The organism is Pseudomonas sp. SHLD1 (assembly GCF_028640935.1).
GTDB classification, from domain to species: Bacteria; Pseudomonadota; Gammaproteobacteria; order Pseudomonadales; family Pseudomonadaceae; genus Chryseomonas; species Chryseomonas aestiva.
Genome location: NZ_JAQZAD010000030.1, coordinates 1 through 55,392 on the forward strand (window position 1 = coordinate 1; position 55,392 = coordinate 55,392).

Genomic DNA, 55,392 nt, shown 5'->3' on the forward strand with positions numbered 1-55,392 from the left:
TTCAGGACCACCTCGAACTTCAGCGCGGCAGACCCGCCGTAAACGTGGAAGCCTTCGAACTGGTCAGCCACCCTCATTCCCCTGCAGCAGGGCTAGCTGCCCGGGGTGCCTTACCGGTCCCCCTCGAAGCAGTTTTCGCAGCCGCTTTGGCAAGCTGGCGGTCCAACACTGCGATTCGGGCACTGCTATCTTTCTAGACACGCTCCAAGTAGCGCTCTGCGGCTTCCCGGCCAGCGTCGGCACGGGCAAGCTTGTCACCCAGGGCGCGATTCTCCACCCGCAGTTCGGTGAGGATCTCGAGATCCTGAGCGCGCGTACGCTCCATTTCCTGGATCTGCCCCGCGGCGCTATCAGCCTCGGAGCGAGCGATGGCAAGCCGATTGCGCATTTCACGGAGCTCGACCTGGGTATCAGCAAGACGCTCCTCAGCTGCGGAAGCAGAACGCTGATGCTCCGCGCTCGCCGCTTCTGCGGAAGCCTTCTGGGCGAGCGCCAAGCTTAGTTCGGTCTGGCTCTCGGCAAGTTGGTCCCTAGCTAGTTGCGCCTGTCCCTCCGCCTCGGCAAGCCGTTCGGCGAGACTGGCGTTCTCCTCAGCCATCGCACTGAGCTGGTTTTCCTTCAGTTGAAGCTCGTTGGCCAACCCGTCCATCTGCTGCTGACTGCGCTCCTGATCGGCCTCAAGGCCTTCGAGCACGGCACTGGCATCGTCTTGCTCAGCCTCCAGGCGAGCGATCTCTTGCCGCGCCTGCTCAAGCTCGAGCACGACCTCTTTGCGCGCCGCAGCCGCTACCAAGTCAAGGGCGCCGGCCAGTGCATCCTGCATTGCCTTGGTCTGCTTGGCGACCGCGGTTTCGATGATCGCCGTTGCCTCCTCTGGCAGTGGCCTAGTTGGGATGGCCCCACCCGGTACCCCAGTGTGGTGTCGCTGCCAGACGCTGAGGAGCGTTTCGGGGCGACCCCCGCCGAGGGTGGTCCGTAGCGCCCAGCCATTGACCTTGCGCCCACCTGCCAGCAGCTGTTCGCCGGCGGCGATGACCTCTGCGTCTGTAAATCTGCGTTCCGCCATGGCCGCCTCCGGATTGAAGAAAGACAGCATAGTAACGCTATACCAAACTAACAAACAAATTTGTTTGTATTGTTTGGTTAGGTTCTAACGTTAGCTAACAAACGTGCACGAGTCCATCGTGCTTGAGCTTCTGTGGCCCATGGCAGATGCGAGGGTCGACACTCGTCAAAAGCCATATCTTGGATAGCGGCTAGTTCAGCTGTGTGGGTTTTCTTGTGGGCTCTGGCTAATAGCAGGAAGAGGAACCCCAGTATTAGCTGGGTCTGCGGCACTTTGGTACGGGGATGAAGAATCCCCGTACCGTATGACGCAGTTTTCCTGTCTATGGGTAGTTGCGTACGCAAGATTGCGTGATAGCCTTCGGCGGTCAATGTGGAGGGTTACCGTGGGTCAGTTGCTACCGAAGCAGGTGAAAGAGCTATCTGAACCAGGCGTCTACCAGGACGGCCGCGGCCTGATCCTGCGTGTGGCAAAGACCGGGGCCAAGCGCTGGATCTTCCGATTTTCCTTCCAAGGTCAGCGGTATGACGTGGGGCTGGGTGGCTATCCGGCGGTCTCGTTGAAGCAGGCCCGGCTTGAAGCGGACCGGCGCCGGCTGAAGATCGCGGAGGGCGCGCCTGAGTTACCGGGCCGGCGATCGCCTGCGGCTCAATCGCCGGCGGCCGGACCCAACCTCTTCGAGACCCTCGCCAGGCAGTACATAGCCACCCACGGTTCGTCGTGGAGTCACGACCACCATCGCCAATGGGTCAGCTCCATGGAGCGCTACGTGTTCCCGGTACTTGGCCGCCGACCGGTTACCGAGATCGATACGGACCTGGTGCTGCAGGTGCTCCGGCCGATCTGGGACAAGATCGAAGTCTCCGCCGCGCGCATCCGCAACCGCATCGAGTCGGTACTCGATGCCGCACAGGCACTAGGGTATCGCGAAGGCGCCAATCCGGCCCGGTGGCGCGGGCACCTCGACAAGCTGCTGCCGCGACACGATCGTAACGTGACGCACCATCCAGCGGCGCCGGCGGAAAGCTGTCCATCCGTGTTGCATCGCCTGGACTCCCTGGACGGTCCAGCCGCCCGTGCGGCAGAGCTACTGATCCTCACGTCGATGCGCAATGCCGAGGTTCGTGAAGCGCAATGGACGGAGTTCGACTTCGACGCCAGGCGCTGGACCATCCCGGCAGAGCGCATGAAGCGAGACAAGGAGCATATCGTGCCCCTGACGGACCGGATGCTGGAAGTGCTCGATCAGCAGAGGGGTCAGCACGATACCTGGGTGTTCCCCAACGTCCGCGGTAAGAAACCACTGCCGGGCAACGCGATAGGCCGAGCGCTGCGGAAGATCAAGCTTGAGGGAGCGGTCCCGCACGGCTTCCGCTCGACGTTTCGCACCTGGGCGGCGGAGACCACCTCACACCCGAGAGAAATCTGCGAGAAGGCGCTGGCCCACAGGATTGGCTCCAAGACCGAGGCGGCCTACAACCGAGGCCCACTACTCGAAAAGCGGCGCGCACTGATGAGCGACTGGGAGACATTCTTGGCGATGCCGGAGCTGCCAGGCTCGGAGGCCGTTGCGCCAGGACGCCTGCAGGACGCCTAGCGTCATCTGGCAGGGCGAAGTGCTCCCGCAGCATGGGAGCTAGGACGCCCCCAGGACGCCTCGGTGATAGATCATCGATGATACCTGCCAGCGTAGGACGCCCCCAGGACGCCTAGGGCATAGACCCTCGATGATACGCGCCAGCGCAGGACGCCCCGAGGACGCTCATTGGAGTTCGATGAGAAAACCAGCCACCAGACGGCTGGACCTACTATCCCCGCCCGCTGATGGAGGTGTAGCAAGCGTAATCGTTACGCCGATCGAAGCAAGGGCATGGATTCCTGAGAGACCAGAGCGCGAACGAGCTGATCGCCGGCCGGGTAAAGCGCGACAATCTCGCGGCGCTCGACGTCCTTGTAGTCCAGAAGCTCTAACGCCGTAAGGTATTCCGGCTGATTCAGCCCAAGCTGCTTCATGATCTCGTGTGAGCTGTAACCCCAATTGGTCAGCTGCTGGATGTTCAGGGCAAGCGCCAGGAGTTCTTCGGCTGGACGATCGGACATCGCAGCGTCATTCACATCGCAATGGAATCGATCTTTCACCACGGATTGCAAGCAATACGGGCAGGTAGACTTGTTGGTGCTGGTTAGGGCGACATAGGTGAGCTGGCAGCACCGGCAAGCACGCATCACCAGGTCTTTGGAGCGGTATTCACGTGCTACGACCCATGCTTCGTCGATGGAGAGGCACTCGGTCGGCGTGAAGTTCAGCGCCTCTCGATAGCCCAAATACGACTGGTGCGCAGCGATCACGGCTTCGACGTCGACACCCAAGAGTGGCTTACGAGCCCCGCGGAGATAAGCACCCATGAAAAGAGCCGCCTCGATCACGCGAGCCTTGCTGGCCAGTATGCGCGACCCCAGCGGCAGCGGGCCCGAACCGCCCCTGCTCACCACGTTCAACCGCTTACGGGCGCTCGTCACCTGCTTGGCAGTCAGCTCGGTGTGCAGGGTGATGATGGTGCAACGGAAGCCGGCTTTGACCATCATGTCGATTAGAGCGGCGTTATCCATTTCATGACATCTCCGTAGTTTGTAGAGTCGAGGTCAGGCGTGCAGGAGACGCATGAATCGGTGAAGGACCGGCTCTGGATAGGGCTCCACACGCTGCCGCAAATGGCCGTCGCGTACGACGAACTGAATGCGCCCCAGCGCTGCGATCTGGCGACGCTGCGTCGGAGAGGCTGTGAGCAGCCAATCCGCGTCGCTATCCTTCAGGTTCCAGTAGATTTGCGTTTCCATCTTGCGGTCCGACAGGCCCTCGCGAATCTCACCGAGCACCCCTACGACCTGGACAACGCTCTTCGTATTTAGAAGGTGCCGCTCCGCGTTACCGTCCTCACGATGAAGTAGAACGACTCGAAAGGCGGAAGCGGGGTAACCGTCCGGCCAAGTCACCTACCGAACTCCAGCATTAAGGGCGATGGTGTCCGCGTATTTTTAAGCGGACGCGATCGCCCTTATCGCAAGGATTTCCATGCGCCAACGAAGCTCTTACCCCAAACCATTCAAAGCCCAGGTCGTCCAGGAATGCCTGCAACCCGGAGCGACAATTTCCAGCGTAGCCATCCATCACGGCATCAACGCCAACGTGATCCGCAAGTGGCTACCAACTTACCGGGATCAATCGCCTGCAACCTTGCCGGCTTTCGTTCCGGTAAAAACGGTAGCAAGGCGAGCATCAGAAGAGATGGTGATCATCTCGCTGCCTCTGGGCGATAAATCCATCACAGTTAAATGGCCAGCCGCAGATCCAGATGGTTGTGCGCGCTTTATTAGTGGCTTGGCCCGATGATTCGCGTTGATGCCATCTGGCTCGCCACCGAACCCATGGACATGCGTGCCGGCACTGAGACTGCATTGGCTAAAGTGGTCGCGGTGTTCGGTGCGGCGAAGCCGCACTGCGCTTACCTCTTTGCCAACCGTCGAGCTAACCGGATGAAAGTCCTGGTGCACGACGGCGTCGGTATCTGGCTGGCGGCACGGCGCTTGAACCAAGGTAAGTTTCATTGGCCAGGCGTCCATCGTGGGACGGAGGTCGAACTCGACCCCGAACAACTCCAGGCGCTGGTACTTGGATTACCCTGGCAACGAGTCGGTGCGGGCGGCGCAATCACATTGCTTTAAATGCTGCCTTTTAGCTGAAGCAGTCGGGCTGCTTTGGTAAAATCCACCCCCATGACTTCTTTGCCCGATCTCGACCAAATGACCCCCGAACAACTGCGCACACTAGCTGCGCAGTTGATATCCAAGGTCGACACCCAGAGCCGAAAGATCCATCGTGATGAAACGATTATCGAGCAGCTCACTCACGAGATCGCCATCCTTAAACGGCACAAGTTCGCCAAGCGCAGCGAGCAGATCAGCCCGGCGCAGGGCAGCCTGCTCGATGACCTACTCAATACCGATCTCGAAGCCATCGAGGCGGAGTTAAAAGTCCTTCATCCCGCTCCCGCACAGGCAGAACCACGCCAGCAACCCAAGCGTGTGCCGTTGCCACCGCAGTTCCCACGTACTGTGATCCATCACGAGCCGGACAACACCCAGTGCGCGTGCGGCTGTCAGCTTCAGCGCATCGGTGAAGATGTCAGCGAAAAGCTGGACTACACGCCGGGCGTGTTCACCGTCGAACAGCATGTGCGTGGGAAATGGGCATGTCGGCAGTGCGAAACACTGATCCAGGCCCCGGTGCCGGCGCAGGTAATCGACAAGGGTATCCCCACTGCCGGCCTGCTGGCCCACGTGATGGTGGCCAAGTTCGCCGACCACCTGCCGCTGTACCGGCAAGAAAAGATCTTCGGCCGTGCCGGCCTGGCCATCCCGCGCTCGACACTGGCGCAGTGGGTGGGTCAAACCGGCGTGCAGCTTCAGCCCCTGGTCGATGCGTTGCGCGAAGTGGTGCTGGCCCAGCGCGTGGTTCACGCCGATGAAACGCCGGTACAAATGCTGGCGCCAGGAGAGAAGAAAACCATCGTGCTTACGTCTGGGCCTATAGCAGCACGCCATTTTCGGCACTCAAGGCTGTTGTCTACGACTTCAGCCCCAGCCGTGCCGGCGAACATGCGCGCAACTTCCTGGGCACCTGGAGCGGGAAGCTTGTCTGTGATGACTTTGCCGGCTACAAGGCCAGCTTTGAGCTGGGCATCACCGAGATCGGCTGCATGGCCCATGCACGCCGTAAGTTCTTTGACTTGCATGTAGCCAATAAAAGCCAGTTGGCGGAGCAGGCGCTTCACTCGATTGGCGGGCTTTACGAAGTCGAGCGACACGCCAAGGAAATGAGAGACGAAGACCGTTGGCGATTACGCCAGGAAACAGCAGTGCCCATCGCTGAAAAGCTGCATGAGTGGATGCTGGCCCAGCGTGAACTTGTGCCCGAGGGTTCGGCCACAGCGAAGGCTCTGGATTACAGCCTCAAACGCTGGGTAGCGCTGACGCGCTACCTGGCAGATGGTGCTGTGCCCATCGACAACAACCAGATCGAGAACTTGATCCGGCCGTGGGCGCTTGGGCGTTCTAACTGGTTGTTTGCGGGATCGCTGCGCAGCGGCAAGCGGGCGGCCGCGATCATGAGCCTGATCCAGTCAGCGCGCATCAACGGGCATGATCCGTATGCTTATCTCAAGGATGTACTGACGCGGCTGCCGACGCAGCGGGCCAGGGAGATCAAGCAACTGCTGCCGCATCAGTGGATGCCAGTCTAGCCTGCGCAAGCCATATTCCCCGCACGCTTACGTTGATACCAGGCCCGTCAGCGCCGAACAGATGGAAATTAGCCGTCTTCGGGCCGAACTGGCCCGGGTCAAGATGGAGCGCGATATCCTGGAAAAAGCGACGGCGTACTTCGCGAAAGCATCTCGCTGAGGTACGCCTTCATTTTGATTCATCGTTTGCGCTGGCCCATTGGTGTGCAGTGTCGAGTCCTGAGCGTCAGTGTTGCAGGGTTTCACGAGCATCAGGCGCGCAAGATTAATCAGGTTGCGCATCGCAGCCTTACTGATGCCGCACTGCTGGTTCACATCCGAGCGGCGCATGCTCGTAGCCGAGGAAGCTATGGTTGGCCCCGGATCTGGCGTTGCTTGGTAGCTGATAAAATTTGTGTCGGGAAGGATCGAGTACAGAAGCTGATGCGCCTGCACAGTATCGCCGGCAGGGGCAAACGTCGTTTCAAGGTCACGACGGACAGCGCACACGACTTGCCGATATCAGACAATTTGCTTGATCAGCACTTCGATTTTGAGGCGCCAAACAAAGCGTGGGTCGGTGATATCACCGTAAGCGGCCAGCCAACACACCTTCAGAAATCCGGAATTAAGGGCGATGGTGTCCGCCTATTTTAAGCGGACGCGATCACCCTTATCGCCAGGATTTCCATGCGCCAACGAAGCTCCTATCCCAAACCCTTCAAGGCCCAGGTCGTGCAGGAATGCCTGAAACCCGGTGCCTCAGTTTCCAGCGTCGCGATCAGCCACGGCATCAATGCCAACGTGATTCGCAAGTGGCTGCCGGTTTACCGTGATAAACCCGTCGCGCCACTTCCCGCGTTTGTACCGCTGCAACCGATGCCTAAACGGCACGCTGATGAAGCCTTGATCATCGCACTGCCGCTGGGCGACAAATCCATCACGGTCAAATGGCCCATCTCCGACCCGGACGGCTGCGCACGTTTTATCCGCAGCCTCTGGCAATGATACGCATCGACGCCATCTGGCTAGCCACCGAGCCCATGGACATGCGCGCCGGCAGCTACGAAAGCTCATCTTTCCCAAGCTAATCAGGCAGCTTACGAAGGCCTCACTGATCTATCGCACGACCAAGAACCTGCGGGTGGTTCAACTACTACTCGGCCATACTAAGCTGCAGAGCACTAATCGATATTTGGGGATTGAGGTCGATGACGCTCTGGAGATGGCGGAATAGACAGAGGTTTGAGATGATTAGCGGTTCTTGATAGATGCCTGCCACCGGCAAGAAACGGCATTTCTGCTGATTTTGGATTTTGAAGCCAAATACCGGAGCGAAGCCAGCATTCTGCGGCCCATAACACCACCTAATCAGAAAGGAACCCGTTAGCATGAAAATCGTCGCCTCCATTCTTGCGGCAGTGCTTCCAATGGCAACAGCGGCACAGAACCTGCCAGAACAATTCAAGCTATCCGGCGTAAGCTTGCGTCCCAGCGTTTATCAAGGATCAAACGCGCTGGAAGTGAGAATGCCACCAGCGCAATACCAGAATCCCCTCCAGGAAGCTCTGTCAGACCGCAATTTCATGGCTTGGCTGCCAATGGATTTCGGCGATGGCACTATCGAAGTCGATCTTGCCAGCGACCTCGCTGCCGACGCACCGGACTACGCGCGTGGATTCGTAGGCTTGGCCTTCAGAATCGATGCCAAAGGGCATTTTGAAAACCTGTATCTGCGCCCTACCAATAGCACTGCCCCCGACCAGATACGGCGCAACCACACCATCCAGTATGCAGCGTATCCCGATTTCCGATTCGACCAGCTCCGCCAACAGTCGCCTGAAAAATACGAGACTTGGGCCGACATCGCAACCGGGCAATGGATTCACCTTCGCGTAGTGATTGACGGCGCCACGCTGCGACTATATCTCGATGGGTCACCGCGGCCCGCCTTCATCGTCAACGATATGAAACTACCAGCAACTCAGCGTGGCGGCGTGGGAATTTGGATCGAGTCCGGTACGGTTGCCCATTTCAAAAACCTGCACGTCACCACCACGACAAAGCGATAACTCCCCTGGTTTAGGTCCGGTAGCAAACGTCTGGTTTAGGTCGACTCTGTTGAAAAAGTCGGATTTTCAAACTGGAAGATTTCGAGATTGATCATTTCTCCAGAACCTGTTCACCACGATGCGTCGCTTTTCAGTTCTGCGTTGATCGATGCAGCTTGGTCGATGGGTTGATTTGAAAGTTTTTGCTGATTTTAGGCGTACCTATCCCTTAGTCGGTGGCCCTTGAGAGGCCAGTTTCGTCAGTCTTCTTAGATTCTGTACCGCAGCCGCCAAGGTAAATTCGTCGTACGCCCCTGTCATGCCTCGTAGTCGTAACCCATCCGGCTTGATGATGTCGAACTGTTCTTCGACCCGCTCGATCATGGTCTTGGTGCTCTCGACCTCGGCGGTTCGATGAGCTGGGGTCCGCTCCACATCCATGCTCGACATCAATCAGATAGTTCGTCGAGTAAGCAAAAACGCCGGGCCTCTTGGCGCTGCGCTCCAACGAGAAAGTGGATCAGTCAATGACAGGCGCTTAGGCAGTGCTTCGCCTAACGCTTCTTCATCCAGCGCTTCAAGGTACTCACGCACGGCGCGAGTACTCAGCGCCGGATCGCGCCAGTTGATTTCATCATCGCCATGTACGCCACGTTGCCGGCTGGCATCCAAGCTCGCTTTCGCTCTGGTTGAAAAGGGCAGAAACTTATCCCAAAAGATTAACTAAATGCATAGTGCCCGAACCCAAAGCTTAAGGTACTTTCGGACTCTGGATAGGCGATACCCAGTCGGTCAGGCAAGAGGGTACTCAGCACCTATCACTTCGGGATCAAATGGCTTGCGAGAGAATATCTTCCTGACCATTGGTGCGAAGTGCTCCAGATCTGGGGTTGGGAACGTTGGGTCAAAAGAGGCCTGATCCCACCGCTCGCAAAAATCTGCGCATAGCTGGAAGCATGGATGGTCTCTGTAGCGATCTCTCTCGTTACGATCCCCGCCAAAGTAATGGGCATAGTAGAAGTTCTGGAACAGTCCATGATGATGCAGCACCCAGGCAACCTCGCTACGTACATAAGGTCGTATAATCGATGCCGCGTACTGAGAGTGGTTATACGGCGCGAGATCGTCACCGATGTCATGGATCAAGGCGCCTACGATCATCTCTTCATCTGCACCGTCTGCCTCAGCGCGAGCAGCCGTTTGTAAGGAATGCTCAAGACGGTTGATTTTGTAACCGCTTAGCGTAGTGGCCAACCCTTGCAGTGCATTCAGAATTCGATCAGCCAACCCTTTGTTGAACTCACTCTCCAGATGCTCAAGGAAATGGTATTCCTCGGACGTTCCATCTTTCATGCGGATGAACTCGACCTGCTCCATATCATGCGGCCTCTTCGGTTTGTTTGGATCCTTTGATAATTTCGCTCAAACGCTCACGCGGCCCGTCTAAGTCTATATAGCATCCTTGCAGATGCCTTGCCCCTTCGGACGGGTTGAAGCTTGTGCGGCCATGAAGGACTCGGCTGTTGTCGAAAAACATCAGCTCTCCGGCGGCTAACCGGAACCTCACCTCATAGTCTGGATGATTGAACAATTCGGCCAATCGCTTACGAAGCGGGCAGCTGGCTGGTCGCGGTCAGTCGCTGCTTTAAGCCAGGCTGTGTCTTCGGTGCTGATATCGAAGAAGCGGTGGAAAGCAGGGTCTTGTTCCCTGGCCCATTCACGCGCCATCTCCAGCAAGGTTTCGTCGGTCCCGCTATTCATCACGCGTCTCCGTTGCTTTTCTTGAGAAGGATTAGCCGGCGCCAGACGCGCAGCACATCTTCGCCATAGGCTCGGGCAACGCTTGCTAACGCGGGATTTGGGGTGTGATAGCGACCAATGGCGAGCGCGATATCGCCCCCCTGCTGCTTGAGGAATTCGCAGAACGTCGAGACGGCTACTCGGACATTGGTGTGCAGATCCAGGAGCTCGGAAGGATCGGACACACGATGCCCATTCCAACGCACGCTCACCTGCATGGCGCCGACTGCAATCATCTTTGTCCTGGAAAGAGCCTCCGTCAGAAGATGCTCGGCCTCAGCGCGGCTAGCCGGATGAAAGCCTTTTCCATCGATGTTGAGTGCGTAGGGATTAGGGGCAACCATCCGACCGGCATACTGCTTCGATTCGACCAGAGCCATGGCATAGAGCAGTTCCGGCGCAGGACGGCATTGCCCAACAGCCGGGCGATCCCAAACGGTTCCATCCAGATCCAGAGCAAATGCCGCTTTCATCGGCAACGCGAGGAGCAGAGCAGCACCCATTTTCCTTACCGCGACCCAGTGACTCATGAACCTAACCGCCCGACGTACTTTGACCCTAAATAATGGTCACTATTTTCGGCCGTGGTTCACATTTCTTCAACGGCACATTTGACAGATGGCGGCCTGCGAGAACGGCCGGTACTCAAACGGCGACAGGCGGTACACAGTGCTAAGGAACTGTTAATCTCGTCACATATCTGCTAGCGCAATAAGCGAATTACGGCGCCTGATAGTTGACAGTCAGGTCGAGGAGCTGAACACAAAATACATAAAATTGACGTATTGATGACCGGTTTAAGGGTCAGATTTGTCACAAAGCCATCATAAGGAATGGTGTAAATAAAAAGGTCGTAAATGGTTGATACTTACGCCATCCAATCCATCCTTTCCGATCAAGACGACAATAAACCGGGAACATCCATCAGTAGGAATGAACCACTATGCATTACACCCCCGATGCTATTTCGCACGATGCGTTCGTACGGCGGGTCGAAGCGTTGCGCAAGGACCGCGGAATAAATGTTCCTAGGCTCGCGGCCTTATTGGGCGAAGCTGAATCCACCATCAAAAACATGCTTTACAAAGGAACGACTCCCAATCGGGATCGGCTTGTGGCCATGGCCACGGTGCTCGATACCACGGTCGAGTACCTCGCTACGGGCTACGGGCCTGCGGACCACCAAGAAGGGTCTCCTGTCTCGCTTATCGTCCGTAGCCTCCACGAGCTGGCGCAGGAGCAGGGTTTTTTCCCTGCGGATGAGATCAGTCGCCCCATCAGCTCCCACCTCACCAGCCTCACGTTGCCCCTGCCGTATATCCAGCAATACGGACTATCCGCTCAGCACACCCGGGCGGCCCAGGTCGAAAATGACGTCATGGCACCGTTCGTTGAGCGTGGCATGACCATCTTGATCGACGTGGCCGACCGTAAACCGAGCGAGGGCCTATTCATTGTGGTGCACCACGGTTCAGCGCTAATTCGCAACGTATCTCTGACCAACGCTGGCTTCATGCTCATGACGTCGCAAGAGATGCACACTGCTATTAAGCTGGATATTGGTCCTTCAGACCCCACCGATCCGCTGCAGCCACGGCTGTTGGGACGGGTAAAAGCGAAGTTTCGAATGGACCCGCTGTAACCCTGGGTTCCTGCACCTGATTTCGCCCCCGCCTTCCCGGTCCGCAGGGCCACCTGTGCCCAGGCCCGCTATCCCGTCATCGCGGTGTTGAAACCTGGTCTTTTCCGAGCGAGCGGAACGGAGTTATTCGATTCGCCCTTCGTTTCTGCCTTATTGAGCACCTCCGACACTGGGATGCCGGCCACGGGAGCCGGGACCTCAGCCTCTATAGGCGCCCCTGATGCCGGGGCGCTATTGATCGGGCGATCGTTCGAAAACTCTGGCTCATGGTCTTCGGGCAATTTTCCAGCCGGCTGCTGGACCGAGTTCGAGGCTGGCGGACGCCCAGCCGCTTGCTCGTACAGCAACCCGATCTGTGCCAAGTCCAGCAGCCGCTTCACTCGCCTGCGCTCGGGAAGTGATGAGAGCTCCGCCAGCAACGCAGGCGCCGTCCCACTTTTGAATTTGACGTTCAAGCGAAGCTTAAGCTCGTCATCGTGATCGCTCATATCTCATCCTTATTGATGCTGCAGCCAGTAGCCGTAGGCATTCGAGATGATGGGTCGGTCGGCAGTGATCACCTTGGATAGAGGAAAGATCTCCTCTGCAGCTGCTTGGTAGAAGCCGCCGCCACCGCCTCCCATAAGTACGAAGTCGATCGCCTCGCCATCCAGGAAGCGCATCTGCTGCTTCATGTTGCTCAGGGCCTTGGGGACAACGGTCGCAACAGCCTGGTCGACGAAGGGCTTGAGCTCCACCTTGCTGCCGTACAGCTGGATGTAGGGCTTGCCACGCTGCAGCGCAATTTCGATCTTGTCTCGGCCAGGCCCAGGACCGCCATATTCACGGGCGATAGCCTGGTTGATCGCCTCGAGGAGCGCGCTCATGGCCTCCATCGACGAGTCACTGGAGTCCCGAACGATATCCCCGCGACGGAACACCACCCAGTCGACTGAAAAGAAGCCCGGATCAAGGACCAGGATGACGCCCTCATCCAAGTCGTCACTGGCCTCGTAGGTGCTGTAGATGTAGTTCAGCGTCCCGACCGGCTGAGGCAGTACCGATACCTTGTGAACCTGGATTTCGCGCTGGGGGGCGACCTGGTGGGTACCGGTCAGCTGCGCCGTGAGCCGCTCGACGAGCTGGGGCTGGCGCATCTGGCTGACAGGTAAGCCCGTGATGAGGTGATCGATCTCGTTGCGCCCCTCTCCACATGCCTCACTGATCGATGCATTGAAGAGCGCACGATAGGCCTTGGAAGCCGGATAGTCGGCGTGCAGCTCGCGCGTTACGCCGGCGCGGCCGGCGCTCAGAAACGCTGCCCAGGGCTCGCCATCCAACTGCACGTAGTGTTCACCTTCCTTGAGCGTGGCATTGCCGTTCAGGGAGTGGAGCGGCGCGGCTTGGGCAGGGCGTATGGATTGGGTGGGGTCTGCCGCGTCAGCGTAGCCGTCGACACGTTTGACGTTGGAGTAGCCGATGTCGAGGCCTACTACGAAGGCAGGCGTGGTGTGATTCTTTCGGGTCATAGGTCTCTCGAATAGCCTCGCTGATGAGAGCACGGCTCAGGCGTCCTGCAGGACGCCTGAGCCGTGCTGTGTTATCCAAAAGCGATGTCACCTGATCGTCAGGCGTCCCTGGGGACGCCTCGGTCGTCACCTCAACCGCCACCGCTGAGGCCAGGCGTCCTCCAGGACACCTGGCAGGGCGGCGAAATGAGAAATCCTGACCCTCAGGCGTCCCTGGGGACGCCTCAGTCGTTACCTCAACCGCCTGGCGGGGCAGTGCAAGCTGGCGCACATCACTCGAGGCGTCCTCCAGGACGCCTCAGATACAGCGTGCCACCGCTGGCCACTCAAACAGCCCCAGATTCCCCCCCTTCGCAGGGTGGGATTGCGCGCGACGACCTCGAATGCACTGGCTTAATCAGTAATCGAAGGGGCGGGTGTGGCCAGCGCCTGTCGCTCCCAGGGGCGACTCAAAAAGCCCATTACTAATCACCATCTAAACGGGTGTGTTGAAACGTCTTCCCCATAATGCAAATAAAGGCGTTTTGCTGAAATTTTTGCTGAAACGCGATTCTTGAAATGATTTGCCTATTAGTAATGACAATCTAAACGGGTTTGTTGGAAAAGGGGAAGACTAGGAATTGCACCGGCTCGCCTCTCATTAATAATGACAATCTAAACGGGTTTATTGGCATTCAGGTGAGCTAGAAAGTCATGCGGAAGATTGTGCTTGAAAGTCTGAAAATTAGGTCAGCAGGGTGAACGAGGCCAGCAAACCGGCACTACAAGGAAAACACAAACGTGTATTAATAATGACAATCTGAACGGATTTGTTGTAACGCCGCCACCGTAATGCCAAGACACGCGTTTTGCTGAAAAAACTGCTGAAGTACGCTTCTGGGACCAATTTTCTTATTAATAATGACAATCTAAACGGGTTTGTTGTAACGAAAATCGGAGAGGGGTGCTGAGGACAATCTCTTATTACTAATGACAATCTAAACGGGTTGATTGGTGTTCGAATGATCTAGAAAACCGTGCGTAAGATTGTGCTGGAGGCTCTCGAATCGAGGGGTATGGGCTCTAACAGGGGTCTGCGATGGGGTCCAAAATCACAATAGATAATAACCACGCAGCCGTTCAGATTGTGATTTGAAGAATAAATGGCCCTGGCTCGGGACATTTGCGTATTAGTAATAACAATCTAAACGGGCATGTGGTGAATGGCATCAAAAAGGGCAGGCTGGCCGCCTTGGAAAGACCAGCAGGACTAATGACAATCTCAACGGCATTATGGTTAATAGATAGGATATAACAATGTACGATCCAGCTACCCCCCAACGCGATGTGCACCCAATCCACGGCAACTTCCAACAGGCGATCGGGGCTATGGAAGACATCCGTCAGACCGTGAAGGATGAGGCGCTTCGGCTGCGCGATGAATACCTCGCTGCCGCCAAGGAGCGCGCTGGCGGCAAGATCATCTACCGCCTCATCGACGTACGCGATAACGGCAAGGGATCGATGTCCATCGTCTGGTGCAAAGTCTTCTTCTACGACGTGCCTGGTAACAAGAAACGGCAAGGCCGTCTGCCCATATCCAAGGGGCAGGGTTCGTTGTATGCGCCAGGGCTTGTCACTCGCGGTATGGATCACTGGTTCGTTGAGCTCTTCCAGCTCTATGAACCGCAACTCGCGGTACTTCGAGACCAGATGCTGTACGCCTCGAAGATTCGCAAGCTGCTGGTCCAGCAGCAGCGCAAGGCGCAATCGAGCATGCCGGGGTAGCCCCTTGCGTTTCCGGAAACGGGGGTAGCGTAGGGGCATCAACAGCGGAGAACGTCCCCCTATGCATCGCCCACCCGAAATGGATCACCCCATCATCGTCGACGCCGTCGATCTCGACCTCTGGGCTGACCTGTACAAGGACAGCCAGGCACCGGTCACGCTGTCCGAATTTCTGCAGCAGCCTTATCTCTACCTGAAGCAGGGTGGCCTGCCGGTTTCCTCGGAGGCGACCCAAGAGGCCTATCCGGTGACTCTGCCGGTACGGAAAGAGGTCGCGCGGCAGATCCAGGACGAGTGGGCCTGTCAGCAGCAGGCCCAGCAAAGCCGGCAGCAGGCGCGGCGCCACCTGACGTTGATCACCTGCACGCCTGGCTAACGCGGGCCGTCCGGCTGGCAAACTGGAAAGGGGCCGGCAGCTTGCTGCCGGTAGCAGGCGCGGATCGATGCTGCGGAGGTTTCAAGGTGCTGCGTTTGGACGCAAGTTTGATCGGGCGCCCTGACCCGGTAGGAACTGCGCTATAGGCGACCCGCCGTGAATGCCATGCTTTCCTCGACAGTGTTGAGGGACAGTTCGGTGGCGATACGATCCGGTAGTGCACGTACGGCGGTAGGTGCTGCATTTGTGGGCACAGCCTTCGGCATCGTTTGCGAAGGATCCCGGTGGGTCCATGCGGCGCAGCAGGGCCTCCTGCCGGCTGACCTCTTTGCACCGTTCGAATCGCATCCTGTGATTGTCTTGGCGATGACGGCGTTATCTGTCAGTACGCTTCTGCCCGGGTGTGTGCTCATTGGACGTCAGGCCAACTGAGGGCCTCCTGACCGTCCGCCTGGTATCCCGGCGGCTACCGTGACCCCTTGTCGGTATCCGCCTCACACTCGTGAGCCTGTGTAAGATTCTTACACCCACTTCCTGTGGACGCCTCTCTGCCGTCCGTCGCTGTCAAGCTTGCTGGATCGTTCCTCCCTGATTACTGTCTATTTATACAGTAACCCTAAAGGAGGCCATTCCATGTCCATTTCTCCCCGTATCCCTCGTCTCTGTCACCGCTGGCCTATGGGCGCTACCGGAAGCGGAGCGGGTACCGCCGTGGGAGTGGCGCCGCGCGGCGCGTGATCAGAGACAGGAGGCGCGAACCGAAGAGAGCGAGCCGCCGGCGGCAGTACCGCCGAAGCGACCGACGTCCTTCTCTCAATTTGGCGGTTCGGATGGCACCAGCGCCGCGGGATCCTTCAGCTGCACACCGCTCAAGGCCTGCAGACAGATGACGAGCTGTGCGGAGGCGAAGTATCAGCTGCAGCACTGTGGCAATAGCCGGATCGATGGCGACCACGACGGGGTGCCGTGCGAAGCCATCTGCCGGTAGTTGGTGACTAGCGGGCCCGGATGGGACCTTCTGCCGGATGCTTCGCGGTATGGGCCGCGATCAGCTGGTCGAGGAGGGCGACGACGTCCGGACGGCTGAGCAGCTAACGCCCCACGACCGCTGCCGGCTTGAACACCCGGCCGGCCTTGCGGGTGTTCCAATCGCCGATTACTACATGGATGCCCTGCACCTGGCCTACCGGGGGAAGCATGCCCCAGGTCTTGGTGTGGCTGGCCTATGTCAGCAGTGCACCCGCGAGTTCCTCGTGCAGTGCCAGGCGCGCCGCGTGATCCTTCGCCGCCTCGTAGTTGTTCAGGGCGTATTGCAGTAGGTCCCACGCCTGGATGCCCTTTGGCAGTGGCAGCCCACCACGCTGACACGCGGCGCGGTAGCCCTCGACCGAGAGCTGTGTGACCAACCGGGCGCCGTGCTCCGGATTCAGCGAGTAGATCCAGACCGGCACCGTGATGGTGGGGTTGCCCTGCACGACCGCGTTCCAGTCGGCCTGCTGGGTGGCCGCTTCGAAGCGCTTTCTCTCCGCTTTCTTGATGTCGTCCATTGCCAGGCCCCCTACTCGTCCAACCCAGTATCGCCGGCGCCTTTCCACAGCCGCTCAGCGACCTGACGGATCAGCACAAGATCGTCCTGTTTGCGTGTCGAGTCGGCCAGGCGGCCGATGAATATCAGCTGCGCGATTTCGCGGCAGAAGTCCGGCCGCGAATAACCGGATGCCAGCAGGCCCTGGTAGGCCGTTTCGCCAAGCAGCCGCTCGGCTGCGGCGTCGAAGTGTTTCTGGGTAGCTATGTTCCGAATGCCTCGAGAGTGATGAGAGATCCGTTCCACGCTATCGAGCATTTGAGAAATGCAACTTGCAGCAGCATGGCCTTCCCCTGGCCTGCTGCCACAGGCGGTCTCCGCTCGCAGCCTAGGCAGCACTGCGCGCCAGATTCCTCAGGCTACGCCGGCCACACGGGCCCACTCTACGGCATCTTCCCCGGCCGGAAGCATAGACGGGCAGGTCGGGTCGGTTGCCGCGCGCCATACGCCTTCAGCAACATCCTCGGCATAGGTCACTACCGAGGTATCCTCGCGCATGGCCTTGAAGATAGGCGCGGCGAAATCCCGGTACTCCGCCGGAAAGTCCTTAGGCATCCGCGCTTTGGCGTTATCTCCGAAACGCGTCGTCGGGCTACGGCCTGGCAGTACTACCCGTACCTGGACATTGAATGGCTCCAGCTCCAAGGCTAGCGAGGCGCTGAAGGCATTCACCGCCGCCTTGGACGCTGTGTATACCGTCAATAAGGGCAGTGCCTTGAGGGTGACGGTGGAAGTGACGTTCACCACCACGCCCGACTGGCGCTGGCGAAATTGCGGCAGGAAGGCCTGCGTCAGCGCTATCAAACCGAAGGTGTTGGTCTCGAATATTTCCCGGATGGAATCCATCGACATGGCCTCGACCGCACCGGCGAAGCCGATCCCGGCGTCGTTGACCAGCACGTCGATAGGCCCCGCGGCTGCCACCAGCGCCATGATGCTTTGCTGCTTGGTGACATCCAGCGGCAGTACGTGCAGATGTTCGCTGCGCGGCAAGACCTCCTCGTTAGGGGTACGCATTGTGACGATGACCTTCCACCCGCGATCGAGAAAGAGCTTTGCGGTCTCCAGACCAAAGCCAGACGAACAACCGGTGATCAGAATGGTTTTCATGGGGGGGACGCTCCATTGAATAGCGGAAGGGCTACGATAGGCGTCGAAGCCTGGACTTTATACAACAGGAAGTCGCTAAAACATTTGCCAGAGTCCGAAAGCTGATGGATCCACTCGCCCAAGTCGTTACCGTGCTGCAGCCCGGCGGCGCCCATACCAAGCTGGTCACCGGTGCCGGGCAATGGACGGTGCGCCAGCCCGCCGGTGGGCATGCCTTCTTCTGCGCCTTACTCGATGGCGGCTGTTACGCCGAGTTCGATGGTCACGAGCCCATGACGCTGAAGGCTGGCGATTTTGTGCTGATCCCGGCCAGCCGTGGCTTCACCATGTCCAGCGTGGAGCACACCTCGGATATCTCGATCCCCATGGCGCCGGGCGAAAAGCGCTTCGGCACCCCCACCGGCCATCGGAACTGCGGATGATGGGCGGCTATTTCATGTTCGGTTCGCCGGATGCCGAACTGCTGGTCTCGCTGCTACCGCGATCTATTCATGTCCATTGCGAGGAGCGGTTGCGAACGTTGGTAGCCCTGGTTCGTGATGAGTCGCATCACGAACGGCCGGGACGGGAGATGGTGATAACCCGTTTGCTGGAGGTGCTACTGATCGAGGCGCTGCGCTCGTCCCAAGGCACCGCCGCCTCACCGGGCCTGCTGCGTGGTTTGAAAGACCCACGCCTCGCCGGCGCCATACGCGAGCTACATGAGCACCCTGCAAGATCTTGGACAGTAGCGGACCTGGCGAAGATCGCCGCGCTATCGCGCTCGGTATTCTTCGAACGCTTCAGCCGGGTGATGGGCATGTCGCCCATGGAGTACCTGCTGGCCTGGCGCATGTCGCTGGCCAAAGATCTACTGCGACGTAGTACAGCTAGTATAGGGGAGGTGGCGGAGCGGGTAGGATATGCCTCCGCCAACACCTTCAGTACTGCCTTTTCCCGTTACGTGGGGCTGGCGCCGACGCAATATGCTGCCGAAACATGACTGCGCTGCACGCGGGATATGCTGCAATCCTGGACGGGAAGAAAAAAGGACTTTCGAGCGTGGCAATGAGTGCTGAACCCGATGATTCGCCTAACTGGCTTGTGCAGAAACCGCGTAGGACACGACCGATTGCGATGATCGTGTGCCTTGCCATCGCCGGCCTCGCGACACTCACTGCCCTTGAGCTGGCCAGCCGGGCGCTGCCAGGTCCATCGACATCCGTAGGTACTGACCATCCTATCCTTCACGCCGAGGCTGCAGCTCCCTTTGCCCCGGAGCAGACCCATACCGTCCGCGGCACAGTCCGCCGCGTTACGCCTTCACCCGTGGAAGCAAATGAGGCAGCCACAGCGATCCCACTCTCGAACGTCCAGCCGCGGTCGTCGGCCGGCAACCAGACCGTCTTCAACGACCGGAACTTCATGCAACGCGGCGCCGATAACGTGTTGAGCTTCAGTGAAGCCCCTCGAAGCCTGGCGCCAGAAGAGGCACACCCGCAGCCAACGAAGGTCACGGTGGTGCACCAGACGCCGAGCATGAAGGACCGCGCCTGCTGGCCGTATAAGGCTGGCAGCCTCGAGCATCGCAACTGCCGATCCGCCGTAGGTCTTCAGTACCGGTATTAGCGTCACTGTCGGAAGCCCTCCAGATCTGCGGGGTTCACGCCCAGGGCGTGGTCAATCCGGCGTTTGCCTAGGCGGCTGCAATTGTGTGCTGACAAAGATCTCTCCTTCAGCGCGGCCGGCTGGCAATACTCGCTATGTGATCGCGGTGGGGAGATAGCTGCTACCTTGGCTTGGACGCCTGTGCCTACGCTCAACAACCGCGATCGGATCTACCTGGACGGAATCTCCTGCGGTCCACACGGAACCTCAGCACGCCAGAGCATGGAAGCGCGCCATGGAACGCGCAAACGGCCCAGAGCACGGGCTGTGCGGCTGCCCAGGAAGCGGTGAGCTCGGTGTGACGATCAAGCAGCGCCAAGGATCAGATGCTACAATTTGGTCCGCTACCTTTACGGCAAACCGAGACATATTCAGACCGCAGCTTCTAAGTAAAATCTGAAAAGGCCTGCCTGACTTAGGCAGACTCACTGGCTTCGATCGCCAAGCAAAGCCCATGAAGCAAATGACCTTTGCCGACGACGAGTACGCTGGCAAGCGCAACCAGACCCGAAAAGAACTGTTCCTGCTCGAGATGGATCAGGTGGGGCCATGGCAGGGGCTGATCCGGCTGATCGAGGCTCATTACCCAAGGGGATGAGCGCGGTTGCCACGCCTATACGTTACAAGTCATACACATATGCACCTGTTGCAGAACTGTTTTAGTTATAGCGCTCCTGCCACGGAGGAGGCGATCGACGTATGAGCCCACCACTTTGGCCCAGTTCGCCGGCCCGGCGCACGCATTCCCGATGATAAACGGATCCTCAACCTCCGGCGCTTGCTGGAGACACATCAGTTGGGCGCGGGCATCCTGCTAGTCCTCATCGGATACCTCCAAGATAAGGCCTGTCGCATCGCCAAGGCACCATCGTAGATACACGCTCGACCATACGCCCAGCCCGACAAGAAAAAGGACGGCAAGCGCGATCCTGAAATGCACCAGACGAGAAAAGGTAACCAGTTCGCCTTCGGGGTAAAGGCGCATATCTGTACTGACGTCAGGTCAGGGCTGGTACATGGCATGCAAGTTACCGCCGCCAACGCGACGGGCATTACCCAGTTCACCGAACAGCTGCACGGTGAAGAGAACGCTGTGTACGCCGATGCCGGTTAAACAGGAGCCAACAACCGCGGCGAGCATGCTGAACGGACAGCGATCTGGCAGATTACCACGCGGTGCAGCACCTATTAAATCTGAGAAAGTGCGGACTAATCTACCGGGGCAAGCTGGGATAGTAAGCGTAGAGGCTGGATTTGATAGAGGCTATTTGAAAAAAGCAAGAGCCTCCCATATTGGGCTTATTGAAGAGATAAACAAATTCAGAGCCAGTATGGCGCTAAATCTACCGAATGTTAGGCAAGCACTAAAACAAGCTCAAGAAAACGCACAACTTGCCGAGTCCGAAAAATTACAGTTACAGCATATGATACAAAAAGTCGTTGCTCAAAACTTGCAATTAGTAGAACGAGCAAGGCAGCTCGAGAGCCAAATCAAAGAAATTCGCAACATAAAGAGTATGACGCGTCATAGCTCACTACGTGAATAGCTTTCAGTTAACCATCAAAATTCGATTTTTCCTTGATGGTTTTTCTGGTATTTTGACGCGGTGGTTCAGATGATGACGGTAGCCATACGTAACGAGGTAATGGTGTCCAACTTTCATTAAATGAAGTGCGTTAATTTTATAGGATTGACTAGGTGAGTTTCCTAGACATCAAACCTAATTTTCCAATCCAAGTTTCAAAGCGAAGCACAAGGCCTTCTGGAGCAATAAAAATTTGCAAAAGGCTCGTGAAGCGGTATTGAAGCCTACGGTTTTCGCTCAGCTATTATGTCTATACTGGCGGCCGATTGAGAAATGGCTTGTGAAGCTTGCTGCATTTTAGTGGAGGCTTGATCGATGCGCTCTGAATCGCCCCTGATTTCGTAGACACTCTCCAAGCTCTGGAAATAGCGCTTTTCATACTCCACAGGCGATAGCTGCATAGCGCTGCTGTGCTGGCGCTTGGGGTTATAAAACATCTCGATGTAATCGAACACATCACTGCGAGCTTCTTCGCGGGTGCTGTAAGTTTTCCGTCGGATGCGCTCCCGCTTCAGCAACTGGAAAAAGCTCTCCGCGACTGCGTTGTCGTGGCAGTTGCCGCGTCGACTCATGCTGCTGATCAGGTTGTTGGCCTTTAGGAAACTCTGCCAGTCCGAGCTGCTGAACTGGCTGCCCTGATCGGAGTGGATCATCACCTCCTGCCTGGGCTTGCGCCGCCAGACCGCCATCAGCAAGGCATCGATGGCTAGGTCGCTGCACATCCGTGGCTTCATCGACCAACCGATCACCTGGCGTGAAAACAGATCCAGAACCACCGCTAATTACAACCAACCTCATAGGTGCGGATGTAAGTGATGTCGGTGACCCCAGACCTTATTAGGCTCGCTGACATTGAACTGCCGCTCCAGCCGATTGGGTGCAGCCACCGTCGGTTTGCCTCCGTAATAGCCAGGTCGCCGACGATAGCCGGTCTGAGAACGCAGCCCCTCCACTCGCATCAGGCGGGCTACGCGATGCCGGCCACAGGTCTCGCCCAGTTCACGCAAATCATCGTGAATCTTGCGATAGCCATAGACCCCACCGCTTTCCAGCCAGGCGTGCTTGATCAACCCGAGTAGGCGCTGGTCCTCCTTGGCGCGGATAGATTTCGGCTCAGCCAACCAAGCGTAGTAACCACTGGGATGTACTTTTAGGGTCTGGCAGAGACACCGAACCGGGTAATCCACCGACAGCTTGCTAATGACGGCGTACTTCAGCCGGACTCCTTGGCAAAGTACGCGGCGGCTTTTTTAGGATGTCTCGCTCTTCGGTGACACGCTTGAGTTCCGCACGCAGACGACGCAGTTCGGCCTGCTGATTGCCCTCATTCTGCCGCTGCTCCTGCGGCTTGCTGTAGCGCTTAATCCAGGCATACAGGCTATGCACCGACATGCCCAAGCGCGCAGCCACCTCGGCAACTGGCAGGCCGCGCTCGGTCACTTGCTTGACCGCTTCGATTTTGAATTCTTCGGGGTAACGCTGGTTGCTCATGGCACCTCCTGATGGGCCTCATTATGAGGCTTGGAGGTGTCTACGAAATCAGGGGCGATTCACACATCACCGGCCGATGGTGGACGAGGATGACTGCCTTTTTGGCTGCAGCGCGGTAGCTTGAGTAGTTTTGTACAACAGAACTAATGAACACATTCACAGTGCATTCTCCTGTGCAAACTGCGTGGCGTGGGCAAAGCCTGGTCTAGTGGCCTTGCCGCCTTTGACCACTCGCAGGCGCAATGGCGCCATAGCCTGAGGAAAATGGTTGCTCGCGAGACCCGGAAGGGGTGGGATCAATTCTGCGGTTATCGCTAACCGGATCACCGCTCTCAGCGGCGCATACATATGGGGTTAGTCTCTCAGCTACCGCCGTATAGTCCGCTGGGACACGCCTGCTCTCGCGCGATATCCGTATTTTATTGGCCGTCGGAGCCTAACTTTTTAGGACTTATTTCAATGCTTGGTTATCAATCTGTAATATGATCTGCAGCACTCTGATTTGGCTAAAACTCAAAACCTACTACCATTCGCACGATCAGGAGCTAGCGCTATCCGTGAAGCGGCTAAGTGTTCGAGATAGAGGCTGAACAGTGCACATTTCCAGCCCGTGTTAGGTCGCAGCATCAGTGATGTTACAATCAAAAAAAGCCGTCAGTGCCTGTGCCCGTACTGTCATCCTAATCGCTAAGCCTTAGCTGTGCCTCGCCGAATAGCTAGTGAAACAAAAAGGCTATCCACACCCGCACGATGTGGACAGCCGAAATTTAAGCTAGGTAACGCGATTTACACCAGAATCGTCCAATGATTGGCCGGAGCAGTCAACCTTGGAGCGCGCGTGGGCGTAGGCTCCGCCGTTCTGCCGCGGCTTGTTCAGCTGGCTGGAGCTGGAAGTCGAACGACAACTCTGCGAATCGGCCCTCCACGCCACGAGCAGCGGCCTGGCTTGGATCTTCAATGAATCGGATATCTCCAATCAACCCATCGCGAGTGGCATAAGCGAAGTCATCCCAGAGGTACTTGTCATCCGACAGATTGATCTGGGTTGTCAGATGCCGGTGACCTAATGCGGAGATGAAGTAATGGATGTGTGCGGGGCGCTGACCGTGCCGACCTAGTAGGTTTAGGGATTCCTGAGTAGGCCCTTGTGGATCACAGCCGTAGCCTGAAGGTACGATGCTGCGAGCGCGGTAGCGGCCATTGCTATCGGTAACGATCCGACGCCGAAGGTTGAATTCCGATTGGGATTTATCGAAGTACGAGTAGTTACCTTTCGAGTTGGCCTGCCAGAGGTCTACTACCGCTCCAGCGATAGGCTGGCCATTAAGGTCGACGACTTGCCCCTCAATAAAAAGCGTTGTGGCTACGCCCTCCTCGCTTACATCGTCCATCCGTGCGTATCCATCAGTGATTGGAGCGCCGGCGACATAGAGAGGGCCTTCGATGGTTCGTGGGGTTCCACCGACAAGACCTTCTTGCTCGTCACGCGCGTCGTTGAGCAAATCTAAATAGTGTTCAATACCAAGGCCCGGTATAAGTAGTGCAGCTTCACTGCGGCTACCAAGCCGATTTAGATAATCTATTGCTGTCCAGAATTCGTCATCTGTAATGGAAAGGTATTCGATAAGCCGGGCGCAATCCTTCAGGATTCGCAGGATAATTTGCTTTACTCGAGGGTTGCCTTGTTCGTTACCAAAGCCCGCTGCTTCTTTGAAGAACGCATGGATCTCATCGGTGTTGGAAATGTTGACGGTCATCTGATGCTTCCTCATCTTGTTTTTATCTTAGAAACGCATGGCGCTAGCGATCATCTTCATAGATCGATGAGGGGTGTCTGCAAATCCCTAAAATCTCGATCTCCATGTACGGAAATAGCGGAAGGCTCATGAGCACTTCATGCAGAGATTCAACGCTATCAACGTCAAATACGCTAAAGTTTGCGTAGTGGCCCGCGATTCGCCAAAGGTGGCGCCATCGACCTTCACGTTGCAGCTTCTGAGCAAGCTCTTTTTCATCTGCCTTGAGACGTGCTGAGAGCTGCGGATCCATATCCAAAGGAAGTTTCACTGTCATTTTCACGTGAAACAGCATGGTTATCTCCTTTCAAAATTTAAGTGCGCTTAAATCGTGCGATCTGTTCCTCATTAAGCGTGAGGCCCAGCCCAGGTGTGGCAGGAATATGCAGATGGAAATCGCGAAAGACAGGCTTTTCGATAACAATTTCTTCTGTAAGCAGGAGAGGGCCGAACAACTCTGTATGCCACTGAATTTCGCTCAAGGTGAGGAAAGCATGAGCTGAAGCCAGCGTACCTATAGTGCCCTCCAACATCGTTCCCCCGTATAGTGCAATACCCGCCGCTTGAGCGATCTGAGCGGTGCGCAAGACCGCACGCGGCCCGCCGTTCTTAGCAATTTTGAGTGCGAAGATGCTTGCAGCTCCTTCCGAAGCCAGATGGAAAGCATCCTCGACGCTTTCAATCGACTCATCGGCCATGATGGGTGATGGGCTCCGGATATTGAGGCGTACCTGCCCACTGCGATTGATCCGCGAAATGGGCTGTTCAATCAGGTCGATGCCATTGTCGCCAAGCACCTGGCAGCCTCGGATGGCCTGGGATTCGCTCCAGTACTGATTGACATCTACCCGCACGCTCGCACGTGCGCCGAGCGCCTTCTTGATGGCGACAACGTGGGCCAGGTCATGCTCAAGATCGTTGGCACCGATTTTCAGCTTGAAAATCCGATGACGGCGCAGTTCGAGCATCCGCTCGGCCTCATCAATATCTTTTGCAGTGTCACCACTTGCCAGTGTCCACGCCACCTCAAGGGAATCCCGTACCCGTCCACCCAAAAGCTCGCTTACAGATAATCCAATGCGCTTGCCCTGCGCGTCCAACAGAGCCGTCTCTACTGCGGAGCGAGCAAAAGTATTGCCCTTGATCGCCTTATCAATGCGCAGCATGGCTGTATTGATATTTTGAGCGTCCTGACCGACTAGGAGGGGAGCAAAATATGCATCCAGGTTGCTTTTGATGCTTTCTGGGCTTTCGTTGCCATAGGCCAATCCGCCAATGGTCGTCGCCTCTCCTAGCCCTTCAATACCGTCGCTGCAGAGGATCCGAAGAATCACCAACGTTTGATCACGCATGGTGTGCATAGCCAGCTTATGGGGCCTGATGGTCGGAAGGTCGACGATGATTGTTTCAAAGCGTTCGATCAGGACTCTGTTCATAAGATTTAAACTGCTCACTAGGTGGGAAAGATGGTCAAAGGTATTGATACCTTCTGAGTCTTTTGTTCGACGGATCTAGGTTGACGCCTAGCCCCGAAGCCGTCCAATATTGGAAAAATCTTCTACGATACCTAGAGGGTATAGTGGAATTACGACATATCCGGTATTTCCAGGCTGTTGCTAGCACGCTGAATTTCACACGTGCGGCAGAGCAGCTCCATATGGCTCAGCCACCGTTAAGTCGGCAGATCAAGCAGCTTGAGGACTACCTGGGCACGCCTTTGATTGACCGAGGTCGCCCAATGCAGCTGACGGAAGCTGGTCGATACCTCCATGAGCAAGGGAGCATGTTGCTCACGCAGTTTGAGAACTTGTGCGAGACCACCAGACGCATAGGTCAGGGCCGCAGGAAATGGGTCGGCATTGGTTTCGCGCCGTCCACCATGTATGCCCCCCTCCCCGCCTTGATTCGTGAACTACGACATGATTCCGAGATTGAGTTGGGGCTCCAGGAAATGATCACGCTGCAGCAGGTTGAAGCTCTGAAGACTGGCCGCATCGACATAGGCTTTGGCCGTATCCCCATAGATGACCCAGCTATTCACCAGACGATACTCCGCAAAGATCCCCTGGTAGCGGTACTTCCGGTGGGTCATCGCTGCCAGCACACAGTCCTTACGCTCGAAGCGCTGTCACGAGAGCCTTTAATCCTTTATCCCGCAAACCCACGGCCAAGCTACGCCGATCATGTCCTTGCGCTATTCGGACAGCGTGGTCTGGCACCGCAAGTGTCTCAATGGGCAAATGAGCTCCAGACGGCTCTTGGCCTTGTTGCTGCCGGGTTGGGTATAGCGCTTGTTCCGGCGTCAGTGCAGCAGCAGCTGCGCGCCGATATTACCTATGCGGAGATTAAGGATGATGAAGCGGTATCGCCTGTCGTTCTTAGCAGGCGGACTGGGGATGTGAGCCCAATCGTCCACCGGTGCCTAGAGATCATCTCCTCGATTGCCCTCTAGATATTCATAACGACGGACACGTTGCATGTCAGATCCAGATGGTAAGGAAAGGAGCCGCTGGCGTGACTCAACAGCCCTACTCCCGGCTAATCTTCGCTGTAGATTTCCACTCCCTCAAACCTATGAAGATTTAGATTTTCAGAGAGCGTACCCTCACAGGGGAATGGTGAGCTTTAACCAGTAAGCATCACCTTCCGCCCGATTCCTGACTTCCCTCTCCTGCTGCCACTTGGCCGTTAGAAACCAGCCGCTTGGGTTGCTGTATTTGATGGATGGCCCGATTGCAAACGCCCGCCCCTTGTTCGCCGGCACATCCGCACCGGTTTGATCATCCGCAGTGACCTGGTGGTAGACGTAACCACCAACGCCGACCACCCAACCGTCTGCGACGCCCCACCCTACAGAATAATCCGCGTGGGCCTCTTGGCCTGAACGATAGTCGGTATCGGGATTACGGAAATTGAAGTCATACATGAGCTTCACATCCATGTTTAGCCTATTGGGATCGACGTACGAGAACGCTGCAATGGGCTCTACTGCCCAGTAGTTGCGCCCGATGTTGGCCAGGTCATCCCGATCATAACGCCCTGTGGGTGCGAAGAAATCCACTGCATAGATCGCATGCAGATTTTCGCTGTAGTGGTAACCGAGAGCAGGCCCGAAGATGATATCCCCGATGCCAGTGCGTTGTTGGCTTTGATCGTTCGCTTCGACCTTCAACGTTACCAGCGGTACGTTGACGTGGAATGCCAGATCTCCACCTGCGATCTTCTGCTCGGTCACCCAGATCGCACGGGGTGCGATCACATCAGCCGTAAGATAGAAATGATCAATCGCTCGATGCCCGCTATCATCACGAAGGCGATTGGCCCGATAGTGCTGGGCGAAAACCTGAGCGTAGAGACCGGGGGCAGGCATGGCTCCCGTCATGTAGTTCTCAGCACCCATAGGATAAGACGAGCCACCCCCTTCGGTGGCCATTGCTGAAGAAACAAAGCATACGGCTGCGCAGCCAACCCACACCGAGGCTCGGCCGGAAGGCCGAAGTACTTTCTCTTTCATAGCTCACCACATTTGTAGTTGTAATCGGTGACAATGTTTACGCATCGTGGAGTTTTTGATATTCGCGCGCAAGCGAAAGCAGCCGGTGCACCCTCTTGCACCGGCTCACTTAAGGATTTTTAGAACGGATAAGGTTGGTCAGAGCGCTCCACGGTGACCCATTTAATTTCCGTGAACTCTTCGATCACGGCGCTTCCATCGAAGCGGCCATAGCCACTGTTCTTCATGCCTCCATACGGCGCTTGAGGTTCGTTCTGAACGGTGGCGCCGTTAATATGAACGCAGCCTGCGTCCAAGCGACTGGCGAGATCGAGCGCTTTGGTGACGTCACGGCTGAAGATCGACGCAGACAAGCCGTATGCCGTGTCGTTGGCGATCTGAAGTGCCTCTTCAGCACCTTTTACGCGCACTATGGTGGTCACAGGGCCAAAGGTTTCTTCATCGTAAATGGACATGTTCCGTGTGACATGGTCGACGAGGGTTGGGCCCATCAGTGCGTTGGCGGCCAGGCCGCCGACTATAATCTTGGCACCCTTGCCCTGGGCATCTTCAATTAGTTGGTTGATACGCTTTACCGAGCCTTGGCCGATCATAGGGCCAATGACGCATCTGTCATTTTCTGTTGGGATGCCGATTGCAAGTTCTCTGACGCGCGCGGCGAAGCGACTGACGAAAGCATCCGCAATAGCTTCATCAACGACAAAGCGTTCGGTGGACATGCATATCTGCCCCTGGTACAGAAATGCACCAAAAATAGCCGCATTCACTGCGCCCTCGATGTCTGCATCATCCAGCACTACGAAGGGAGCCTTGCCGCCGAGTTCAAGCAGGCAGCGTTTAAGATATTTCGCAGACGTCTGAGCGATCATTCGGCCAACGTGGGTCGACCCAGTGAAGTTCACTCGGCGCACGCTTTCATGACCGATCAGCACTTCCGTAACAGCAGCCGCATCTTCAGGCGCTGTTACCAAGAAGTTCAAAACGCCAGCCGGCAGGCCCGCCTCGAGGAAGGCTTCGGTCAACAGCGCGTGAGTTCGTGGACTGCTCTCCGATCCTTTGAAAATAACCGTGTTACCACACGCCAGTGGATAGGCGATTGCACGTGCGCCCAGGATTACAGGGCCATTCCATGGAACGATGCTGAGCACGGTGCCCACGGGTTGGCGCAAGGTCATGGACACAGTGCCAGGCTTGTCGCTTGGGATGGTTTCGCCTTTGATCTGAGTGGTTAGGCCAGCGGCCTCACGGATCAAATTGGCGGAAGCGCCGACGTTGAATTGCGCCCACAACTGCGATGCGCCGATCTCTTCCGCCATCGCGGTGCAGATTTCCTCCATCTTAGCTTCGAGGGTATCTGCCGCAGCTAGGAGAATACGACGACGCTCCATAGGGCCGGTTTTAGACCAGGTCTGGAACGCGCGCTGCGAGGACTCAACAACGCGTTGGGCGTCCTCCATAGTGCACGCAGCGCCAATGGTGATCGTCTTGCCATTCAGTGGGTCGACGCGCTTGTAGGTCTTACCGCTGGAGGCGTCGAGCTTGTTGTTGTCGATGATCAGTTGAACCGTCATTTCACTACTCCTCTGAGATGGAATTCAGTTGGCGACTTCGGGCATGCGCAGGATCGGTTTGATAGTCACCCCGCTCTCGCTGTCAGCCATGGCTTCGTTGATCTGTTCGAAGGAGTAGAAACGGCAGAGCTTGTCGAACGGGAAACGCCCCTGTAGGTAAAGGTTGACCAGGGTTGGGATGAAAGCATTGGCGACCACGTCGCCCTGCACGATGCCCACGATTCGTTTACCCGGGATCATCACGTCATTGATGTTGAATGCGACTTCAGTTCCGATCTTGGTAGCGCCGACGATCCCGCAGGTACCGAGGATGGTTACGGCATCAATTGCTTGGCGCAGCACCTCTGCGCGGCCCGAACACTCGAGGCTCGTATTGACACCACCACCAGTGATCTCACGAATCCGTAGGACAGGATTTTCTTCGCGACTGTTGATGACATGGGTCGCCCCCAATTCCAGGGCAAGTGCTAGGCGGCTTGGCGTTACGTCGACTGCAATGATCGTGGTTGCCCCAGCAACCTTGGCAGCCATTACGGCGGCGAGACCAACCGCGCCGGCGCCGAATGCGGCGAAACTCGAACCCGCACCGACGTTCAGAACATTCAGCACTGACCCTGCTCCTGTCTGAATGCCGCAACCTAATGGGCCGAGCAATTCAAGCGGCGCTTCTTTCGGAACCTTGACAACGTTCCGTTCACTCGCGATGGCGTAAGTCGAAAACGAGGACTGGCCGAAAAAATGATCGTGGATTGGCTCTTCGGAAGAGCAGCTGCAGGTAGAGGTAGTCCCGTCGAGACGGCTGCCCCCGAAATTCAATGGGTGCATTTTCGCGCAGTGAGCGGGATGACCGATTTCGCACTGAAGGCACAGGCCGCATGACATGTAAGTCATGACGACGTGATCGCCAGGCACAACCGTGGTCACGTCAGAGCCCACTGCGTCGACGACGCCAGCGCCTTCATGTCCAAGCACCATGGGCATAGGCGTTGGGAAGAGTTGGTCGCGGATCACCATGTCGGTGTGGCATACACCGGAGGCGACCACCCGCACACGAACCTCATTCGGACGTGGGGGTTGCAGCCATGCATCTTCAATCTTTAGAGGCTGGCCGCTTTCACGGAGTACGGCGATCTTGACCTGCATATTGACAGTATTCTTGTTATTCATTTGCAGTTCCTTACTCGAGATCAAGCAGACTGGAGGGCACGCGGACGATTACTGCGTTGCGTTGCTTCGGTGTTTTCGGTCGAACGCAGCTCGAAATCGAAGCTCATTTCTGCAAAGCGCCCGACTACACCGCGCTCTTGTGCCTTGGCTTCATCCTCAACGAAACGCACCTCGCCAATCAGACCGTCGCGGGTGGCATACGCGAAGTCATCCCAAAGGTACTTGTCGTTAGAAAGGTTGATCTGGGTAGTAAGGTGTTCATGCCCAGGTGCGGAGATGAAGAAGTGAATGTGGGCTGGCCGCTGGCCGTGGCGCCCCAGATAGTTCAAGCACTCTTGAGTGGGGCCAGCTGGGTCACAGCCATACCCCGACGGGACGATGGTTCGTGCGCGATAGCGACCTTGATCGTCGGTGATGATCCGGCGGCGCAGATTGTAGTCAGATTGGCTTTTGTCGAAGTACGAATAGTTGCCCAGCCGGTTGGCCTGCCAAAGGTCGACGGTTGCGCCGGCAATTGGGTTGCCAGCCAGGTCAACGACCTTACCTTCTAGGAACATCACCGTTGCGAGGCCATCTTCGGTGCCGTCATCCATGCGGGTTTCGCCCTTGGAAATTGGGGCTCCTGCGACGTAGAGAGGGCCCTCGATAGTGCGTGGCGTACCGCCCTTGATGCCCACTTCAGCATCGCGCGCATCAGCGAGCAGATCGAGGAAGTGTTCGACCCCTGTACCCGCTGCGAGCAGACCTGCTTCGTTGCGACTACCCAGACGATTCAGGTAGTCAACAGCAGCCCAGAACTCGCTATCAGTGACCTCAAGGTCTTCGATCAGGCGAGCCACGTCTTGAAGCAGCCGAAGCATGATCTCTTTGTGACGCTTGCTACCGCCATCGTTGTTAAAGCCTGCAGCCTCACGGAAGAACCGCTGAACATCGACAGAGTCGGAAATACGGACGGTCATGATCCATTCACCTTTTTTGTTTTATAGAAATGACGCCTGAAGCAGCGAGCTTCACGCGGTGTTAGCAATCCGCGGCTAAAGCCGCTTTTTCCCAGCCCAGGCGCGAACGGGCCTCTGCCACGTCTACATTCAAGTCGTGATCCCACAGCCAAGCGAAACGATCTGCGAGGGTTTTGCCGAGCAGAGCTTCGTTACTTAGCACCAGCGGGTCGCGGTACTCGTAGAGTTCACCTGCTTCGAAAGACGTGCGTTGAACTCGGCAAGCCCGTGGACGGCGGATCTGGTCGTAGACCTGAAGGATGGTTTGTGGGGAAGTTGTTGCTGCCAGTGGGTCAGCCAGCAACTCAGCAAGGAACCAGGCATCCTCGAGGCCCTGGCCAGCACCGGCGCCCTGGTGCGGGAGCATGGCGTGAGCTGCGTCACCGATCAGACCAACTCGGCCATGCGCATAGCCTGGCAGCTCGATCAAATCGTGGAGCGCCCACAAGGTCGGAGAAGGAATGCACTCGAGCAGGACGCGTACGGCAGCGTCCCAATCCGCAAAGGCATCCAGCATTTCCTGCTGCGTTGTGGTGCGCACCCATGGCGTACCAGATGGCCAGACGGGATTTGATTTGCTGCGATCCGTAATGAATGCAACAACGTTGATCAGTTTTCCCTTTTTCACCGGGAAAGTCAGGATGTGAGCATCCAGGCCCAAGTACATCTGCGGGACATCAATGAGATGTTCATCAACGCCTTGTTCGCGGTAAGCGGCCCGCAACTGCTCGCTGTCTATCATTCCACGGAAAGCGCGAGTACCGCTGTAGCGAGGGCTTGCCAATGGTTGGCCCAGACCCTCCAGCACATGATCGCGGATTGAAGACTTGATGCCGTCAGCACCAATCAGAAGGTCACACGATTCGTTGGTGCCATCATTGAAGTAAATAGCTGCGTGGCCCTCGGTCTGTTCGACGCGCACGGCGCGTTTATCAAACTTCGCGACGCCTTCAGGCAACTGGGCGGCCAGAACATCGAGAAAATCAGCCCGGTGAACCGAAGATTGCCCTACGCCATTGGCAAGGCTTGCACCGAGGTAGCCTGCATCAGATCCGCGACGCCATTCGAACCAGATGTCCTGCCAAGGCTCGGGAGTGCTGTCAGCCACTTGACGATACTGTTCAGCAATTCCCAGGCCTTCAATTGCTTTGACAGCGTTTGCACCAAAGGACACTCCAGCCCCAACCTCCCCGAAAGCCGGGGCAGCCTCATAGAGGGAGACTGTCAGATGGGAATGGCGGCAGAGATCAAGCGCCAACGCTACACCGGCGATACCACCACCGATGATGCCAACGTGAAGCTTTGAGGGCGAAGAAACGGTTTGCATGGCAAGGAACCTTTTAGGCATTTGTTATTTGAATGCCCCGATCTTCTACCTCACGCCGTTATTGATAAATAATGCGACCTCCATAGATACTATCACCATCATGAATAAATCGAATCCGCCATGAAGCTACGTGACCTAGACCTGAACCTGCTACTCGTCTTCCATCAACTGTTAATTGACCAGCAGGTATCGATCGCTGCTGAGCAGCTCGGCTTGACGCAACCCGCAGTCAGTAACGCGCTGAGGCGATTGAGGACTGCAATGGGAGATGAGCTCTTTGTGCGCACAGGGAGGGGGATGCAGCCGACTCCTTACGCAGCCAGGCTTGCGGGACCTGTAGCAGAAGCGATTACGACTCTGAGCATGGCACTGGAGCATGATGATGGCTTTGACCCGGCAACAAGTGATCGGAAATTTACGATCGCCATGACCGACATTGGCGAGATCTACTTCATGCCTCGCCTAATCGACGCGCTTAAGGATCGCGCCCCTTCCATCTCCATCGCCACATTACGCAGTCATGCAGGTTTGTCAGATGCCCTGGGCAATGGCGAGGTGGATCTTGCAGTCGGCTTGCTTCCCAATCTTCAGGCAGGCTTCTTCCAAAGACGGCTGTTTCTCCACCGATACATCTGTCTGTGTCGCAAAGGCCATCCGATCGCCTCACAACCCATCGATAGTGATCGGTTCTCTGCCTATGGGCATGTTCGTATCCTGGCATCCAGCACCGGCCATGGAGAGGTGGACAACTACCTTAACCGAGCCGGTCTGAATCGTACGATTCGGCTGGAAGTGCCTCACTTCGTAGCGGTAGGCCACATACTGCAAAAGTCAGATTTGATCGCGACCGTCCCTGAGCGGTTTGCGTCTAGCTGCCTAGAGCCATTCGACCTTGTAGCTCTTCCGCTTCCATTTGTCTTGCCCGAGATACCGATCAATATCTTCTGGCACACACGGTTCAACAAAGACCCCGCTAACCAATGGTTGCGACAACTAATGGTCGAGCTGTTCGCAGATTAACAACTTATGCTCTTGAGAATCGGTGCACGCGGCATGCGCGCGAATTAAAGGGGGGGCGGGATACTTTTGATTATGCGAAACCAGCCTTACTTTGGCGCTAGAAGCAGTTACTTCGCAAGCCTTATTTAAAAAAATTTAGACTCAAAGATTTTCCACCAAACTTTGTTCTTATACTTGTCGCTAAACGCCAGTAAATCGTGGGCCAGCAAACCGCTGGCCCTGCCCCTGCAACCTTGTCTTCGGCGCTGACCCCATGAAGCCCCGCTTGCAAGGGTAGCTTCTTGACGATAGGAGCAACACAAACGCAGAGAGCATGAGATGGTTTTAGCGGGCCCGGATGTCTCCCTCCTGACCAGTACCAAGGGCGTGCGCGACAGCGTTGCGCCCGATACTGAAATTGTGTATCCAGCCGACGAGTGGCGTTGATGTTGGTCTATCAGTTAAATAAGCACCCTTAGGAGGTTTACAGGCGCGCCGAAAGGTTTACAGGTGAACCAGCCTGTACTCTCAGGGTATTATTGAGTTAGCACATGACATAGGTCAGCGCCGATTAGGCGCCACGACTGACCCTCAAGGATCAATGATGACCGTGAAGCTATCCAAGGATAACGAGAGTGAATCTAAGGCTTACTCTGCACCTGCATTGGAGAAAGGACTGGATATCCTGGAGATGCTCAGCGCCACAGAGCAGCCCCTCACGCAGCGAGAGATAGCCCAAAAACTAGGCAGAAGTGTCGGGGAGGTATACCGCATGATTAACTGCCTAGTAGATAGGAATTACGTCAGCCTGGTTGACGATACCTACAGTATTACCAGCAAGCTTTTCGAGCTTGCGCACATGAATCCACCTACACACAGACTGCTCAATGAGGCCCGCCCCATCATGCAACAGCTCTCCAACGAGCTCGAGCAGTCGTGCCATCTGACGCTGTACAGTCAGGGGAAGCAAATGGTCATCGCCAAGGTCGATGTGCCCAGCGGCATGGGGTTTAGTGTCCGCGTTGGCGCCGAACTTGATGTGATCGCTTCAGCCTCCGGACGTGTGCTACTGGCGTTCCAGGATCCGAGGGTAACTGAGCTCAGGATACAAGAGTCTTTGGCCCGTAGTCCGGAGTATGAAGATCCACAGCTACGCATCGTGCTTGCCCGAATCAGGGCGGATGGCTATGAATCTGCCCACAGCGTTCAGGTGCGTGGACTCTATGCCATCAGCTACCCAGTTATTGATGCAAATGGTCATGCAATAGCGGCGTTGACTGTCCCGTATTCAGAGAGAATCGATCAGCGCGGCCGAAAGACTATCGCTGACGCCCAAATCCGTCTTGGAGAGGCTGGCAAACTGCTGTCGAGTCGGGTAGGTGGTAACTACTAGAGCGGGAAAATGGCAAGACAGATCATGACTTGCCAGCTGCTGCCACTTGACGCTTTATAATTAATTCAGATACAGGCAGGCCTGGTCTATGTCGGCGTCGCCTTGGTTTTCATGCACCTCGGTTATGAACGTACTACGAATGAGCAGCGCATCGAAATTTTCAGGGGGCCGGACTGAGTGAATTAACGCAGCCGCAAGCCCCTCCCCCATTCGACGTATTTCTACCCACTGCCCGCCTATTTTATATTAATTTATCGGCTATTACGTCGATATACAGATATACCGATACTCCGTCCTGCCCCTAGCCCATCCATCATCTGAGAGAGCCGAATAAATACTTGAAGCGCGGCTGGTACCGCCCGTGATTTGTCTGGCAGACACGGCCATAATACTGAACCTTTATGAGGTACGATAATTAGTGGATGTGGCTGCCGCCGTTTACGTCGATTGTTGAGCCAGTAATGTATGACGAATAGTCAGAGGCCAGAAATAGGCAAGCTCCGGCAATGTCCTGTGCATGACCAGCACGCTGCAGTGGGATGGCTGAGACGATCTCTTTGTATTTTTCCGCACTCATGCCATCGATCATGCCCGTCTCGGTCATTGACGGGCAGACAACGTTGGCTCTGATACCGTCTGGGCCAAACTCCCGAGCAATGGTTTTCGTGAGGCTGATGACGCCGCCTTTAGACGCAGCATAGTGTGCCCCGCCCACTAGTCCTCCACCGCGCTGCGCGGCAACGGAGGCGACGTTGATGATCGACCCGGCACCACGCGCTTTCATGGATTTTAAGGCCGCCTTTGACAGGTTGAACGACCCCTTCAGGTTAATATTGATCATCCTGTCCAGATCCGACTCTTGGATGTCCAAGACAGAGATCGACTGGACAATTCCGGCACAGTTAACCAGCACGTCAATCTGCCCAAACGTGCGCTCAACGTTGCTCATCAGCGTAGCGCACTGGTCGGCACTCGATATGTCGCACTGAAGCCCCACCAACGATGACTCGAAGCCGTGCTTTTCATCGATCGTGTGCTTGATGGTTGCCGCGACATCGGCCGACATTGCCACGTCGACCGCAACGACTTTTGCGCCTTGTGAAACGAAGAGATCGGCAACGGCGTAGCCGATGCCTCTCAACGAGGCAGCTCCGACCACAACGCACACCTTATCTTTCAGAATCATGGGAATCTCCAATTACCGATTGGGAAAATTCAGCGGGACATATCGAGGTGACGAGTTTCGGGGCTCATCACAATCCCTATCAGGGCAACTACGATCACGCCCACGCAGAAAAGAGTTACCGGCAAGGTCGAACCTCCACCATTTTGAAGAAGCCAGGCCACCACGAACGGAGTCGGACCGCCGGCGACGAGATTGGCTCCGGTGTATGCAGCGGCCGAACCCGAATACCGGAATTTGGTAGGGAACGGCTCAGCGAAGAATGACGGTTGTACACCCGACTGAATCTGCAAGAAGCCCACGAAGGCTGCCATGGCGCCAAAGATGACGAACCAGTTCTTGGTGTCCAAGAGCGAGAAGTAGAAGATCGATACAACCAGCATCATGATTGATGCAAACATCATCACAGGCTTACGTCCGAAACGATCGCTCATAGCGCCGCCGCTGACGACCATGATCACAGCCAGCAGATTGGCGCCCGCTAGGCAGAGAAATGCGGTCTGGCTATCCATCCCCAAATTCTTGGTAAGGTAGCTCAGCGAAAAAACAGTGATGACGTAGAAGCAAGCAGTAGGCGCACACCAGATCAGCAACAGCCGCAAGATGGTTTTCGGGTATTGTTTGAAAACGTCAAAAGCGGAGATCTTCTCGATGGTCCCCTGTGACTGAGCTTTTTTAAACGCTGGGGTTTCGGTCACGCGCATACGGATATACACGCCCACGATTACCAATAGGAAGCTCATCCAAAACGGAATGCGCCATCCCCAGCTCTCGAACTCCCCGATACCCATCATGGCAATCAGCGCAAACATCATGCCGTTGGCGCAAGCAGAGCTGAATGAGGATCCGATGTTAATGAATGAACCGTACAGCCCTCGCCTGTCCTTAGGGGCATGCTCCATTGTCATCAGCTGAGCACCTGTCGCCTCACCACCCAAGGCGAAGCCCTGAAGGAAGCGCAGTGATACTAAAAAGATAGGGGCCGCTATCCCGATTGTTTGATAGGTCGGTAGACAACCAATCAAAAAGGACGCCCCACCCATAAGACAGAGGGTGTAGAGCAGAATGTTTTTGCGGCCAATGCGATCGCCTAGCATGCCAAAGCAGATGCCACCCAAAGGTCTCGCGAAGAAGCCAATTCCGAATGTGATGAAGGCTGCCAGAATCCCCATATTGGGATCCATGGACGAGAAGAACAGTTTGGGAAAGATCGTTGCTGCAACAGCGCCATAGGCCGCAAAGTCGATCCACTCTAAGGCGGCGCCAACTGAACTGGCAACTGTGGCACGGATAGCCATTGATTGCTGAGGTTTGTCCTCAACATGTTCCATCGTAGCTTCTGTCATTTCTTGACCTCTTATATTTATTGTTTCTAGCTGTCGTTGGATCTGAGCATTATTCCTGGCTGCTTGAGCACGCAGAAGTTTAAGGTCGAGTCACCTCCATCGTTGCCAGTGAAGCCCCGAGCATCGCGCGGCGCTTGAGCCACGTCGAAGGTCGGTAGCGAGGGTCACCTGAGCTTTTATGGATGGCCGTCAGGACATCCAGTACGGTTTTCGGGCCTATTGCATTGCCAAGTTCGAACGGCCCTTTGGGGTAGCCCAGGCCAAGTCTCACAGCCAAATCGATGTCAGTCGGGGTGGCGATTGACTGCTGGGCCATCTCGCAGGCCGTGTTGACGATCATGACCAGGATCCGCTGGGCAATGAGCCCTGCGGAATCCTTGATAGTGGTAGTGGGTGATCCAGCGGCGCCGAAGAGAGCCGTTGCCTGGATGGCTGCCTCTTCAGTCGTCAACGGTGTTGTCATTAGGGTTACCCGCTTGCCTGGCATCAGCGGCAGGAATGCATCCACGGCAACTACGCGACGGGCATCAAGCCCCTCGGCAACCGCCACCTCGGTTGCGTCCTCCCCCATTGGCGTCACCAGGAGCAGTGCTTGGTCACTCGGATGTTCGTCCAAGTCAACCTTCACTCCCGCGCCAGCCAGCAGCGTTAATACGTGGTCTGCAACCGCGGGGTGCCGGCGACTGAGCCAGATCGACGATGGCAAGTCTCCCGAAGTTGGGAGATCCGCCGAATGCGTCCTCTGATCATCCCCCAGGTACTGATAGAAACCCTCTCCCGATTTCCTGCCGTAAAGTCCAGCGGCACATCTGGCCTTTGCAATGGGAGATGGACGGAATCGCGGCTCTTCGTAGAACTGGTAGTAGATGGATTCCATGACAGGATGAGAGACATCCAGCCCGGTCAAATCCATTAATTCAAAAGGCCCGAGCTTGAATCCTGCGTACTCCCTCATGACCTCGTCGATTTGGGCTGGCGTCGCAACGCTTTCCCCTAAGATCTTCAAACCCTCGGTGTTCATCGCGCGACCGGCATGATTCACGATGAAGCCAGGCATATCCTTGGTACGCACCGGGGTATGCCCGATCCTGGCAGCAAAGGACATCAACGCATCAGTATTTGCGGGGGCCGTGCGCAGCCCCTCAATCACTTCGACGACCTTCATCAGAGGTACGGGATTAAAGAAGTGAAAGCCGAGAATTTGAGCCGGACGGCCACATCCTTGAGCTATCTCAGTGACCGACAGAGAGGAGGTGTTTGTTGCTAAGATGCAGTCTTCAGAAACGACATCCTCCAGTGCTTTGAAGAGGTTTTGCTTGACCTCGAGTCGCTCTACCACCGCTTCGATGACTAGGTCGCATGGCGCAAAGGCATCCAGTGTGGAAAGGGGCGTTAGACATGACTTCGCCTGCTCAAGCTGGGCGACATCCATTTTGCCTTTCAGCGCCAGCTTATCGAACATCTCATGAATGTAGTGAATAGCCTTTTCGCTCGCAGCGGCGTCCTTATCGTAGAGGAACACCGTTATCCCCGCTGCTGCTGCGACCTGGGCGATGCCCCTGCCCATCGCTCCTGCACCGACGATGCCAAGCGTGGTAATTGTTATAGGTTGACCAGGCATAAGTAGGCTCCCGTCTTGTTATTAACTTCAGCGAAGCGGATTGATACGCACAGCTCCTGACTCGACAAGGGTGTCGATCTGACTTGTCTTAAAACCCAACTCGGTGAGCACCGGCTTCGTTTCCCAGCCTTTGGGTTGACTGGGCTCCCCGACGTCGAGGTATGAGCCATTGCATTTCACGGTTGAGCGGATTCGTGCTGTTCGTCCCTCAGTGGGATGTGACTCGTAGCTCAACAGCCCCACCGCCTGAAGGTGAGGATCTGAGGGAAGCGTCTCGAGCGTGTGGCAGGGCTTGGCGGCAATATCGGCGGCTTTGAACTCGATCAGCCATTCAGCGGTTGTTTTGCTAAGAAGCGGAGCGCCCCTGAGTTCGAACCATTCCCGAACGTTCACCGCACGACCCGCTACAGTGGTATAGCGCTCATCGTCAACGAGCTCGGATTTCCCGACCGTATTGAGGAACGCCTTGACTTGGGCATCGGTATTCACGGTGAAGGAGATCCAGCCATCCGCTGTTCGAACGGGCTGGTTGTGGGGACTTAAGAGGCGTTGATCACCAGCTGGGCCAACGGGCGGGTCAAAGCTGCATTGAGCCAAATGCTCCTGAAGTACAAAAGCCGACATGGTTTCGAACATGGGTATTTCGAGACTCGCACCGTTGCCTGTCTCACGGCGGCCGTACAAGGCAGAGATGATCGCGCCCGCGGCAATCTCTCCGACCACATGGTCACAGATGAGCATGGGTACGTATCGAGGTACACCGTCCCGTGCGAGGCTCAAGCCTGTCATCCCGGTGGCAGCTTGAATCACGCTGTCATACGTAGGCTCACCCGCGTAGGGCCCGTCTGTGCCGTACCCTGTGATGAGGCAATAGACCTTGTCTGGATAACGCTCCAGCACAGTTTCTGCGTCAATTCCGAGCTTCCTGAGCGCTTGTGGCCGCATATTTGCGATCACAACATCCGAGGACTCGATTAGGGTTGCCATGACCTCCTGTGATCCGGGGGCTTTCAGATTGAGACAGATGTTACGTTTGCCTCTGTTGAGGTGCAGGTAGGTGCCTGAGTGCTGCCCAGTTGGTGACGGGCCGCCAAGCCCGCGCATCAGGTCACCTTCAGGGCTTTCAACCTTGATGACCTCCGCGCCGTACTGAGCCAGACGCGAGGAGCAGGCGGGCCCAACGACAACGCTGGTGAGGTCGAGCACGCGGATACCTTCCAGCGCTTTGTAGCTCATTGCGCCACCTCCATCTCACCAGTCACCTTGCCTTGGTCGTTGAAAACCTTAACTACCAACTGCCCCGCTCGCTCTTCATGCGCAATGCAGAGAGCACGGTTGCTGAATAGCGGTGCCAAGTAGCGGATTTTGATTCCGGAAGGTGCGATCCCCAGGTCGACGCGCAGGTATTCAGTAAGCATCAGCGCAATCAAGCCTCCATTCAGAACCAGATCAGGAAACCCCTCTACAGACCGGGCGTACTCACGATCCAGATGAATTTTGTGGGAGTTGAAGCCTAAGGCTGAGTACTGAAAGAGCAGCGTGTCATCGGGCTGGATTACCTTCGGCGCGTTCAGCGTGATGTAGTCTGCTGGCGCCTTGGCAGGCTCTTGATAGGTCGATGCAGGCATCAAAACAAAGGTCTGCGTTTCACTTAAGGCCACAATTCCATTCACCGGCTTGAGCTCATGACGAGTCGTCACGAATGCCACATCGCCTGATCGCTTGTTTTTGCGCTCTACGCCTTCGATCGTGCTTTTACGCTCCACCTCTGCCCCGACCGGGATCTCTCCATGAAAAGTGATCTCGCGGCTTGTCTGCAGCACCCGAGGCAATCCGAGATCTGGGAGCGAGACTCCAAGTCCCGGGAATCCATCAGCGCGTAGTTGGGATCGGGCGGTGTCGGCCCCTAGCAGGATGAAATGCCACCCTAGTGGCAGTGGTGCGCCTGGCCCCACACCTTCCAGATCAACATCAAGCATCGAAGCGACGCGGCTAACAGCACTCATCGAGCAGGTTTCGAGCCGCTCCACTGCAGCATTCGGATCTTGGCGCATTTGGCCTCCTCCTTAACCATGGGCATCCAGATCTAGAATGCACAGGTAAAATTGTTGTTGTGCGGATGGATGCTAGCACGCAAATTACGGGTTAACACCCCACCTACCGGTAAAAACTTTCACCAGTGCTATTGGAATTTCATATCTGCATCGAGCTATGATTGTCTTGCCGGCTGCGCAGGTCGACCCGGCGAGACCGCTAGGGAGCTTCGCGGCTACCTACTGAATGAGGCCGGAATGGGCCGTAGCCATGAGCCCGAACCAATTACAATTCGAAGGATCTAGCCATGAAATTTCACTTCCATCACATGAATCTCTGCTCAGAAAACGTTCCGCGTCTTTCTGAGTTCTATCGCAACATCTTCTCCCTTGATCGGATCGAGGATGAGGAGCACGCCCGAAGCAGCAGCGATGCTGACAACGGTTACAGCGCGGATGTGGATTTCGTGACTGATGGCGCCGTCGAATTTCATTTGGCGACCAAAGACATCGATCTGAGTTTCCGTATGAAGCAGGCGATCAACCCGCTACATAACGGGCATTTTTGCTTCCGGACAGATGACATTGAGGGCTTCAAAAAGCGCCTCGACGAATTGAAGATTCCATACGCAGATTACGGGGTCTGGGCCATGGCCAACTGGTACCAGATCTTTTTGCAGGATCCCGACGGCAACATTATCGAGGTTCACCAGCCAGTCGCTCAGTAAGGGCAGTCTTCTGTGAATCCGCCTGTCGTTGAAGCAACGGCAGACGGATTTTTGTTTCCGGCATATTTGCCCCGCCCCCATTGATAGCTCGCTGGAAGGGCTTGTACGTTCATGTACTGCCCGTTCAATTCCAGCCGCAACCGCTTGTAGATCGCCTACCTGATTGCCGCTTGTGGGCAAGCGGTCAGGCCCCTGCACTCCCTCCCCCGTCCCCTCGCATTCCATCCCCAGCGCTCGAAAGCTCACCTGGGCGTTGGTGGCACGCAGATCCATGCCAGGTAAAAATCTCACCAGACGAGACAATGAGTTCCTTCAGCGCCTGTTTATCTCAATATCTACAACTAGCAAACTGAACCCGTCGAAACGCAAGCCAACCTGGTAAGACGAGGTAGCTATGAAAATCACGGTAATCGGTACTGGCAACATGGGTTCGGGGTTCGCTAAACAGCTTTCTGCCGCAGGCCATCAAGTCCGTATCACCGGACGAGATTACAACAAGGCGAAAGAGCTGGCCGATCAGTACAGCCACGTTAGCGCCTACCCAGCTGCTGAAGCGCTGGCCGACAGCGAGGTCGTTATTCTCGCGACAGGCTATAACGACTCGGTTTCGGCACTGCGCAGCCTAGGAGATCTGAACGGCAAAATCGTGATCGACATTACCAACCCGCTGAGTTCGGATTACATGTCCCTTACCATCGGCCATACGTCCAGCGCCAGCGAAGAGATTGCGCAGGCCATACCGGATAGTTATGTCGTGAAGGCCTTCAACACCCTTTTCGCTCAGGTTCTGGCCGACGGGCCGAACTTCGCGGACAACCAAGTAGGGAGCGTATTTGTAGCCGGCGATAACGAGAGAGCCAAGCAAACTGCTACGGCCGTTGCTCAGAGCATGGGTTGGAATGTCGTCGACGCAGGCGGTCTCATGAATGCTCGCTACCTCGAGCCATTGGCTGGCCTGAACATTTACCTGGGCTACGGTGCCGGCCTGGGCACCTCAATCGCCCCAATTTGGTTGAGCAAGTAAATAAAGGAGTTCGCCATGAGCGCACCTTACCCTCTGCTGTTCGTATCTCATGGTGCTCCGATGTTCGCGATTGAGCCTGGTCTCGCTGGTAAACAGCTGACTGAGATCAGCCGCGAGCTGCCGAAGCCTGATGCCATCGTCGTACTTTCTCCGCACTGGATGACCCGTGGCGAAATCAGCGTTACCGCGAGCACTGCCCCCAGAACCATCCACGACTTCGGCGGATTTCCCGACGAGTTGTACGAATTGCAATATCCAGCGCCTGGCTCACCCGAGCTGGCTAACACGATCGTCAAGTTGCTTGGTCAGGCAGGGTGGAAGTCTCGTCTAGACCCGGTTCGCGGCCTTGATCATGGCGCCTGGGTACCGCTTCGCTACCTTGCACCTGAGGCTGATATTCCAGTGGTTCAGGTGTCGATGCCTGCAACGTTAGATACAAGAACTGCTTGGGAATTGGGTAAGGCCCTTAAACCCTTGAGAGACCTAAACGTGTTCATCGTGGCGTCTGGCAGTCTGACCCACAACCTTTACGAGTTTCGTGGGCGCACCACACAGGGTGCAGATTACGTCGAGCGCTTCGCGGCCTGGACAGCGCAAGCATTGAAAGCCAGGAATACCGATCAACTCTTAGACTACCGCCAACTCGCACCAGCTGCTGAGCGAGCGCACCCCACCGATGAACACTATCTACCATTGTGCATCGCACTGGGAGCTGCTGGTGAGCAATACCATACCCGGGTGCTGGAAGGCGGAATCACTTACGGCATTTTGGCAATGGACAGCTACCTGTTCACCTCAGAACCACAAGCCCAGTGTGACATCGCCTAACCTGTAGAGGATGTTCTGCATCATGACCACCCAATACAATTTTTCCGGTGCGGCTTGGGCCCCAGAATCTGGAATTTTTTTCAGGAAGGCCTGCAGTGACACTCCACCGAAAGCCCGCTTGCTACTGCTGCATGGCGTCGGCTCCAATGAAAAAAAACTAGAGCCGCTTGCTGCATCGCTCCCAGGTGACTTGGAAATCCTGCTACTCAGGGGGCCATTGCAACTTGGGCCTGAGGCCTTTGCGTGGTATCAAGTCACGTTCACAGGTGAAGGCCCCTCCTTCAACCAGGATCAAGCTGAGGCGAGCCGCAGACTGTTGGCGCAGTTCATTAGCGAGCTTCCCCCTCTCCCTACAGTGATTGCAGGCTTCAGCCAAGGCGGCATCATGAGCTCGAGTTTAGGCCTGACGGAGCCTGAGCTTGTGAAGGGGTTTGCGTTGCTGAGTGGAAGGATGCTGCGCGAAATTGATCCCATCATCGCCTCCGCTGAGCGGCTTCATGAGATGAAAGCTTTTATCGCGCATGGCCATCAAGATAGCGTCCTGCCCGTAGCTTGGGCGCAGGAAGCAGAAGCATGGCTTGACCGACTTGGCGTCTCTCACGAGACCCACTTTTACAACATGGCTCATCAGATTACCGCTCAAGAGCTTGCAGATTTTTCCCAGTGGCTGAGCGGGACACTTCCTCTATCAAACTAAGAGCTTCTTGACTGTTCCTTAGACGGTCGATCGCCAATCGTAAATTTGGTTTCCTCCTTTGCCCGGCAGAAGAGTTTGCTACTATTTTTGCCGGGTCTTTTTCCCACTCACTGCTAGGCCAAGCATTTAAAAAGGTGCCCGAGTGCGCACGGGGGATTTAAGGCGCACCCATCCCCACCCAAGAGCCGACCTGAGTATGCAACATTCACATCTGACTTTTCTCGCCATGACCACGGCGATCAGGATTGATTGCTCTAAGGCACCTCAGCCCCACGCGTAGCTTTTAGAGGTTGCCCGCGGCGCCATGAGCAAATCTTGAGGCGGTTGAGTTAGCCTTTGATCCAATTTCCATCAGTTTGTGCATCGATCGCTAAGTCGAAGGTCTGGATATAAGCGGAGATCATTCGATAGTACCCAAGGACGATAAGTGCATCGCTGAGATCCTGGACAGTAAAATGTTCCAAAGCATGCTTGAATAAGACCCCGGGAGCTTTTCCCGTGGTGAGAACGGATTTTCCAAAGCGAAGCAACAGGCGCTCGGATTCGGTAAAGACGTTGTTATCTTCCAGGCACCCTTCCCCAATAGCTAGGATTTGCTCTTGTCGCACGCCAGCTGCCTGCGCAATGCTTACGTGCTGTTCCCACTCATAGCGGCAGCTTTCATTTGCAGCCACTAATACGACCAACAACTCCTTGTGATAGTCGGATATGGTCAAGTCTCTAAAGATAGCATTAGTCAAGTCGATCACGGGGATAAACGCCCCTGTGCTATGACCTAACATTTTGAAGAAATTAACCTTGATGGGAAGCTGCTCGTACTTTTTTTGAACATCTGAGGGCGCTTGCGAAAAATCGGGATAGCTAACCGATACCTCACTTTTAATTCTATCGTTGGCGTCAGGCTTTTCGATCATGCGTCTATCCTCGCTTAACTGAAAAATATCACCCAATGTGAGTTTCAATGCCTCTGAACGCATTGATCCAGAGAGGTTCCATACTCTTACTCTCACCGGCTAGCGATGTCATCCTAAGATCTCGCAGGATTGAAGGGCATGGATGGTTAGAACGCTCCCTCAAGTGACCTAACGCCCGGAAATAAAGGATATTCGTGGACTGTGGCGTGCAAGAAAGCCAATTACATACAAAATTGACATTCTTTTGAAACCAAATAATTCATATTCGAAAATTCGTATCTTCGCTCAGCAAAGGTCACTCTGGCCCTGTTAAAGGGACGACTTCGAACACACAGTAATTGGTGGTACTGCGTGGCTAGCGATGTAGAAAAAACCAGAGTGGTGATGAAGTTAGGCGGCAGTGATTTAGCGACTAAGGAATAGCGGGGAGTTATCAGAAAATATAAACTATTTAAACTGCATAACCGTATTAGCTAGACTGGCACTGAGCTCGTACCTGCTGTGTTTTTATTGATTCCGCTATAAGCCCGGCTCCCGGCCCAGCCAATACGTTGAACGAAAAATCAATAAATACGCAGAGGTCATCAAGCCCCTGGGCAAACCAATCTAATTTGAATGACATACCGCTGAGCCGCTTCCACATTTGGACGTTAGTTAGGGGTACCAGTGGTTAGTTCAGCGATGGACTCGTCCTTGGGTTCATTCGCATTGCGGTCAGCATAGTTGCAGGTGAATGCGCTCTGGATGCGGCTTCGCTCGCTGGCCCGCACCTGGGCAGCTTGATTGGAGGCCTCCTTGCTGACTAACACGGTCGTAAAAGCATTTTGCGTGTGACAGGCTGCTTTTCGCGAGCATCTCTGCATCCCCATTTTTTGGGAACCCCAGAGCAGCGAATCGTGCTTCGGCTTCTTCGTTTGTATGCTCGCGGCTGCCAAAAACCTGGAGTTTGTGTATCCACCTGAGCTGCTCTCTATCCAGCAACGAAAATAATCGATATGCACTCCGTGAAAGTGCTCTTGGCTGAAGCCGAGGAATGAAGCATGCCGGGCGCATCTCAGGGGATGGGGATTTCTCAATAAGGCGTTTATTAGTTGATCTGCTAGCTCGAGAAAGAACTGGGAGCGGTCTTGGTCGACCGCTTTACCCGTCTGATGACGCTGACATCATTTGGGGTGGCGTTGAGAAACCGTGGCACGGTGCTAAGCAAAGAGCTTCTGCACCTGACATCGATGGCTTCCATTCGGGATTGCTCCGGCTGGGTTAGACGGGGCCGCCAAATGTGGCCACTGCGAAATCGACGAAGCTACGCACTTTCGGAGTCATCAGCTTATCTTGCGCGAACAGCACGTGAAGAGGTCGCGTCAAGGGGGAATACTCTGGCAGGATTTCGACCAGTGCGCCGCTGGCCAGGTGCGGTCTAACCAGCTCTTCAGATTGCAACAGTACTCCCATGTGCGCCAAAGCTGCGCTCAGCAACACCTCACCGTGATCTGCCTTGTAACGACCATTGACCTGTACTTCAACCAGACCAGCAGGCCCTGAAAACTGCCATTGGGTGCGGAGCTCGGTGTGGGTGAACACCAAACATTCGTGCGTGGACAAATCTCGTGGGTGTTTGATCGGTAAATGAACTGCAAGGTAGGACGGTGTCGCGCACAGTATGAGAAGGTATGGATTGAGCGGCCTGGCCACCAGGCCGCTGTTTGAAAGTTGGCCCACTCTGAAAAGGACGTCGTATCCGTCGTCGATGAAATCGACAACTCGATTGGTCAGATTCAGTTCAAGCTCAACCTGAGGGTGCGCTTCCATGTATCTTGGAAGCACCGGCGACAACGCATGCATGCCAAAGCTCACTGGGGCATTAATCCGAAGGCGGCCGCTAGGAGATAGCAGTGCCTCTGCGACCACGCTCTCAGCAAGTTCAACCTCGATAAGGACGAGCTTGGCGCGTTCGTAGAAGGCCCTCCCAACATCAGTCAGGCTCTGCCGACGCGTGGAGCGATTGAGCAGACGCGCTTGGAGCTTTTGCTCGAGGCTGTGCACATGTCGCCCGACCAGCTGGGATGAAATCTGTAAAGCATCCCCCGCCGCGCTGAAGGAGCCAAGCTCAACGGCCTTCACGAAGGCTTGCATGCTGCTGATGCGATCCATTTGAAACCTTCTTAAGCCAATAAATCACTATAGTGACGATTTGGACTATATGGTTTCAAGTCTGGCCCGCATGACCCTGCTACGGGGGATAGGCTGGCACCCTAGGTAATACCAGAGATCGCTACTGAAAACCGTTGCTGAAGGAATCTCGGATGAACTTCATCTGGGGCCAGAATCTGAAGGCGTTATCACGCTGGTAGAGGAAGATCAGGCCATAGCGCTCATTCGCGCGCTCAACCCACGGATATGTCCCAAAAAGTCCAATGCTGGAGTTGCGTACACACGCCCCGCTGTCATCCCAAGCCTCGCACCAACTGCCTAGGCTGTAGTGAGCATCAGCCAGTACGTTCGCTCCCGTCGGTGTCATTTGAGCATGATGGGTTTGGTCACGCAGCATTTCATCAACGGCGTCTGTCGAGAGCAACCGCTTGCCTTCAAACAATCCGCCTTGGGCAAGCATGCTCAAGAACCGGGCGTAGTCAGGTGCTGTGCTCACCGCGCCGCCTTGCAGCACTGGGTTGAGCGTTTCTAACAAGGGGTACTCGTCGTAAGAATCCATACGCAAATGAGTCCAGTACGTCCGGTTCATCCCAAGCGGCTTGGAAATCTGCTCATCGAAAAGATCGGCCCATCGTTTACCTGTAACCGCTTCCGCTACGGCCCCCGCGATTTGGAAACCAGGCCCGCCGTAGGCGAACACTTCACCAGGCTTGCTGACAAGAGGGCGAGCCGTGACGTCTGCAGCCGATTGGGCGAGGGTGATTTGGTGGTCTTGATGAATGTCGTAGAACTCGCCCTGGGAACCAGCAAGACCGCTCGTTTGAGAGAGCAGCTGTCGTAGAGTTAGTTGTCCTGCTGCAGGATTCAGATCGTACAACCACGTTGAGATGGGTGTGTCGAGAGAGAGGTTTTTCTGCTCAACGACCCTCATGACAGCGGCGGCTGTCAGCCATTTTGACGCCGACGCAATGGGAAGTTGAGTGTCCTGTTCGATTGCACCGAAGCGTACGGAAGACTCGGCCTTGTCACCTTTGCCGGCAATAACTGTAAACCCACCTGCCCCGCCTGCAGCCATCGCCATTGCTGCCTCCTGTGCAAAGGCCGACAAGGGGGCACCTTGATCGACATGATATGCCACTTGAGGAGTGGTTGAGTTCTGGCTCTGGTTCATGGGCGCGCTCTTTGAGAATTCAGTTGGAGCCTGACTTGAGGCTGCACACGCGGTCAGAGTAAGGCGCCTGAGTGCAATGAGCACTGACAGCGTAATAGGTCTTAACGCGGGGTACCCACGATGGCTGATGTGTTTTAGCTTGACATGGGGGCAACAGTGGTCAAAGTTTCGAGAAATTATGAGTTTAGTATCTAATCGCCCGCATCCAGCCCTGCTCTACCGTTGTCCGAGACGGTAATGTCCATCACGCGTACCTGGCTTTGAGGATGAGTACTTTCGGACTTCATACATGCTCGGTTAGCCCAGCATCAGCGACCAGATCCGTTACTGCTGCCATGGTTCGCCCTACCAGAACGTCATTGCGTCGATCTTGGTGGAGCGCCACCCAAATGTTCAGCTCCAGTAGCTCCTCCCGCGTTTCCAACCGTACCAGCTTTGGCTCTGCGTCAGCCAAGAAACAAGGTAGACCGGCAATCCCGATGCCGGTGCAGGCAGCCTCATATTGGTTGCTCAGGTCGCTCACTTCGCAGATCACGCGCCGACTCCCGATGAGCTGATAAATCCATCGCTTGTGATCAAAATCGCTTTGGCGCTCGGTGTAGCCGATAAACTCCCATCGTGCCTCATCATGGAGGTGCACGTAATTGACTGAGCCATAGAGGGCAAACGGCATTCGCCCCACCTTCTTGATGATGTCTGTGTCTTGGACTCCCGGCGCTAGTCTGATTGCTAGATCAGCTTCAAGCCGGGACAGCGATGCGAAGCGTGACTCGCTCAGGATCGACAACTGCACATTGGACAGGCGTTCAGATAACGCTTTGAGGTTTGGAGCCAGTAGGTGCCGTGCCAGGATTGGAGGGGCGGAAATCGTCACCTTGTCCCGCGAGTCTCCAGTCCAATCTAGTGAAACGCGCTCGACGGCCAAACTGCGCTCTTCGATCTCAATCGCGAGGGGCATCACCTGCTCACCAGCCGGTGTGAGACGGGCCTCACGTGGCAGCCTTGTGAACAGCCGCGTCCCGAGATCGGCTTCAAGGGCGGAAAGCCTTCGACTCACCGTTGCCTGATCGACGCCCATTGATTTGGCTGCAGCAGATAGGGTGCCTGCTCGGCAGATGGCCAGAAAGTAACGAAGGTCTTCCCAATTCACGGCAACGGGCTCTCTTAGCTGGCAGCATAAATACGGCCACATCTGGGATAGTAAACCGCGGTCAGTGGTGGTTTCCAACCAAAACCATGCAAGCCTGCATGGATGGTTTGCGATTTTCAGGATTTACGCATGCATTGCGATGGCTCTAGCCTGAAAGCCTTAACAACCAGAGCCTTCAAATGTTCAAGCACTCCAATCTTTGCGCCATACAGCTCGCAGCCTGCCTAGGCTTTTTTGTCGTCCAGCTGGATGTCAGTGTCGTGAATGTAGGCCTCGCGGCATTGAAGCACGACCTTCACATCAATCTGACTGGCCTCCAATGGATCATTAATAGCTATGCACTGGTGTTCTCAGCCTTACTGATCCTCGGCGGCGGACTGGGTGACCGCTGGGGGGCGAAAATAGTGTTCGCGGTCGGCTTCGCAATCTTCACGTTGGGATCACTTGGTTGCGGGCTATCCTTCGACATGTCCTCTCTTATCATCACTCGATGCATCCAGGGGCTTGGCGCGGCCCTGATGATTCCGACCTCCCTGACGCTACTCCGTCTTAATTTCAGCGATCCACAAAAGCGCAAAACTGCCGTGGCGTTCTGGGGAGCCAGTGGTGGAATTGCCTTGGCAGCAGGCCCAGTCATCGGTGGTTTTATGATCGAGCATGTGGGATGGCGAAGCGTTTTCTTAATCAACGTCCCATTAGGGCTCATTGCGCTATTCCTGGCCCTGAGATTCACACCAGCCTCACCCAAGGTTGAGAAGCATCTGGATCTGCTGGGACTGCTGACCAGCGCGATCGCGGTCGCCTGTTTGACTTATGCCCTTACCGAGGGTGGGGATGCAGGATGGACAGCCTCTGCCCCGCTCGTCAGCATGGTGATCGCTGTCATCGCGATGGCTTCTTTTGCGGTAACTCAACAAAGGGTGGCCTCCCCGATGTTGCCTGGACATTTAGCGCGCAACCGCGTACTGCTGGCCATGATGCTCACAGGCGCCACAATCAACCTGACGTTCTACGGCGTTGTATTCGTGCTGAGCATCTACTTCCAGACCGTCCTTCAATACGATGCCGTGCACACTGGCCTGGCGTTCATCCCACTGACGGCAGTCATGACGATCTCATCCATTCTCTCGGCCAAGTTCGGAAAGCGGACAAGCCCGTTGATTATCATGGCCATTGGCCTTTGCTTGCAGGTCATAGGGTTCTTGCTGCTCTCTCGATTCACGCCTGCTGACTCAGCTCTGCTATTCAATGCGGCTCTGACCATTGTTGGGATCGGTAGCGCGTCGACTGTCCCGGCAATGAACAACACAATGCTAGCCTCCGTCACGAAAGAGGATTCAGGGATTGCATCAGGCCTAATGTCGTCTGCGCGCCAAGTAGGTGGTGTGGTGGGCGTGGCAGTATTTGGAGCGCTGATCTCAAAATCTGACGCATTCGGATTTACTCAGGGCATGGCCACGGCAATGTTCGTATGCATCGGGACGCTGCTATTGTGTCTGGCGGTCAACCTGCAATGGGTGCCACGCAAACAGGAACTAAGCCCGGCGTAGAGGCTCGGCTGTCATGCATAAACTGCTGCTGAAGTATTAGCGCCAGGTGGCAAACAGCCGAGCCAATTCGTCTACTACGAAACGCACTTTGGGCCGAAGGTGTGACACCTTCGGCCATAGGGCATGCACGATAACTTCGGGCGGTTCGAAGCCTTGAAGTACCTCCACCAACCGCCCCGCCTCGAGGTCTTCCTTGAAAAGGCATCGGGGCATTTGGCAGAGGCCTATCCCAGATACTGCTCCCAGTATCATGGATTCACCATCGCTGATCTGGTGCGTGGCGGGAGGAGAAAAACGAATAGTTTTTCCTTCCTGGTTGAAGCGCCAGGACAGCGGCTGGCCTTTTCGATGTCCGACAATACAGTGGTGGTTGGCGAGTTGCTCAAGGGACTCAGGGGTTCCGAACCGCTCGAAGTATTCAGGAGCAGCACACACCACCCAGGGTTGGGTGGTAAGCACCCGGGCCACGACGCCAGGTGCATCCTGGACTTCACCGAACCGGATGAGCAGATCAATGCCTTCCTCGATCGGATCGACTAGGTGATCCGAGAACGTGATGCTCAAGTGCAGATCCGGATACCGTCTGACAATGTCAAACAGTAGCGGCGCTGCGACAAGGCGGCCGAAAGCTGATGGCATATCAATCCTGAGCCTCCCAGACGGCTCACCCGCATGCGCGCCCAAACCACTTTCGGCCGCACCGATCTCTTCCAGCGCGGATGAGCAGGCTGTGAAGTAGGCCTCTCCATCCGCGGTAAGAGAGATTTTTCTTGTTGTACGGTGAAAAAGCTGCGCGCCCAGTCGCTCTTCAAGCTTGGCGATCGCTTTTCCTACAGCCGATTTGGAGACGCCAAGGCGTTCGGAAGCCTCCGTGAAGCTCGATGATTTTGCGGCCACCATGAAGGTGAGAATGCCTTGAAAAGAGTCGACAGGAAGCATAGTGGGCCCAACGAAGAAAGCGGTGCACTGATCTTAAGTCGCGTGTCATAGCGCGCGAAAAGCTTAGCTCTGGCCGCTAAGGCCGTGATGGCCTCGGATCGCTTCGTGACGTCAACAACAGCAGTGGACGTATGCGCGCTCTTTGCACAAGTCATGACTAGGCGAACTAGATGAATAAAAGTACGGATCCGACCCCATCAGCTCAAAGGGTAGCATTAAATTCTACTCAGATGCGATACGCGGCGTGTTTATCTTGTTTTGGCTCAACACTAAGATAGTCATTCAAATCCTTTACATGTGAGGAATTCGCTATGCCAGTCGTCCGAGTCAGTTGGTTCGAAGGTAAAGACCATGCTGAAAAGGCAGCAGTCGCTGCTGACATCACCCAAAGCATCGTCAAGCACACTGGTACCGATGCCAACTACATCTATGTGATCTTCGAGGATGTCGCACCCTCTGACTGGGCCGGAGCCGGAAAGCTGTTTGGTGAAGCCCCAGATTCTCCCAAAGCTTGATGCCGGGGCGTGCTGCTCATGGCAGTGCGCCCACGCTGCTTCCCCTCATCCTCAAACGGAGAATCAACATGCATCCTTTCATTTCCTGCCTGTTCACGCTCAGTATCAAGCCGGACGAATTTGAAGAATTTAAGTCCCTGATCAGCCAGGTCGTTGCCGAAACCCAGAAAGAGTCTGGCACACTGATTTATGAGTACAGCATCAACGAGGAGCGCAACGTGGCTCACATCCTCGAGCGCTACAAGGCTAATGCCGTTGTTAGCCACGTAGACGAGACTTTTGGCCCGTTTGGCGAACGCTTCCTTGAACTGGCGACGGTTACAAGCTTGGTAGTGTATGGAACCCCCGACGCAGAAATCCGTAAGAGACTGGATCCTTTCGGCGCGGTGTATATGACTCCATTTGACGGCTTTAGCCGATAAATCGCGCTAGGAAAGAGATAATGACCACCGTAACGCAAGCCATTACATCGCGCATATCCGCCTCTGCTTATGATGCATCTGCTGTTCTAACGGACGAAACGATCGCCGAGCTTGTCGACATCGCTACACATGCGCCATCTGCATTCAATGCCCAAAATTGGCGATTCATAGCGGTTCGTACTCCAGAAGCTAAGGCGCGCCTTCTGCCATTGGCGTTCGGCCAGCAAAAGGTCGTAGACGCCACCGTCACATTCATCGTGTGCGGAAGCCTTGATGCGCATAAAACTTTGCCACAAACACTAAGTGCAACACTGGACGCAGGGATCATCGACCAGGCGGTGTATGACATGTGGGTAGGCGCAGCCCATGGTCTGTACGCCGAAAAGCCGCAATTACAACGAGACGAAGCTATCCGCTCTGGCTCATTGGTCGCTATGACGCTGATGCTTGCAGCTCAAGACAGGGGGCTCGTTTCCACCCCCATGATCGGATTTGATAGCGTGGCCGTGGCTGAGCAGTTCGGCCTCGCATCTGCTGAGATTCCTGTGATGCTGATTACCGTTGGTTACCCGGCTCCAGGCAATTGGCCACGTAAGATTCGCAAGCCCTCCAGCGAGATCCTGACTTACGCTTGACCGGTGAATGTACGGCGCCCTCCCTTGCCCGCTCCTCCATGTCCAATGGGTCGGGCGGGGCCTTTTACTTCCCCCAAGCCGGCTGCTCAAAACGCTCCACCAAGAAATTGATGAGGGCCCTTACCTTGCCTGCAAGATGTTTCCGGGTCGGGTAAACAGCGTAAATACCTAGCTCCAGCGACTTGTAAGCTGGGAGCACCTCCACCAGGCGGCCCTCGCGTATATCGTCTGAAACCATAAAGCTCGGCTGAATCGATATCCCTCCTCCACCGAGCGTAATGCTGCGGCAGGTATCACCGTTATTGCATCGGACGATGGCGCGCGTGCGAACAGTTTCCTGGCCAGACGGCCCGTTAAGCACCCAATCGCTGCCAGTCGCCAGGTTTGTGTATGCGATGACTCCGTGCTTCAAGAGGTCTTCAGTGGTTTGAATTGGCTCGTGCATCGCTAGGTAATCAGGCGACGCGCAGAGAATTAAGCGAGTATCGGTCAACCTCCTGCTCACTAGAGAGGAGTTTTCCATACGCCCGATTCGAATAGCGACATCGAAGCCGTCCTCCACCAAATCAACGATGCGGTCGTTCAGACTTATCTCCAGCTGAACTTTGGGGAAGGCACGCATGAAGTCTGCCCAAACTGGCGCCAGGTGCAGCACACCAAAGCTAACAGGAGCGTTCACACGCAGGGATCCGCTCGCTTCGGGGGCTTCAGAGGAGACCGCTACCTCCGCCTCTTCCATCAGCGCCAGAACGTCCTTTGATTGTTCGTAGAACTGCCTGCCTGCGTCCGTCAATGACAGCTTTCGCGTTGTT

55 protein-coding genes and 4 pseudogenes (1 of these 59 only partly in view) are annotated in these 55,392 nt (G+C 55.8%); 27 read left to right on the forward strand and 32 right to left on the reverse strand.

The features are described 5' to 3' along the window. Window positions 1-193 precede the first annotated feature (193 nt). The gene (locus PVZ77_RS19845; protein ID WP_273808290.1) at window positions 194-1,096 is read right to left on the reverse strand and encodes a DNA-binding protein; all 903 of its coding nucleotides are present in this window, start codon (window positions 1,094-1,096) and stop codon (window positions 194-196) included. Window positions 1,097-1,451: 355 nt separating this feature from the next. Between PVZ77_RS19845 and PVZ77_RS19850 the strand changes: the two genes are divergently transcribed. Beyond that, a complete protein-coding gene (locus tag PVZ77_RS19850) occupies window positions 1,452-2,663 on the forward strand; it encodes a tyrosine-type recombinase/integrase (protein ID WP_273808878.1) in 1,212 nt (403 codons plus the stop codon). A 251-nt stretch (window positions 2,664-2,914) separates the two neighbouring features. On the opposite strand, the gene PVZ77_RS19855 is transcribed toward PVZ77_RS19850, so the two are convergent. Next, window positions 2,915-3,676: a FlhC family transcriptional regulator gene (locus tag PVZ77_RS19855; protein ID WP_273808879.1), complete on the reverse strand. Its 762-nt coding sequence runs from the start codon at window positions 3,674-3,676 to the stop codon at window positions 2,915-2,917. Between the two features lie 33 nt (window positions 3,677-3,709). Beyond that, window positions 3,710-3,904, reverse strand: a complete 195-nt coding sequence (locus PVZ77_RS19860; RefSeq protein ID WP_273808880.1) for a hypothetical protein — start codon at window positions 3,902-3,904, stop codon at window positions 3,710-3,712. Window positions 3,905-4,139: 235 nt separating this feature from the next. On the opposite strand from PVZ77_RS19860, the gene tnpA (PVZ77_RS19865) reads away from it, so the two are divergent. The 6 genes and pseudogenes from tnpA (PVZ77_RS19865) (at window position 4,140) to PVZ77_RS19895 (ending at window position 8,417) form a co-directional block, all read left to right on the forward strand. After that, window positions 4,140-4,457: an IS66-like element accessory protein TnpA gene (tnpA, locus tag PVZ77_RS19865; protein WP_273808881.1), complete on the forward strand. Its 318-nt coding sequence runs from the start codon at window positions 4,140-4,142 to the stop codon at window positions 4,455-4,457. Further along, complete coding sequence (gene tnpB, locus PVZ77_RS19870; protein ID WP_273808882.1) at window positions 4,454-4,789, forward strand: IS66 family insertion sequence element accessory protein TnpB; 336 nt, start codon at window positions 4,454-4,456, stop codon at window positions 4,787-4,789. Before tnpA (PVZ77_RS19865) ends, tnpB begins: the two co-directional genes overlap by 4 nt. A 51-nt stretch (window positions 4,790-4,840) precedes the next feature. Next, window positions 4,841-6,366, forward strand: a pseudogene (gene tnpC, locus PVZ77_RS19875) (IS66 family transposase). Between the two features lie 72 nt (window positions 6,367-6,438). Continuing rightward, a pseudogene (locus PVZ77_RS19880) lies at window positions 6,439-6,936 on the forward strand (IS3 family transposase); the annotation flags it as partial. A gap of 99 nt (window positions 6,937-7,035) precedes the next feature. Then, the gene (tnpA, locus tag PVZ77_RS19885) at window positions 7,036-7,353 is read left to right on the forward strand and encodes an IS66-like element accessory protein TnpA (protein WP_273808883.1); all 318 of its coding nucleotides are present in this window, start codon (window positions 7,036-7,038) and stop codon (window positions 7,351-7,353) included. 383 nt (window positions 7,354-7,736) lie between these two features. After that, entirely contained in the window at window positions 7,737-8,417 is a 681-nt protein-coding gene (locus PVZ77_RS19895; RefSeq protein ID WP_273808884.1) for a LamG-like jellyroll fold domain-containing protein, read from the forward strand. A gap of 771 nt (window positions 8,418-9,188) precedes the next feature. Here the strand turns inward: PVZ77_RS19895 and PVZ77_RS19905 are convergent. The 4 genes from PVZ77_RS19905 to PVZ77_RS19920 are packed head-to-tail and all read right to left on the reverse strand — an operon-like array spanning window position 9,189 to window position 10,726. Further along, the gene (locus tag PVZ77_RS19905; RefSeq protein WP_273808885.1) at window positions 9,189-9,773 is read right to left on the reverse strand and encodes an HD domain-containing protein; all 585 of its coding nucleotides are present in this window, start codon (window positions 9,771-9,773) and stop codon (window positions 9,189-9,191) included. 1 nt (window position 9,774) lies between these two features. Then, window positions 9,775-9,963, reverse strand: coding sequence for a TauD/TfdA family dioxygenase (locus tag PVZ77_RS19910; RefSeq protein WP_273808926.1), 189 nt, complete (start codon window positions 9,961-9,963; stop codon window positions 9,775-9,777). Beyond that, on the reverse strand, window positions 9,960-10,157 hold the full coding sequence (locus PVZ77_RS19915) for a hypothetical protein (protein ID WP_273808930.1): 198 nt from the start codon (window positions 10,155-10,157) through the stop codon (window positions 9,960-9,962). The genes PVZ77_RS19910 and PVZ77_RS19915 overlap by 4 nt, the downstream gene beginning before the upstream one ends. Then, a complete protein-coding gene (locus PVZ77_RS19920; protein WP_273808886.1) occupies window positions 10,157-10,726 on the reverse strand; it encodes a lytic transglycosylase domain-containing protein in 570 nt (189 codons plus the stop codon). Before PVZ77_RS19920 ends, PVZ77_RS19915 begins: the two co-directional genes overlap by 1 nt. A 413-nt stretch (window positions 10,727-11,139) precedes the next feature. Between PVZ77_RS19920 and PVZ77_RS19925 the strand changes: the two genes are divergently transcribed. Beyond that, window positions 11,140-11,838 (forward strand): XRE family transcriptional regulator, encoded by a 699-nt coding sequence (locus PVZ77_RS19925; protein ID WP_273808887.1) that lies wholly within the window; start codon window positions 11,140-11,142, stop codon window positions 11,836-11,838. Window positions 11,839-11,906: 68 nt separating this feature from the next. Here the strand turns inward: PVZ77_RS19925 and PVZ77_RS19930 are convergent, their stop codons facing one another. Both PVZ77_RS19930 and PVZ77_RS19935 read right to left on the reverse strand, forming a co-directional pair. Beyond that, window positions 11,907-12,326 carry a hypothetical protein gene (locus PVZ77_RS19930; protein WP_273808888.1) on the reverse strand — a complete coding sequence of 140 codons (420 nt, stop codon included), beginning with the start codon at window positions 12,324-12,326 and terminating at the stop codon, window positions 11,907-11,909. Window positions 12,327-12,335: 9 nt separating this feature from the next. Beyond that, entirely contained in the window at window positions 12,336-13,346 is a 1,011-nt protein-coding gene (locus PVZ77_RS19935) for a ParM/StbA family protein (RefSeq protein ID WP_273808889.1), read from the reverse strand. 1,296 nt (window positions 13,347-14,642) lie between these two features. Between PVZ77_RS19935 and mobI the strand changes: the two genes are divergently transcribed. The 3 genes from mobI (at window position 14,643) to PVZ77_RS25925 (ending at window position 16,477) form a co-directional block, all read left to right on the forward strand. After that, window positions 14,643-15,113, forward strand: coding sequence for a conjugative transfer protein MobI(A/C) (gene mobI / locus PVZ77_RS19940; RefSeq protein ID WP_273808890.1), 471 nt, complete (start codon window positions 14,643-14,645; stop codon window positions 15,111-15,113). 61 nt (window positions 15,114-15,174) lie between these two features. Continuing rightward, on the forward strand, window positions 15,175-15,489 hold the full coding sequence (locus PVZ77_RS19945; RefSeq protein ID WP_273808891.1) for a hypothetical protein: 315 nt from the start codon (window positions 15,175-15,177) through the stop codon (window positions 15,487-15,489). 886 nt (window positions 15,490-16,375) lie between these two features. Continuing rightward, on the forward strand, window positions 16,376-16,477 hold the full coding sequence (locus PVZ77_RS25925; protein WP_237509667.1) for an excalibur calcium-binding domain-containing protein: 102 nt from the start codon (window positions 16,376-16,378) through the stop codon (window positions 16,475-16,477). A 235-nt stretch (window positions 16,478-16,712) separates the two neighbouring features. Here PVZ77_RS25925 and PVZ77_RS19955 read toward each other — a convergent pair whose 3' ends face one another. The 3 genes from PVZ77_RS19955 to PVZ77_RS19965 all read right to left on the reverse strand — a co-directional run bounded on the left by PVZ77_RS19955 (window position 16,713) and on the right by PVZ77_RS19965 (window position 18,184). Then, window positions 16,713-17,036, reverse strand: a complete 324-nt coding sequence (locus PVZ77_RS19955) for a hypothetical protein (RefSeq protein ID WP_273808892.1) — start codon at window positions 17,034-17,036, stop codon at window positions 16,713-16,715. Window positions 17,037-17,047: 11 nt separating this feature from the next. Continuing rightward, entirely contained in the window at window positions 17,048-17,332 is a 285-nt protein-coding gene (locus tag PVZ77_RS19960; protein ID WP_273808893.1) for a hypothetical protein, read from the reverse strand. Between the two features lie 96 nt (window positions 17,333-17,428). Continuing rightward, window positions 17,429-18,184, reverse strand: a complete 756-nt coding sequence (locus PVZ77_RS19965; protein WP_273808894.1) for an SDR family oxidoreductase — start codon at window positions 18,182-18,184, stop codon at window positions 17,429-17,431. 104 nt (window positions 18,185-18,288) lie between these two features. On the opposite strand from PVZ77_RS19965, the gene PVZ77_RS26170 reads away from it, so the two are divergent. The 5 genes and pseudogenes from PVZ77_RS26170 to PVZ77_RS19990 all read left to right on the forward strand — a co-directional run bounded on the left by PVZ77_RS26170 (window position 18,289) and on the right by PVZ77_RS19990 (window position 21,378). Next, window positions 18,289-18,606 carry a cupin domain-containing protein gene (locus PVZ77_RS26170; RefSeq protein ID WP_443218073.1) on the forward strand — a complete coding sequence of 106 codons (318 nt, stop codon included), beginning with the start codon at window positions 18,289-18,291 and terminating at the stop codon, window positions 18,604-18,606. Continuing rightward, complete coding sequence (locus PVZ77_RS26175; protein WP_443218074.1) at window positions 18,603-19,166, forward strand: AraC family transcriptional regulator; 564 nt, start codon at window positions 18,603-18,605, stop codon at window positions 19,164-19,166. Before PVZ77_RS26170 ends, PVZ77_RS26175 begins: the two co-directional genes overlap by 4 nt. After that, a complete protein-coding gene (locus PVZ77_RS19980) occupies window positions 19,163-19,792 on the forward strand; it encodes a hypothetical protein (protein WP_273808895.1) in 630 nt (209 codons plus the stop codon). The genes PVZ77_RS26175 and PVZ77_RS19980 overlap by 4 nt, the downstream gene beginning before the upstream one ends. A 493-nt stretch (window positions 19,793-20,285) precedes the next feature. Continuing rightward, window positions 20,286-21,020 (forward strand): annotated as a pseudogene (locus PVZ77_RS19985) (IS5 family transposase); the annotation flags it as partial. Next, complete coding sequence (locus PVZ77_RS19990) at window positions 20,971-21,378, forward strand: hypothetical protein (RefSeq protein ID WP_273808931.1); 408 nt, start codon at window positions 20,971-20,973, stop codon at window positions 21,376-21,378. The pseudogene PVZ77_RS19985 and the gene PVZ77_RS19990, both read left to right, overlap by 50 nt. Window positions 21,379-21,761: 383 nt before the next feature. Here PVZ77_RS19990 and PVZ77_RS19995 read toward each other — a convergent pair. The 4 genes and pseudogenes from PVZ77_RS19995 to PVZ77_RS20010 all read right to left on the reverse strand — a co-directional run. Continuing rightward, a pseudogene (locus PVZ77_RS19995) lies at window positions 21,762-22,908 on the reverse strand (IS3 family transposase); the annotation flags it as partial. A gap of 821 nt (window positions 22,909-23,729) precedes the next feature. Next, window positions 23,730-24,665, reverse strand: a complete 936-nt coding sequence (catA, locus tag PVZ77_RS20000) for a catechol 1,2-dioxygenase (protein WP_273808896.1) — start codon at window positions 24,663-24,665, stop codon at window positions 23,730-23,732. 43 nt (window positions 24,666-24,708) lie between these two features. Continuing rightward, window positions 24,709-24,999: a muconolactone Delta-isomerase gene (catC, locus tag PVZ77_RS20005; protein WP_273808897.1), complete on the reverse strand. Its 291-nt coding sequence runs from the start codon at window positions 24,997-24,999 to the stop codon at window positions 24,709-24,711. 19 nt (window positions 25,000-25,018) lie between these two features. Further along, complete coding sequence (locus tag PVZ77_RS20010; RefSeq protein ID WP_273808898.1) at window positions 25,019-26,140, reverse strand: muconate cycloisomerase family protein; 1,122 nt, start codon at window positions 26,138-26,140, stop codon at window positions 25,019-25,021. A 143-nt stretch (window positions 26,141-26,283) separates the two neighbouring features. Here PVZ77_RS20010 and PVZ77_RS20015 point away from each other — a divergent pair, with 143 nt between their 5' ends. Then, a complete protein-coding gene (locus tag PVZ77_RS20015) occupies window positions 26,284-27,156 on the forward strand; it encodes a LysR family transcriptional regulator (RefSeq protein ID WP_273808899.1) in 873 nt (290 codons plus the stop codon). Window positions 27,157-27,309: 153 nt separating this feature from the next. On the opposite strand, the gene PVZ77_RS20020 is transcribed toward PVZ77_RS20015, so the two are convergent. The 5 genes from PVZ77_RS20020 to salA form a co-directional block, all read right to left on the reverse strand. Continuing rightward, window positions 27,310-28,137: a SphA family protein gene (locus PVZ77_RS20020; protein WP_273808929.1), complete on the reverse strand. Its 828-nt coding sequence runs from the start codon at window positions 28,135-28,137 to the stop codon at window positions 27,310-27,312. A 200-nt stretch (window positions 28,138-28,337) separates the two neighbouring features. Next, window positions 28,338-29,789 (reverse strand): aldehyde dehydrogenase, encoded by a 1,452-nt coding sequence (locus PVZ77_RS20025; RefSeq protein WP_273808900.1) that lies wholly within the window; start codon window positions 29,787-29,789, stop codon window positions 28,338-28,340. Window positions 29,790-29,813: 24 nt separating this feature from the next. After that, the gene (locus tag PVZ77_RS20030) at window positions 29,814-30,956 is read right to left on the reverse strand and encodes an NAD(P)-dependent alcohol dehydrogenase (RefSeq protein ID WP_273808901.1); all 1,143 of its coding nucleotides are present in this window, start codon (window positions 30,954-30,956) and stop codon (window positions 29,814-29,816) included. Window positions 30,957-30,976: 20 nt separating this feature from the next. Beyond that, a complete protein-coding gene (gene catA / locus PVZ77_RS20035; protein ID WP_273808902.1) occupies window positions 30,977-31,915 on the reverse strand; it encodes a catechol 1,2-dioxygenase in 939 nt (312 codons plus the stop codon). Between the two features lie 61 nt (window positions 31,916-31,976). Next, window positions 31,977-33,281, reverse strand: a complete 1,305-nt coding sequence (gene salA, locus PVZ77_RS20040; protein WP_273808903.1) for a salicylate 1-monooxygenase — start codon at window positions 33,279-33,281, stop codon at window positions 31,977-31,979. A 120-nt stretch (window positions 33,282-33,401) separates the two neighbouring features. Here salA and PVZ77_RS20045 point away from each other — a divergent pair, with 120 nt between their 5' ends. Next, window positions 33,402-34,301 (forward strand): LysR family transcriptional regulator, encoded by a 900-nt coding sequence (locus tag PVZ77_RS20045; protein ID WP_273808904.1) that lies wholly within the window; start codon window positions 33,402-33,404, stop codon window positions 34,299-34,301. A gap of 583 nt (window positions 34,302-34,884) precedes the next feature. After that, entirely contained in the window at window positions 34,885-35,673 is a 789-nt protein-coding gene (locus PVZ77_RS20050; protein ID WP_273808905.1) for an IclR family transcriptional regulator, read from the forward strand. 415 nt (window positions 35,674-36,088) lie between these two features. Here the strand turns inward: PVZ77_RS20050 and PVZ77_RS20055 are convergent, their stop codons facing one another. The 5 genes from PVZ77_RS20055 to PVZ77_RS20075 all read right to left on the reverse strand — a co-directional run bounded on the left by PVZ77_RS20055 (window position 36,089) and on the right by PVZ77_RS20075 (window position 41,877). Beyond that, on the reverse strand, window positions 36,089-36,859 hold the full coding sequence (locus PVZ77_RS20055) for an SDR family NAD(P)-dependent oxidoreductase (RefSeq protein WP_273808906.1): 771 nt from the start codon (window positions 36,857-36,859) through the stop codon (window positions 36,089-36,091). Window positions 36,860-36,888: 29 nt separating this feature from the next. Beyond that, window positions 36,889-38,202 carry an MFS transporter gene (locus PVZ77_RS20060; RefSeq protein ID WP_273808907.1) on the reverse strand — a complete coding sequence of 438 codons (1,314 nt, stop codon included), beginning with the start codon at window positions 38,200-38,202 and terminating at the stop codon, window positions 36,889-36,891. Between the two features lie 79 nt (window positions 38,203-38,281). After that, on the reverse strand, window positions 38,282-39,823 hold the full coding sequence (locus PVZ77_RS20065) for a 3-hydroxyacyl-CoA dehydrogenase (RefSeq protein ID WP_273808908.1): 1,542 nt from the start codon (window positions 39,821-39,823) through the stop codon (window positions 38,282-38,284). Between the two features lie 27 nt (window positions 39,824-39,850). Next, complete coding sequence (locus tag PVZ77_RS20070) at window positions 39,851-41,059, reverse strand: CaiB/BaiF CoA transferase family protein (protein ID WP_273808909.1); 1,209 nt, start codon at window positions 41,057-41,059, stop codon at window positions 39,851-39,853. Continuing rightward, the gene (locus PVZ77_RS20075; protein ID WP_273808910.1) at window positions 41,056-41,877 is read right to left on the reverse strand and encodes an FAS1-like dehydratase domain-containing protein; all 822 of its coding nucleotides are present in this window, start codon (window positions 41,875-41,877) and stop codon (window positions 41,056-41,058) included. The genes PVZ77_RS20070 and PVZ77_RS20075 overlap by 4 nt, the downstream gene beginning before the upstream one ends. Before the next feature lie 287 nt (window positions 41,878-42,164). On the opposite strand from PVZ77_RS20075, the gene PVZ77_RS20080 reads away from it, so the two are divergent. From PVZ77_RS20080 to PVZ77_RS20095, 4 genes are all read left to right on the forward strand, one after another. Beyond that, window positions 42,165-42,584, forward strand: coding sequence for a VOC family protein (locus tag PVZ77_RS20080; protein ID WP_273808911.1), 420 nt, complete (start codon window positions 42,165-42,167; stop codon window positions 42,582-42,584). 394 nt (window positions 42,585-42,978) lie between these two features. Further along, window positions 42,979-43,608: an NADPH-dependent F420 reductase gene (locus PVZ77_RS20085; protein ID WP_273808912.1), complete on the forward strand. Its 630-nt coding sequence runs from the start codon at window positions 42,979-42,981 to the stop codon at window positions 43,606-43,608. A 15-nt stretch (window positions 43,609-43,623) separates the two neighbouring features. Then, a complete protein-coding gene (locus tag PVZ77_RS20090) occupies window positions 43,624-44,436 on the forward strand; it encodes a DODA-type extradiol aromatic ring-opening family dioxygenase (protein WP_273808913.1) in 813 nt (270 codons plus the stop codon). A gap of 22 nt (window positions 44,437-44,458) precedes the next feature. After that, the gene (locus tag PVZ77_RS20095) at window positions 44,459-45,133 is read left to right on the forward strand and encodes an alpha/beta hydrolase (protein ID WP_273808914.1); all 675 of its coding nucleotides are present in this window, start codon (window positions 44,459-44,461) and stop codon (window positions 45,131-45,133) included. Between the two features lie 329 nt (window positions 45,134-45,462). On the opposite strand, the gene PVZ77_RS20100 is transcribed toward PVZ77_RS20095, so the two are convergent. From PVZ77_RS20100 to PVZ77_RS20115, 4 genes are all read right to left on the reverse strand, one after another. After that, on the reverse strand, window positions 45,463-46,047 hold the full coding sequence (locus PVZ77_RS20100) for a carboxymuconolactone decarboxylase family protein (RefSeq protein WP_273808915.1): 585 nt from the start codon (window positions 46,045-46,047) through the stop codon (window positions 45,463-45,465). Between the two features lie 1,260 nt (window positions 46,048-47,307). Further along, a complete protein-coding gene (locus tag PVZ77_RS20105) occupies window positions 47,308-48,198 on the reverse strand; it encodes a LysR family transcriptional regulator (RefSeq protein ID WP_273808916.1) in 891 nt (296 codons plus the stop codon). A 121-nt stretch (window positions 48,199-48,319) separates the two neighbouring features. Further along, on the reverse strand, window positions 48,320-49,369 hold the full coding sequence (locus PVZ77_RS20110; RefSeq protein ID WP_273808917.1) for a serine hydrolase domain-containing protein: 1,050 nt from the start codon (window positions 49,367-49,369) through the stop codon (window positions 48,320-48,322). A 283-nt stretch (window positions 49,370-49,652) separates the two neighbouring features. Then, window positions 49,653-50,519, reverse strand: coding sequence for a LysR family transcriptional regulator (locus PVZ77_RS20115; protein ID WP_273808918.1), 867 nt, complete (start codon window positions 50,517-50,519; stop codon window positions 49,653-49,655). 179 nt (window positions 50,520-50,698) lie between these two features. On the opposite strand from PVZ77_RS20115, the gene PVZ77_RS20120 reads away from it, so the two are divergent. Then, complete coding sequence (locus PVZ77_RS20120; protein WP_273808919.1) at window positions 50,699-52,069, forward strand: MFS transporter; 1,371 nt, start codon at window positions 50,699-50,701, stop codon at window positions 52,067-52,069. A gap of 36 nt (window positions 52,070-52,105) precedes the next feature. On the opposite strand, the gene PVZ77_RS20125 is transcribed toward PVZ77_RS20120, so the two are convergent. Continuing rightward, window positions 52,106-53,008 (reverse strand): LysR family transcriptional regulator, encoded by a 903-nt coding sequence (locus PVZ77_RS20125; RefSeq protein WP_273808920.1) that lies wholly within the window; start codon window positions 53,006-53,008, stop codon window positions 52,106-52,108. 311 nt (window positions 53,009-53,319) lie between these two features. Between PVZ77_RS20125 and PVZ77_RS20130 the strand changes: the two genes are divergently transcribed. From PVZ77_RS20130 to PVZ77_RS20140, 3 genes are all read left to right on the forward strand, one after another. After that, window positions 53,320-53,523: a tautomerase family protein gene (locus PVZ77_RS20130; RefSeq protein ID WP_273808921.1), complete on the forward strand. Its 204-nt coding sequence runs from the start codon at window positions 53,320-53,322 to the stop codon at window positions 53,521-53,523. Between the two features lie 68 nt (window positions 53,524-53,591). Beyond that, complete coding sequence (locus PVZ77_RS20135) at window positions 53,592-53,945, forward strand: putative quinol monooxygenase (RefSeq protein WP_273808922.1); 354 nt, start codon at window positions 53,592-53,594, stop codon at window positions 53,943-53,945. Window positions 53,946-53,965: 20 nt separating this feature from the next. Beyond that, window positions 53,966-54,580, forward strand: a complete 615-nt coding sequence (locus tag PVZ77_RS20140; RefSeq protein ID WP_273808923.1) for a nitroreductase family protein — start codon at window positions 53,966-53,968, stop codon at window positions 54,578-54,580. Window positions 54,581-54,644: 64 nt separating this feature from the next. On the opposite strand, the gene PVZ77_RS20145 is transcribed toward PVZ77_RS20140, so the two are convergent. Continuing rightward, window positions 54,645-55,392, reverse strand: the 3' portion of a protein-coding gene (locus PVZ77_RS20145) for a LysR family transcriptional regulator (protein ID WP_273808924.1). Its footprint extends 152 nt past the window's final position; 748 of the gene's 900 nt are visible here — the last part of the coding sequence; the start codon falls outside the window, past its right edge — the gene reads right to left on this strand; its stop codon occupies window positions 54,645-54,647.

Excerpts from the sequence above, each read along its gene's own strand:
- PVZ77_RS20140 (WP_273808923.1), top strand. The coding sequence starts at position 53,966 with ATGACCACCGTAACGCAAGCCATTACATCGCGCATATCCGCCTCTGCT.
- PVZ77_RS20055 (WP_273808906.1), bottom strand. The coding sequence starts at position 36,859 with ATGATTCTGAAAGATAAGGTGTGCGTTGTGGTCGGAGCTGCCTCGTTG.
- PVZ77_RS19935 (WP_273808889.1), bottom strand. The coding sequence starts at position 13,346 with ATGACCCGAAAGAATCACACCACGCCTGCCTTCGTAGTAGGCCTCGAC.
- PVZ77_RS20090 (WP_273808913.1), top strand. The coding sequence starts at position 43,624 with ATGAGCGCACCTTACCCTCTGCTGTTCGTATCTCATGGTGCTCCGATG.
- PVZ77_RS20130 (WP_273808921.1), top strand. The coding sequence starts at position 53,320 with ATGCCAGTCGTCCGAGTCAGTTGGTTCGAAGGTAAAGACCATGCTGAA.
- PVZ77_RS20085 (WP_273808912.1), top strand. The coding sequence starts at position 42,979 with ATGAAAATCACGGTAATCGGTACTGGCAACATGGGTTCGGGGTTCGCT.
- catA (WP_273808902.1), bottom strand. The coding sequence starts at position 31,915 with ATGACCGTCCGTATTTCCGACTCTGTCGATGTTCAGCGGTTCTTCCGT.
- PVZ77_RS20060 (WP_273808907.1), bottom strand. The coding sequence starts at position 38,202 with ATGACAGAAGCTACGATGGAACATGTTGAGGACAAACCTCAGCAATCA.
- PVZ77_RS26170 (WP_443218073.1), top strand. The coding sequence starts at position 18,289 with ATGGATCCACTCGCCCAAGTCGTTACCGTGCTGCAGCCCGGCGGCGCC.
- PVZ77_RS19990 (WP_273808931.1), top strand. The coding sequence starts at position 20,971 with ATGCTGAACGGACAGCGATCTGGCAGATTACCACGCGGTGCAGCACCT.
- salA (WP_273808903.1), bottom strand. The coding sequence starts at position 33,281 with ATGCAAACCGTTTCTTCGCCCTCAAAGCTTCACGTTGGCATCATCGGT.
- PVZ77_RS20050 (WP_273808905.1), top strand. The coding sequence starts at position 34,885 with ATGACCGTGAAGCTATCCAAGGATAACGAGAGTGAATCTAAGGCTTAC.
- PVZ77_RS20110 (WP_273808917.1), bottom strand. The coding sequence starts at position 49,369 with ATGAACCAGAGCCAGAACTCAACCACTCCTCAAGTGGCATATCATGTC.
- PVZ77_RS20125 (WP_273808920.1), bottom strand. The coding sequence starts at position 53,008 with ATGCTTCCTGTCGACTCTTTTCAAGGCATTCTCACCTTCATGGTGGCC.
- PVZ77_RS20135 (WP_273808922.1), top strand. The coding sequence starts at position 53,592 with ATGCATCCTTTCATTTCCTGCCTGTTCACGCTCAGTATCAAGCCGGAC.
- PVZ77_RS19930 (WP_273808888.1), bottom strand. The coding sequence starts at position 12,326 with ATGAGCGATCACGATGACGAGCTTAAGCTTCGCTTGAACGTCAAATTC.
- PVZ77_RS20070 (WP_273808909.1), bottom strand. The coding sequence starts at position 41,059 with ATGAGCTACAAAGCGCTGGAAGGTATCCGCGTGCTCGACCTCACCAGC.
- PVZ77_RS25925 (WP_237509667.1), top strand. The coding sequence starts at position 16,376 with ATGACGAGCTGTGCGGAGGCGAAGTATCAGCTGCAGCACTGTGGCAAT.
- PVZ77_RS19925 (WP_273808887.1), top strand. The coding sequence starts at position 11,140 with ATGCATTACACCCCCGATGCTATTTCGCACGATGCGTTCGTACGGCGG.
- PVZ77_RS19860 (WP_273808880.1), bottom strand. The coding sequence starts at position 3,904 with ATGGAAACGCAAATCTACTGGAACCTGAAGGATAGCGACGCGGATTGG.
- PVZ77_RS20010 (WP_273808898.1), bottom strand. The coding sequence starts at position 26,140 with ATGAACAGAGTCCTGATCGAACGCTTTGAAACAATCATCGTCGACCTT.
- PVZ77_RS20030 (WP_273808901.1), bottom strand. The coding sequence starts at position 30,956 with ATGAATAACAAGAATACTGTCAATATGCAGGTCAAGATCGCCGTACTC.
- catC (WP_273808897.1), bottom strand. The coding sequence starts at position 24,999 with ATGCTGTTTCACGTGAAAATGACAGTGAAACTTCCTTTGGATATGGAT.
- tnpB (WP_273808882.1), top strand. The coding sequence starts at position 4,454 with ATGATTCGCGTTGATGCCATCTGGCTCGCCACCGAACCCATGGACATG.
- PVZ77_RS19955 (WP_273808892.1), bottom strand. The coding sequence starts at position 17,036 with ATGGACGACATCAAGAAAGCGGAGAGAAAGCGCTTCGAAGCGGCCACC.
- catA (WP_273808896.1), bottom strand. The coding sequence starts at position 24,665 with ATGACCGTCAACATTTCCAACACCGATGAGATCCATGCGTTCTTCAAA.
- PVZ77_RS20065 (WP_273808908.1), bottom strand. The coding sequence starts at position 39,823 with ATGCCTGGTCAACCTATAACAATTACCACGCTTGGCATCGTCGGTGCA.
- PVZ77_RS19920 (WP_273808886.1), bottom strand. The coding sequence starts at position 10,726 with ATGAGTCACTGGGTCGCGGTAAGGAAAATGGGTGCTGCTCTGCTCCTC.
- PVZ77_RS19960 (WP_273808893.1), bottom strand. The coding sequence starts at position 17,332 with ATGCTCGATAGCGTGGAACGGATCTCTCATCACTCTCGAGGCATTCGG.
- PVZ77_RS19980 (WP_273808895.1), top strand. The coding sequence starts at position 19,163 with ATGACTGCGCTGCACGCGGGATATGCTGCAATCCTGGACGGGAAGAAA.
- PVZ77_RS20120 (WP_273808919.1), top strand. The coding sequence starts at position 50,699 with ATGTTCAAGCACTCCAATCTTTGCGCCATACAGCTCGCAGCCTGCCTA.
- PVZ77_RS19855 (WP_273808879.1), bottom strand. The coding sequence starts at position 3,676 with ATGGATAACGCCGCTCTAATCGACATGATGGTCAAAGCCGGCTTCCGT.
- PVZ77_RS20045 (WP_273808904.1), top strand. The coding sequence starts at position 33,402 with ATGAAGCTACGTGACCTAGACCTGAACCTGCTACTCGTCTTCCATCAA.
- mobI (WP_273808890.1), top strand. The coding sequence starts at position 14,643 with ATGTACGATCCAGCTACCCCCCAACGCGATGTGCACCCAATCCACGGC.
- PVZ77_RS19905 (WP_273808885.1), bottom strand. The coding sequence starts at position 9,773 with ATGGAGCAGGTCGAGTTCATCCGCATGAAAGATGGAACGTCCGAGGAA.
- PVZ77_RS19945 (WP_273808891.1), top strand. The coding sequence starts at position 15,175 with ATGCATCGCCCACCCGAAATGGATCACCCCATCATCGTCGACGCCGTC.
- PVZ77_RS19965 (WP_273808894.1), bottom strand. The coding sequence starts at position 18,184 with ATGAAAACCATTCTGATCACCGGTTGTTCGTCTGGCTTTGGTCTGGAG.
- tnpA (WP_273808881.1), top strand. The coding sequence starts at position 4,140 with ATGCGCCAACGAAGCTCTTACCCCAAACCATTCAAAGCCCAGGTCGTC.
- tnpA (WP_273808883.1), top strand. The coding sequence starts at position 7,036 with ATGCGCCAACGAAGCTCCTATCCCAAACCCTTCAAGGCCCAGGTCGTG.
- PVZ77_RS19845 (WP_273808290.1), bottom strand. The coding sequence starts at position 1,096 with ATGCTGTCTTTCTTCAATCCGGAGGCGGCCATGGCGGAACGCAGATTT.
- PVZ77_RS19895 (WP_273808884.1), top strand. The coding sequence starts at position 7,737 with ATGAAAATCGTCGCCTCCATTCTTGCGGCAGTGCTTCCAATGGCAACA.
- PVZ77_RS20095 (WP_273808914.1), top strand. The coding sequence starts at position 44,459 with ATGACCACCCAATACAATTTTTCCGGTGCGGCTTGGGCCCCAGAATCT.
- PVZ77_RS20020 (WP_273808929.1), bottom strand. The coding sequence starts at position 28,137 with ATGGCCACCGAAGGGGGTGGCTCGTCTTATCCTATGGGTGCTGAGAAC.
- PVZ77_RS20105 (WP_273808916.1), bottom strand. The coding sequence starts at position 48,198 with ATGGATCGCATCAGCAGCATGCAAGCCTTCGTGAAGGCCGTTGAGCTT.
- PVZ77_RS26175 (WP_443218074.1), top strand. The coding sequence starts at position 18,603 with ATGATGGGCGGCTATTTCATGTTCGGTTCGCCGGATGCCGAACTGCTG.
- PVZ77_RS19915 (WP_273808930.1), bottom strand. The coding sequence starts at position 10,157 with ATGAATAGCGGGACCGACGAAACCTTGCTGGAGATGGCGCGTGAATGG.
- PVZ77_RS20075 (WP_273808910.1), bottom strand. The coding sequence starts at position 41,877 with ATGCGCCAAGATCCGAATGCTGCAGTGGAGCGGCTCGAAACCTGCTCG.
- PVZ77_RS20025 (WP_273808900.1), bottom strand. The coding sequence starts at position 29,789 with ATGACGGTTCAACTGATCATCGACAACAACAAGCTCGACGCCTCCAGC.
- PVZ77_RS20100 (WP_273808915.1), bottom strand. The coding sequence starts at position 46,047 with ATGATCGAAAAGCCTGACGCCAACGATAGAATTAAAAGTGAGGTATCG.
- PVZ77_RS20080 (WP_273808911.1), top strand. The coding sequence starts at position 42,165 with ATGAAATTTCACTTCCATCACATGAATCTCTGCTCAGAAAACGTTCCG.